Genomic DNA, 48,576 nt, shown 5'->3' on the forward strand with positions numbered 1-48,576 from the left:
GTTCATCCTGAGCCAGGATCAAACTCTCCAATAAAGTTAGTTTGTCTAGCATCTAAAAATAAAAATTGACGTTCACGTTGTTTGTTTCGTTCAGTTTTCAAAGAACTTGTCTGTCGCTCAGAAGCGACTTTATTAATATAACATTTCGTTATATTTTCGTCAACAACTTTTTTCAATAAGTTGTTTTTCGTTTGTTTCTTATGTTGTCTTCCGTGACAACGAATATAAATATACCAGTTTGATTATTAAAATGCAATAGTTTTTCTAATAAAATTTTTAACTTAGTAAAAAAGCATAAAAACAGCACCTTTCTTCTATATAAGTATAGTTTTTTAATCTGGCATCCATTTAACGAGCAACAATCTCGCTTTCCTTTTAATAGAAGGTTTCTCTCCCCTCAAATAAAGAAAATAAAAAAAGCTTTGGAGAAATCTCCAAAGCTTAGTCTTGTTTATGGCGCATAGCTGGGAATAATAGCACGTCACGAATAGATGGTGCGTTTGTTAATAACATAACAAGACGATCAATACCGATTCCTAATCCGCCCGTAGGAGGCATACCATACTCAAGAGCTTCGATATAGTCATCATCCATCATATGAGCTTCATCATTACCTTGCTCACGCTCTTTTAATTGAGCTTCAAAACGTTCCTTTTGATCGATTGGATCATTTAACTCAGTGAATGCATTCGCATGTTCACGAGCAACAATGAATAATTCGAAACGATCTGTGAATCGTGGATCTTCATCATTCTTTTTCGCAAGTGGTGAAATCTCTACCGGATGACCGTAAATAAATGTCGGTTGAATTAACTTATCTTCTACTTTTTGTTCGAAGAATTCATTAATAATATGACCAACTTCCATTGTATCTTTAATTTCTACACTATGCTCTTTTGCAAGTTCACGCGCTTCTTCTACACTCATCGTCTTCCAGAAATCAGCTCCAGAGTATTGCTTAATTGCATCTACCATATGAAGACGTGTCCATTCTGGCTCTAAATTGATTTCTTGATCACCGTATTGGATTGTTGTTGTACCTAGTACTTGTTTCGCAATATGAGCAACCATGTTTTCTGTTAGTTTCATAATATCTTTATAATCAGCATACGCCTCATATAATTCAATCATTGTAAACTCAGGGTTATGACGTGTTGATACACCCTCATTACGGAATACACGGCCGATTTCATAAACTTTTTCTAATCCGCCCACAATAAGACGTTTTAAATGAAGTTCAATTGCGATACGCATATATAATTCCATATCTAACGCATTATGGTGTGTAGTGAAAGGACGAGCAGATGCTCCACCTGCAATTGCATGCATCATAGGCGTTTCCACTTCAAGATAACCATTATCGTCTAAGTATCTTCTCATCTCACGAATGATTTTACTACGAGTAACGAATGTTTCACGACTTTCCATACTTGTAATTAAATCTAAATAACGTTGACGGTAACGTTGTTCAATATCTTTTAATCCGTGATATTTATCCGGCAATGGACGAAGAGATTTCGTTAATAGCGTAAAGCCTGTTGCCTTTACTGAAAGTTCTCCAACATTTGTTTTAAAAACTTTACCTTCAATACCTACTAAGTCACCTAAATCAGCTGTCTTAAATAATTCATACTCATCATCACCAACAGCATCTTTACGAACATAGATTTGAACTTGTCCGTGTAAATCTTGAACGTGCGCAAATCCAGCTTTTCCTTTACCGCGTTTTGTCATAATGCGACCAGCGATAGAAACAGAGATTTCTTTCTCTTCTAATTCTTCTTTAGAGAACTCTCCATATAAGCTTAATAAGTCATTTGTTGAATTTGTGCGTTCAAATCGTTTACCGAACGGATCGATTCCTTGTTCACGTAAGTTATGTAACTTTTCACGACGAACAAGCAATTGGTCGTTTAATTCTTCGTGGTTCATGTTATCCATGATATTGATATCACTCCAGCTCTATTAAATTTTACAATATATACAGTATAGCATTTTCTACTCAACTAGAAAAACTGCCAGCAACCAACTGGCAGTTCTTCTTTCTTTCACGTAATTATAGGAAGTGTATAGAAGAATGTCAATCTCCTATGCCCCCTTATTAACCAACATAAATTGTTTGTTGTTTCGCTTCTACTTCTTCTACAAATGCACCTAATAAATTCGCAAGGTCTTCACGTGTGTTACAAATATTGATACCATTGCGCACACTCGCATTACCACGAACACCTTTTAAATACCAAGCTGCATGCTTTCTCATCTCTCTTACAGCGACATTTTCGTTCTTTAAATCGATAAGACGATCTAGATGCAACATACATACATCAATTTTCTCACGCACTGTTGGTTCCGGCATTAATTCACCTGTCTCTAAATACTTTACCGTACGATAAATCATCCACGGGTCTCCAAGAGCAGCGCGACCAATCATAACTCCATCTACACCAACTTCATCAAGCATACGCTTTGCATCTTGCGGTGTTTCCACATCACCATTTCCGATAACCGGGATATTCACAGATTGCTTTACTTGTTTAATAATATCCCAATCCGCTTTCCCTTCATACATTTGCACTCGTGTACGTCCATGAACTGCTACAGCTTGCCCACCAGCACGCTCAACAGCTCTAGCGTTTTCAACTGCGAAAATATGATCTTCATCCCAACCAATACGCATTTTAACTGTAACTGGTTTTTCAACTGCATCTACAACTGCCGCTACCATCTCATATATTTTATTTGGATCTAAAAGCCACTTTGCTCCCGCATCACACTTAGTGATTTTCGGTACTGGGCAACCCATATTAATATCAATAATGTCTGCTGTCGTATATTTATCTACGTATTTCGCAGCATCTACAAGAGTTTCTTTCTCTCCACCAAAAATTTGTAAACTTAATGGCTTTTCTCTCTCATCGATATATAACATATCTAATGTTCTTTTGTTATTAAGTAATATTGCCTTATCACTTACCATTTCAGCACAAACTAAACCTGCACCAAATTCTTTTACTGTCAAACGGAATGCAGAGTTACACACTCCCGCCATCGGTGCTAGTACAACTGGATTTTTCATCTCAATATTTGCAATCTTTAACACCCGACTTACTCCTTCCTTTACGGTCACTTTGGCATCAATTCGTCTATTGAAACGTTTAATGTTTTAGCGACTTCTACTACAAAATCTTGGGAAGGTGATCTATTGCCCCTCTCAACTTCACCTAAAACCGATACAGATACCCCTAATTCTTTCGCAAAACCTTCTTGCGTATAGCCTTTTAGCTTTCGAAAAGCACGAATGCGTCTTCCCCATTTTTCTGCTTCCATACCGTTACTCCCTCTCGCCTTTTCATTTCTTCTACTTGTGAACGTGAAATGTTTTGTTTTATATCTTGATTAATCTCTAACAACGGAACGATAACAAAAGCTCTTTCGAACATCCGCGGATGCGGAACAATAAGATTCTCTGCTTCAATATTTTCTTGATTATATAGTAAAATGTCAAGGTCGATGGTCCTCGGGCCCCATCTAATTTCCCTTTTTCTTCCTAGGTCATTCTCTACCTTTTGTGTTACTTTCAATAATTCTTGCGGTGATAAATTGGTAGAAATTTTTATAACTAAATTTAAAAAGCAATTTTGGTCAGTATAGCCAACCGGATCAGTTTCATATACAGACGAAACATCATCAACTTGGATATGCTGGTTTTTATTTAAAAACTGAATTGCTTCAGTTAAATAAATATAACGCTCCCCAATATTGGAACCTAATGCAATGTACGCTATATTATTCATGGACGTTCTCTCGTAATTTCTACCGCTACAGCACGATAATGTCCCGGTATCGGCGGATCCGGTTTAATTACCTTAATTGTACACTGTGAAATACTCTCATATTGTTTCAATATATCTGTAGCGATATTTTCAGCGATACTCTCTACAAGCTTATACGTTCTATCTTCAACAACTTTTCTACACAGTTCGAAAAGCTCCCCGTAATTGACAGAATGCTCTAAGTCGTCACTTTCTCCTGCACGTTTTAAATCCAACTCCACCGTTAAATCCACTTTAAATCTCTGACCCAATTTATTTTCTTCTAGGAATACACCATGATAACCGTAAAACTCCATATCATGGATATAAATTTTATCCAATTACTTTGCCCCCTTACCAATCATCGCGTCCATCATCTTAGCCATACGCGCCATTTCTTTCACATCATGAACACGGATAAACTCACAGCCCTTTTCAATACCAAGACAAACGGTAGCGCCCGTTCCTTCAAGACGTTCCTCCACTGGTAAATCTAACACATGGCCAATAAAGGACTTTCTTGAAGTACCTAAGAGAACTGGGTAACCCAGTACATTTAACTGTTCTAAATTACGCATCGCTTCTAAATTTTGCTCAGGTGTTTTCGCAAAACCGATACCTGGGTCTAAAATAATATTCTCATCTCGCACACCCGCGTCTTTAGCGATTTTAATACTTTCATACAAATCAGCAATCATATCAGCCATTAAGTTGCGGTATTTCATATTATCTCGGTTATGCATTAAGATAATGGGCACATCATAATAGGCTGCAACTTCAGCAATCTTCGGTTCCGCCTTCGCTCCCCAAATATCATTAATAATATGAGCACCAGCTTCAATCGCTTGTTTCGCAACCTCAGCTTTATACGTATCAATAGAAATAGGTAGCTTTACTTCTTTTGACACTGCCTGAATCATTGGAACAACTCGCTTTATTTCTTCTTCTACTGAAACTTTAGCGAAACCCGGGCGAGTAGATTCGCCGCCAATATCAATAATATGAGCACCTTCATTTTTCATTTCTTTCGCATGTCGCACCGCGGCATCTACTTCGTTGTAACTCCCACCATCAGAAAATGAATCTGGCGTTACATTTAAAATCCCCATAATTAATGTCTTTTCATTTAAGTTCAATGTATATTCGCCGCAGCGCAAATCATAATCCCACTTCAAACTACACATCTCCTCTTCGCAATTCATTTCTGCTCCACAATTTTTCTCTCTGCACTCCATAAAGATCCATAAGTCTTTTTGTAACCACTCCCACTTTACCCGGGAAATCTTTCTCCTCTATACGATAAAGGGGGACAATCTCTTGAATAGAGTTCGTTACGAACACTTCATCCGCTGAAAGCAATGCATCTTTTGTAAAGAAACCTTCCTTTACTTCTATACCTAGTCCTTCAGCAGCCTTTATAATAAACGCACGAGTGATTCCGTTTAAAATCCCTGTTTCTAATGAAGGAGTATATAAAATATCTCCTTTAACAAAAAAGAGATTCGAAACAATACCCTCTGCAACATAACCTGTTTCGGTAAGAAAAATGCCTTCCTTATTCACAACATTTCCAATTTCGCGTTTCCCTAAAATATTATTTAAATAATGATGGGACTTCAAGCGAAATGCACCCTCTGGTGTATTTCTCACTTGCTTTAAAATAACTCCTTCTTTTTCCACTACATTTCCTGGAGCTGCTAAAGGTTTTATAAAAACAATAACAGACGGTTCTTCATATACTTCCGTTTGTAATCCTATTTCATCTATACCCGCCGATACATTTAAGCGCACATATGCATGCTTTAACCCATTCTTAACAAGTAGATTCTTTAAAATAAGCATCACTTCATCTTTTGTCATTGTCCATTTGATTTGCAATATATCGAGCGCATCCACTAAGCGTTCATAATGATCATCCAATAAAAAGGAATGACCATTATAAATACGAAATGTCTCAAAAACCCCAAGCCCATATAGGTAACCGTGGTCATACGGAGAAATTTTCGCTTCACTCGCTTCTACATACGCGCCATTTACGTAAATTAACACGATGTCACACTTGGGCTATATTTGCGAATGAAATTCTGTAGCAACTCTTTCCCGTGAGAAGTCATAATAGATTCCGGATGGAATTGTACCCCTTCAATCGGCAACGTTTTATGACGAAGCGCCATAATTTCACCTTCTTCAGTCCAAGATGTTATCTCTAAACAATTCGGTAACGTCTCTTTTTTAACGATAAGAGAGTGATAACGTGTCGCGGTAAATGGATTTGGAATATCAGAAAAAATCGTCTGCCCATCATGATGCATTAAAGATGTTTTTCCATGCATCAAACGCTCTGCCCTGACAACATCCCCTCCAAATACTTGTGCAATTGATTGATGTCCAAGACAGACCCCAAAAATCGGAAGCTTACCTGCAAAATATTTAATAACATCCATACTGATTCCCGCCTCATTAGGACTACATGGACCTGGCGAAATCATTAAAAAATCCGGTTTCATATTCTCAATATCCGAAATAGTCACTTCATCATTACGCTTAACAACAAGCTCTTGTCCAAGTTCTCCAAGAAACTGCACTAAATTAAATGTAAAAGAATCATAATTATCAATCATTAATATCATTTCTCTCACCTAACCGTTTCTTCGCTACTTTCTTTTGCACGCCATAAAGCGATTGCTTTTTTTAACGACTCTTTATATTCATTTTTTGGATTTGAATCAATTACAATACCCGCTCCAGCTTGCACATGCGCTTGTCCATCTTTAGCAAGTAGTGTTCGGATTACAATATTCAATTCCGTATCTCCAGAATAACCAATCCAACCAATTGAACCCGTATAAATTCCTCGGCGAACAGGTTCTAATTCTTCAATAATTTCCATCGTACGTATTTTCGGGGCACCGGTAATTGTCCCACCAGGAAATACAGCCTTCACCAAATCGAAAGCATCTTTATCTGCTTCCACCTCACCACGCACATTAGAAACAATATGCATAACGTGTGAGTATTTTTCAATTACCATAAATTCATCTACTTCAACAGTGCCATATTTACAAACCCGGCCCAAGTCATTTCGTTCTAAATCCACAAGCATTACATGCTCTGCTCTTTCCTTTTCGTTTTCAATTAATTCTTTCGCTAATTCCTCATCCTCTTGCTCACTTGCTCCTCGAGAGCGCGTACCGGCAATTGGCCTTGTACTCACTTCCTTTCCTTGCTTTTTAATTAGCAATTCAGGCGAAGCACTAACAATTTGAAAATCTCCAAACTCCAAGTAACCCATATATGGAGATGGATTAATTTCACGAAGACTTGTATATATTTCTAGTGGATGTGTTTGTAATGTTCTTTCTTGTCTTGTCGACAAGTTTACTTGAAACACATCACCCGCTCCAATATATTCTTGAATACGTTCAACGGCCTTCATAAAGCCCTCTTCCGTAAAAGCGACTGCTTCATTTTTCTTTTCAGGAGATTCAAACGGCATAGTCACTTCGGGGGCTTCTTTCATCCAAAGACCCTTCCATTCATTTAATCGTTCTTCTGCCTCTTCACACTCATCTACATAATGCGTAATAATCCATAATACTCTCTCCTGTTGATCATACACAAACACGTCATCAAATAACAAAAAGAATATGTCAGGTATATTAATATCATCCTTCGCAAGAGAAGAAAGTTTTTCAATATAACGGATACAATCATAACTAAAGTATCCAATTGCCCCACCTTGAAAAGGTGGGTACTCCGGATTATAATCCGTTTTCCATTTCTCCATATACGCTTGCATTAAATCTAATGGATTCCCTCGTTCTATTGTTTCCTTACCACTTTCACTTATATGTAACGTCTCATTCTTACCCTGAATTACCGCTACTGGATCCAGCCCAACAATGTTATAACGACCACCACGTCCACTTTCTAACAAAATATGTTGCGGCTTATCCTGAGAAAGAAATTTATATTGCTTAAAGAAATCTAACTGATATGGAATAGAAAGCGCTAAAGATTTTCTTCGTTGCATATCAACACCCCGTCTTCTGTTATCCCACCCTCTTAAGCCAATCAACTCAAACTACATAAAATTATTTATATAGAGAATGATTATACTTGAGGGCTAGTGAAAATAAATTAATTATACTACTTCTTATTTTACATGAAGTTTTCTAGTCATTCACTCTTTTCCTTTTTCCAATCAAAAAAGAAAAAGCATCCTTTTTTAAGGATGCTTTTCAAATCACATTCAATTATGACTCAAATTGATAAAGTGGTGTACTTAAATAGCGTTCACCGTTACTTGGGATAATAACAAGTACCTTTTTCCCTTTACCTAATTTCTTCGCAACCTCTGTCGCTGCATAAACGACTGCTCCCGAAGAAATACCAACTAAAATACCTTCTTCTCTAGCCACTCTTCTCGCATATTCGAACGCTCGCTCCGTTTTCACTTGAATAATTTCATCATATACCTCTACATCCAATGTCTCCGGAACAAACCCCGCTCCAATTCCTTGGATCTTATGTGGACCCGGCTTTCCACCAGATAATACTGGTGAATCCGCAGGTTCTACCGCGTAAATTTTGATATCTTTATAAGCATCTTTCAGTACTTCACCAGCACCTGTAATTGTTCCACCTGTACCAATACCTGCGATAAACGCATCTAATTGATCCCCCATCTGTTCAATAATTTCTGGACCTGTTGTTATACGATGGATTTCTGGATTCGCTTGGTTTTGAAACTGTTGTGGTATAAAGTACCCATGTTCTTCTGCTAATTCAGTTGCCTTTCGAATTGCCCCGCCCATTCCTTCAGGTCCTGGAGTCAATACTAATTCAGCACCGTAAGCGCGTAATAAATTACGACGCTCAATACTCATTGTTTCTGGCATTACTAAAATTGCCTTATATCCTTTAGCAGCTGCTACCATCGCTAAGCCAATACCTGTGTTACCGCTTGTCGGCTCAATGATTGTATCGCCCTCTTTTAATAATCCTTTATTTTCAGCATCTTCAATCATAGCTAACGCGATACGATCTTTAACACTGCTCCCCGGATTCATAAATTCTAATTTTAAGTATACATCTGCGCTGTCTGATTCTACGATGCGGTTCAACTTAACGATCGGCGTTTTCCCGATTAATTCTGAAACTGATTGTGCCACTCGCATTCCTGTCACTCCTAACACCGAGTATTTTTATTGGTTTTATCTATATTTAGATTTTGTCAGAAAATTCCCTGTTTGTCAATCTATTTGGGTGGCTGATTCTCCAGCTAAACTTCTTTATTACAGGTTCTCAATTAGACTTGTAATATCTTCTTTAGCGAATTTATATCGTTCATTACAGAAGTGACAGTGAACTTCCGTCTCTTCTTCTTCTGCACGAATTTGTTCTAACTCCGCTTTCCCTAAACTAATTAGCACACTTTCAATGCGCTCGCGTGAACATGTACAATTAAATTGAACATCCATTGTTTCTAGCACTTTCACTTTATCTTCTCCAAGCACTTCATATAGTAGCTCTTCTGGAGAAAGCCCTTGTTCAATCAGTTGTGATACAGGAGGAATTTTTTGCAAACGCTCTTCAATAAATGAAATTGTTTCTTCCTGCGCACCTGGCATAATTTGAAGAATGAATCCACCCGCTGCCAATATGCTATCATCACCATTTACGAGAACACCGACACCTACAGAAGAAGGTGTCTGCTCAGAAACCGCGAAATAATATGTGAAATCTTCCCCTAGTTCTCCTGAAACAATTGGAGATTGACCGATAAACGGTTCACGCATACCGATATCTTTAATTACCGTTACAAATCCTTCTGTACCTACCGCTTGATATACACGTAATTTTCCTTGTTCCGTTCCCTCAAAATCAACATGTGGATTCGTTACATAACCACGTACATCCCCATTTGCATGAGCATCGACTAAGATAGGACCAATCGGGCCGTTACCCTCTACTTTAATCGTTAGCTTCTGCTCGCCTTTTAACATAGCACCCATCATTGTACCCGCAGTTAAAGAACGACCAAGTGCCGCTGAAGCTGTTCTCCATGTATCATGACGTTTTTGCGCCTCACTTACTGTATTTGTTGTACGTACACTATAAGCACGAACCTCTCCATTAAACGCTAACGCTTTTACTAAATAATCTTTCATACTTATTTATTCACCCTTCTCATGTTGTAAATTTGCATTACGTTCATATAACATATACAAACCTTTTAACGTTAAAAACGGATCTACAATATCAATTACATTTGATTCTTCTGAAATTAATTTTGCTAATCCACCTGTTGCAATAACTTTCGGCTCTTGCTTAGCTTCTTCTTTCATACGCTTAACAATACCTTCCACTTGTCCAACGTATCCATAAAGAATACCTGATTGCATTGCACTTACTGTATTCTTCCCGATAACACTACTCGGTTTTGTAATTTCAATACGAGGAAGCTTTGCTGCTCTGCTATATAAAGCCTCTGCCGAAATCATAATTCCTGGCGTAATGACACCACCCATATAATGCTTCTCTTCGTTAATATAACAATATGTAGTAGCCGTACCAAAATCAACAATAATAAGCGGACTTCCATATAAGTGGATTCCTGCTACTGCATTTACAATTCGGTCCGCGCCTACTTCACGTGGATTTTCATATTTAATATTCAAGCCAGTTTTTATCCCAGGCCCCACTACAAGCGGTTTAATTTTAAAATACTTTTCACACATACGCTCTAAAGCGAACATAATTGGCGGTACGACTGAAGACACAATAATACCTTTCACATCTTCAAAAGAAAGACCTTCATGCTCAAGTAACTGCTTTACAAGCATCCCATACTCATCTTCTGTTTTATGACGATCTGTTTCCATGCGCCAATGCTGACGAAGTTTCCCCTCTTCAAACACACCTAGTACTGCATTTGTGTTCCCTACATCCAATACAAAAATCATATTCTCACCACTTATCTTATTTAATCTATATTTGTGCAGTATGTATAAAACTTATAAAAACATCATATCACACATACTTATATAATCAGTTTTTCTATACTCATCATTGTACAAAAAGATTACTCTCTATTTCAATTTTTAATAATAGTTTCATTTAAATTCTTTTGCCACTTAAATTCATTTCACAAAAAAAAGGAGTGACTATTGTCACTCCTTTTTTTCTTACTTATCTTCTGTATCTTCATCGTCTTTCTTCATATTGATGTTTACTTTCACATCATCTGAAGATGTTGGACGCTCAGGTAATCTGCCATAATCATATAAATGATTAATTTGCTCTGCATCTAATGTTTCTACTTCAAGTAACGTTTTCGCGATAATATCAAGCTTATCTCGTTTTTCAGTAAGAATTTGTTTCGCACGAGCATAGCAGTCTTTAATAATTGTTTGCATTTCCACATCAATTTCATGCGCGATTGCATCACTGTAGTTTTGTTCTGAATGGAAGTCTCTTCCTAAGAATACCTGACCACCTTGTGAGCTACCAAATTGCATCGGTCCAAGCTTATCACTCATCCCGAATTCTGTAACCATACGTCTTGCAATACCAGTCGCACGTTGGAAGTCGTTGTGAGCACCTGTACTTGCTTCACCAAATACAATCTCCTCAGCTACTCGACCACCAAGTAAACCGGTGATTTTATCAAGTAACTCTGGTTTTGTCATGAAGTAACGATCTTCCTTCGGAAGCATTACCGCATATCCACCAGCTTGACCACGAGGGACAATTGTTACTTTATGAACGATATCTGCTTCATCAAGGACAACACCAATTACAGTATGGCCAGCCTCATGGAATGCAACAATATTACGTTCTTTTTCAGAGATAACACGACTTTTCTTAGCTGGACCTGCAATAACACGATCCGTTGCTTCATCGATGTCACTCATATCAATTTTCTTCTTATCTTGACGCGCAGCTACTAAAGCAGCTTCGTTTAATAAGTTTTCAAGATCGGCACCAGAGAATCCTGGTGTACGAGTTGCAATCGCTCTTAGGTTGACATTCTCATCAAGCGGTTTATTACGAGCGTGTACCTTAAGTACAGCTTCACGACCATTTACATCTGGACGATCTACTGTAATTTGACGGTCAAAACGACCTGGACGTAATAACGCTGGATCAAGAATATCAGGACGGTTTGTCGCAGCGATGATAATAATACCTTCGTTTGCACCGAATCCATCCATTTCAACAAGCAATTGGTTCAACGTTTGTTCACGCTCATCATGACCACCGCCAAGACCCGCGCCACGTTGACGTCCTACTGCATCAATTTCATCAATGAAAATGATACAAGGAGCATTTTTCTTTGCATTTTCGAATAAATCACGTACACGGGATGCACCGACACCGACGAACATCTCTACGAAGTCAGAACCACTAATAGAGAAGAACGGAACGCCTGCTTCACCTGCAACAGCACGTGCTAGTAAAGTTTTACCTGTACCTGGAGGTCCCACTAATAGAACACCCTTCGGAATACGGGCGCCAACTTCAGCGAACTTACGAGGGTCTTTCAAGAATTCAACTACCTCAACAAGTTCTTGTTTCTCTTCATCCGCTCCAGCAACATCTCTGAAACGAATTTTTTTCTTTTCATCATTGTATAGCTTCGCCTTGCTTTTCCCGAAGTTCATAACACGGCTACCGCCGCCCTGAGCTTGGTTTAATAAGAAGAAGAATAAAATGAAGATAATGACAAACGGAATGATGGAAGTAAAGAACGTTACCCAAGCACTTGTTTCTTCTGCTGGTTGATACTTAACTTCAGCCCCTTGCGCTTTATCATTAATTTTCTTTTGTAATTCCTCAGTATTTGGTGCATACGTAACAAATTGTTCTCCTTGGCTAGAAGTCTTGAATTGTCCCTTTACCTCAAACACACCATTTTTCGGTTGAAGCTGCACATTACGCACTTCACCTTTTTCAAGTTGAGTAATGAATTTATCGTAGCTAACTGATGTCGTTTTTTGCGTCGAACCATTAAAATAGCTTACGATCCCAATTACTACTAAGAATATTAGTAAATAAAAGATGGTATTACGGAAGATACGATTCATTCCTAACCTCCTCTCACGGCATAAACACTATAGTAAATCGTAACATAGAAAAAATTCCCTATACAATTGTAACGCCTATATTTAATTAATTTGAGTAAACACTTGGTTTTAATACTCCTACATAAGGAAGATTACGGTATTGCTCTTTATAATCTAATCCATATCCTACAACAAATTCATGAGGAACAGTAAATCCAACATAATCTGCTTTCAGATCAACCTTACGGCCTGTTGGCTTATCTAATAACGTAACAATCTTTACAGATTTCGCTTTACGATATTTAAACAGGTCTACTAAATAGCTTAGTGTAAGACCGCTATCAATAATATCTTCAACGATTAAAATATCGCGACCTTCTACAGAAGTATCAAGATCTTTTAAGATTTTTACTTCGCCTGTCGAAACTGTAGAGTGACCGTAGCTAGATACAGCCATAAAATCCATTTCAAGATATGTATCTGTTCTCTTTAATAAATCTGCCATAAATGGCATTGCGCCCTTTAGTACACCAATCGCAAGAGGTACTGTATTTTTGTAATCCTCTGCAATAACTGCACCTAGTTCGTGCACCTTTTCCTGTATTTGTTCTTCAGAAATTAATACTTTTTCGATATCTTGATTCATCATTTCATTATCCTCCCGGAAGACTCCTTGCTTTTGTAGTGAATAATCATGTATTTACCCTTCTTTGCTATCTCTTTCGAAGTAGCAAATGCAGATCGTTTCAACAAGGGCACCCAAATAATATTTCCACCTGCGTCACAAACGATCGGCCATTCTTCTCTTTTTTCTTTCGGTACTTTCGCTTCGATAAAAACAGCTTTTATCTTTTTTGTACCAACCATACCTTGCATTGACATGCGATCTCCATTTTCCCTAGACCGAATACGAAGTGGATACGATATATCATTATACTTAGCAACAAATACTGTTTCATTCATGTTACTCGGTATATCTTCGCTCACCTCTGTTACAAGTTTATCCCCATTCGGCAATATAATTGTCCCAGGTACTGATAAATCTTGCGAAAAAGGAGAAACAATTTCTTGTTTAAATCCAAAACTACATTCTTCGTATGTGCGAACAATTTTCAAACCACCTGGGAAATCTAGTGAACCTGAAGGTTGTGCCCGCTTAAAAAATTCAATCACCTTGTCAATATGTATAGAAGAAAGCGAAGATGGAACCTTATATTCATAAAGATAGTTTAATATTAGTTGAATCCCTCTTCTTTGTAAAGACATAGACATGGATTCAAAGGCAGGAATTGATAAGCTAATTTGTTTATCGCTTTTTTTTGTAATTACTTTATTCATTTTCTCAAAAGCTAATTCCTGCAAATAAGCCTCATCCTCTTGCATCTGCATGCTGAATTTTTGAAATTTCTCATGCATTTGTGGATTTTCTTCTTTCAAATAAGGGAGGACATATTTACGTAATCGATTCCTTGTATATACTTCCTTTTTATTACTCGGATCTATACGTGGAATAACTTTTAATTTATTACAGTAATCAACAATTTCTTCCTTAGTTACCCCAAGTAACGGCCTAATTAAATATCCATTATGAAAAGAACGCTTCACTGCAATTCCTGCGTATCCTTTCGGAGTACTCCCTCGTACAAGGCGCATTAAAATCGTTTCTACTTGATCATCTCCATGGTGACCAAGAGCTACATATCTCGCATCATATTTCTTCATTATTCTTTCCAAAAATGCATATCTGCATTCTCTAGCAGCAACTTGTGCATTCATTCCATATTGCTGTTGATATTGCGACACATTAATCCTTAGCGTTTCACAAATAACTCCTAGCTCTTTGCAAAGACCCTGTACAAACTGCAGATCCTCATAAGATTCATTACCTCTAAACATATGATCCACATGTGCTACTACAATTTCGAGCTGTTTTTCTACCCTTTTTTCGAACAAATAATATAAAAGAGCCAAAGAGTCAGGTCCACCAGAAACCCCTACAACAATTGTTGAATGTTTCTTTAATACATCATGCTGCTTTACAAAGTCATCTACTTTTTCAACAAATGCATCTTTCAACTTCGCAATCACCTTTCATTAAACAAGAACAACAACATTAGTTACCTTGTATATAATGGTACAACTTTTACAAACATTGTGCAAAAAAAAGATGTACAAAATTCACATTTTTATCTTACATCCCTCCTGTATATTTAACAAAGTAATCACATTACCTTTTTAATCAAAAAAACCTAGGTATCTACCTAGGTTTTTTTGATTATTTTATTGCGCCTGCATTCCTACTATTGGAATCGTAGCCCACTTCGGCATATTTTTCTTTACTTTCGCCACCACAATAGTCATATCATCATTTATATAACCATCACCAGAGCGAATCACTTCTTCCATAATAATATCAGCAATCTCCTGCGGATCCTCTGTTTGTAGTTCTTTAATTTTACGTTTTATCCATAATTCGTGATTCTCCACATGTTGCGCTCCCTCAAAAATGCCGTCACTCATCATGATAAGAAGATCACCCGTTTTTAATTGCTCACCAACCACATCAAATTCAACATCTTCAATGATTCCCATCGGCAAATTGCTTGCCTCAATTTTCAAAATATTATTTCCGCGTTTAACAAAACTCGGCGTCGATCCAATCTTTAAAAACTTCGCACTCGCATCCCGTAAATCTACCATAGCCAAGTCAAGCGTTGTATACATCTCCTCTGTCGTCCTTAAAGAAAGAATTGAATTGATGGACTTAATCGCTATTTCTTCATCAATACCTGATTGAAGTATCTTTTGTAATAATTTTACCGTTTCCCTACTCTCCATATGAGCCCTTTGTCCATTTCCCATACCATCACTAATCGCAAGTGCATATTTACCAACGCTCAAATCCATCATCGCGTAGGAATCACCTGAAACAAACCCACCACCTTTTGCAGCTGTGGCCAATCCTGTATCAAGAGAATACGTCTTCGCTGAACCAAATGATATTAAACTGTGCCCATTTGGATATGAGGATTTCTCTTCATGCTTAACGACGATATTCTCTTTTAAAATATCTGAAAGCATTGGAGCAACCAACTTCTCGCATTCCCCATGTTCATTAGATGCAGCTGGAATCAACATTTCAATATCAATGCTTCCTCTATCTAAACAATAAATATCAACATGCTCCACTTCGACACCGAAATCACGAAACGCTTGTAAAATTTGCTCCTCCTGTGCTTGATGGTTCTCTCTTTCTCGTTGTATCTCCTTAGCGAAATCTTCCATCACTTTTGATACACCTAGTAATTGCTCCGCTACAATTCTACGATTTTCCTTCATTTGTTTTCTTAATTTCTGCCCCTCATAGAAGTGATCTAATTCACCCGCTACTAAATCTGTTACTTTCTTTCCTCTCACACAATGCTTGTCCCATTCACGAACTAACTTCCGATTATGCTGCAGCGTTCCTTCTTCTGTTTCACTCATTATTTGTTTCATATAATCGTATGTTTTATCAAAATTAACTACCCAACATTGATCCTTCTTAAAGCATGTTTGACATGTTTTTGCAGTAATTGTACTTAAAAATAAATCAGCTTCTGTTTCTTTATCTTCCTCCTCCACATACCCGTATACAGAAAAGCTATTAGACAAAGCAGCAAATACATTAGCAAATTGATTGATTTTGTTTGCTGTAACATCGCGCACTCTTCTTAAATATTGTTGTTGATCTTGTGAATGTTCCTGTGTACCCGGCATAAATTTAGCAATACGATCCATAACAAGCTTCGGTGTTAATAAGAAGAAAACAATCGCTACACCAGATTCAATTAAAGTTGTTACAATACTTGTTTGCTTGTCTACATATAATGTAATTAAGCTTGTACCAATTAATAAACCTAAACTAACTCCTATACGCTTCCCTTCTTTTAACAATCCCCCAAGCAATCCTGAAAAGGCAAGGAGACTAAGTTGAGACAAGCTAGCCACATTCGCTAAACTTAATATTAACCCAGTGACAACTCCTACTGTGGACCCTGTAGCTGCCCCTGCAATAAAGGCAAATACTAATACTAAATATCTAGTGAAAATATGTTGAATAGAAGCATCATAAACAAACCAATCCGTTGTGCCCGTTAAAACAGATGCTAGTAATATAATTAAACAAACAATTTCTTCTGTTTCTAACGCTTGTTGCTTCCCTTTCCTTTCCACTAAAAGCGGAACACTTTGTAAAAATATCATCGTTAATACGAAGCTAAGCCCCGCTTCGATCGTACTGACGAGCAGATCATACATGGTGACGGTTTGCTGTGCAAAATATACAACAACTAAATGTGCGGTTAATGCGGAGATAAATACTTGGAATGGTACAAGTCCAACAGTTTTACGTGTAAACCGACTAAAGAAGATATTATAAATAAAGAAGGTGAAGATAGATGCAAAAGTAAAAAATAAATTATCTATTGAAACTGAAAGTGCTCCCCCCATTAGGGCTAAGAACGCGAGCGGCATTTTATCTCGCTTCATAACATAAACAGCAGCAAAAAACGGCAATGCAAACGGTAAAATGTTTGTTAATATATATGCTCGTCCCAAAAGAAAACCAATAACAGCAATAATGAATCCCCATCTAAAGAAAACTTGTTCAAACTTCATTCGCAACTTACTCGTCCACTTTATTGTTCCAAGCTGATTTTCATTCATCGCCAATGCACTTGTATTCATAGTAGTCCTTCCTGCTTTAGGCATATTTTTAACACCACCTGCATAGTTTAATTACTGTTATTATAAAAGATGATTATTGGGATTTTTGTCAAAACAACAGTTTTGACTTTTATAATCGTTCGACTTTTTATTCGAAATAAATCTACATATATACATAGTATTTAATTTATTCAAAGTAAGTTAAAAGAATGTTCAGAAAATATAGGGTGATTTTGTAGAAGTATTGTACGTCTTAATTTATATTTAACAAAAAAAGATCATGCAAATTTGCATGATCTTTTCAGATGACCCGTACGGGATTCGAACCCGTGTTACCGCCGTGAAAGGGCGGTGTCTTAACCACTTGACCAACGGGCCGTTAAATTAAATATAGCGGCGGAGGGGATCGAACCCCCGACCTCACGGGTATGAACCGTACGCTCTAGCCAGCTGAGCTACACCGCCATGTCGTCGTATTTAACGGACAATTAGTATCTTACATCAGATATGTTTTAAAGTCAACACATCTCAAAAACTTTTTTGAAAATATATTCTCTCACATAAAAAAGTACCCGAGTAATTACTCTGGGTACCTCTCTATATGTTAAGAATTAAACGGACTTATTATCCGCGACGTGCGCCACGGCCACCACGTTTAGATTCTGTGTTACGCTTTAAAGAAGTTAAACGATCTTCACTATCTTTTAAAAAGCGTGCCATCTTTTGCTCAAATGTTTCTTTTGGAGCTCGTTCGCTACCGCCACCGCGGTTATCTCTGTTGGAAGAACGATTATTACGTTGTGGACGTCCAGAACGTTGTTGATCACCACCACGTTGGTATTCACCACGCGGACGATCTCCTTCTGTTTTTTCACGTTCTTTCGCTTTCTTAATAGATAGGCCAATTTTGCCATCTTTTTCAACATTGATAACTTTTACTTCTACTTGGTCGCCTACTTTTAAGTGATCGTTAATATCTTTCACATAATTATCAGCAACTTCACTAATATGAACAAGACCTGTTAAGCCTTCTGGCAGCTCCACAAAAGCCCCAAAATTTGTAATACCTGTTACTTTACCCTGTAACTTGCTGCCTACCTCGATTGACATAAAAAAAATGCTCCTCCTTAGTGGTTAAAAAGTCAAATTTTACTTTATTATATATAATCCTAAAATGTAGTGTCAATAAGACATACTCTACTTAGAAACAGGAAAAATTATCTCCCCTTTTCCGGAGAAGAAATAATCCCTTCTAGCAATCTTTAAAACGTACTCTTCATCATTCAACTTTTGAACTTCATCTTTTAGATTCTTTTCTTTTTTCGTTAATGAATCCAGTTCTTTTTTCATGTCCTTAACTTTTGCTTCTTTTGCTTTAATGGAACTGTTTTGTTGATAAAACGTCACACTAACACTAGCAATAATTGTAAAAGCAAAGACAAGAAAAACCGCTAAACGGCGATAAAGTCGCTTCCTGTTCTCATCCGTTTGTATTATATGTTCTTTAACAGGATTTGGACTCTGTTTTTCGATTGTTCTTTGTCTCAGTTCCCTCATTTCCGAGGTCCCCCTAACTTCTTTTTTATACGCTCCCATAATTGGAAGATATATCCCTTCAATTTTGCTACATATTGCAGGAACCCTACATGCTTCATTATAAAAAGTTTAACACGATTAGGGAGAAGTTTCCATATGAGCGAAGCAATAAATCGAACAGGAGAGAAAAAAACTTTCCATATGAAAAGTAATATCCAAATCACCATTTTCCATAACACATGTCCAATTGAAAGCAGTATACGAAATAAGAATAATATAAATGCAATAAATAGCTGCGCTATAATAATAACAGGTTTTATCATGAGTAGCTGTATAATTCGAACAAAAAATTGTGTTGTTTGTACAAAAATATAGATGAGAAAATTTAACATCTTCATGTATAGTGCTTTCAATAAGCTTTGATATGCTGCAAAACCACATAGTAACGCCAAAAATACATATATACGTAGTTCGGCTTCATTCACACGCAGTAATACATAAAAAACGAATAATGCTTGGACAATCCAAAATAGTATATCCTGTATAAATACAAGCCAACGTTTACGCTCTTGGCGCTTTAAAAACCGTTGATATGTATCTAAAGAGACACCAATCCAAGCACCCATTCCAATCATTGAAAGCATTGTATACAACTGAATTGTTAGGCTCATTTAAACAACTTACTAAAGAAGCCTTTAGTTTTCTCCCCTTGGTTCTCATCAATATACAGCATCTCATGAACTTTCCCTTTAATTGATACAACACCCTTTTCTACATCTAAATTCTTCATTTGCAAATTTTGACCACGAATTGTTAAAAAACCCATTACGGTTTCAAGTAAAAATTCTTCGCTATCAAAACTCTCTACTTGCTTTACACCAGTAATATCGATTACACGCCTGCCACGCATGATAATATCATGCTCTACAGAAACATTTTGTTGATTAGAAGACATAGGTGAGTAACCATTATTCACGAAAATCCCCCCATAGCTTTATACTAGCTAATAGTAATGTATGAAGGGATAACCTATTTTAGAACAAGCCTTCTTCCGCTTTCACTTTTTCCTCACGAACGATACTATACATGTTTGCTGCATCTTCTTTTTTAGTTGTTTCTTTCAATTCATTTACTTTCACAGTTACTATTTTTTGACCGAAACGAATTGTTAATTCATCCTCTACCTTCACATCTGAACTCGCTTTTGCCACTTGACCATTAATCGAAATTCTTCCTTGGTCAGATACTTCTTTTGCTAATGTTCTTCTTTTAATTAAACGTGATACTTTCAAAAATTTATCTAGACGCATATCAAATCCCCCTATTGACGCTCTGTTTGTTTTGCCTCTTCCCATAAAACATCTAACTGTTCTAATGATAAATCTTGCATTTCCTTATTCATTTCAGCTACTTTTGCTTCCATGTATAAAAAGCGAGCCATAAATTTCTCATTAGTTGAACGTAACGCTTCTTCTGGATCTAATTTATAATGACGAGCTATATTAACAAATGCAAATAGTAAATCACCAAATTCACCTAGCATCTTTTCCTCATCCATGTTTACAACTTCTTGTTGGAATTCTTGCCATTCTTCTAAGGCCTTCTCTATCATCGGCTGCACATCAACCCAATCAAATCCAACCTTTCCAGCTTTCTTCTGAATTTCATAAGCACGCATTAGCTGCGGCAAGCTTTTTGGAATACCCGTTAAAACAGACTCTTTCACAAATCCCTTTTCTTGTTTTTTAATTTCTTCCCAATTTGCAATCACTTCATCAGCATTATTTACATCCGTATCACCAAACACATGTGGATGACGACGAACCATTTTCTCAGCTAAAGTCCGAATAATATCATCTATAGAGAACCAACCTTCATCCTCTCCAATTTGGGCATGAAGCATAACTTGTAATAATATATCACCTAGTTCTTCTACTAAATGATCATCATCCTCTTCATCAATCGCTTCTAGCACTTCATACGCTTCTTCAATTAAGTATTTCTTTAAAGATTGATGAGTTTGCTTTTTATCCCATGGGCAACCATTCGGTCCACGAAGATCAGCAATAATTGCTCTAAGCACATCAAACTGCTGATATAAGGACGCACGTTCCTTAACTGGCGGTACATATACACTCGTTAAATTATTTAATTCTGTTTCATGATCTAACATGTATAACGGTACCTTTTTCACTTGCTCGAATGAAGTCCCTGCAGCTGTTACGATATACAGTTCGTAATCATCTGGCAAAATCTCCATTAACGTTAGCTTCACATCTGAAGCAACGAATGCATCATACACTTGGCAAAAGATTAAATGTTGGCGTAATTCTAATTGCCCTCTTTCAAATGATGTAGCATCAATTAATTGGAACCCTTCAATCGGATCAATTTTTAGACTTGCAAACATCGGATCAAGGAAACTTTGTCCACCTTCAATTCGCACTTCAATATTTGCTACTTCTCCTTTTTCCAAAAGTAGCTGAACTGTTCTTTCTGCTACAAGCGGATGACCTGGAACAGCATAAATAATTTCTGCGCCTTTAGCTTGTTCTAGCAATGTATTCGCGATTGTTTCATATACGATTTCAAATGTATCATGTGCCTCATATACATTATCAAAGGCCGTATACTTTATACCTTCTTTCTCCAATTCTTCTATAACTGGATGTTCCTTCGTTCTAACAAACATATGGTCTGCTTCTTTTATCTTTCGATATACACCCATCGTTAACTGATCTAACTCACCAGCACCTAATCCTAAAATAGTAATGATTCCACTCACAACCAGTCACCTCTATCCACTCTTCTTCAATGAACCTTCTTTTTTCTCTTGTTTCATAACGGTTCCTAATTCTTCTTTTGTAAATACACGTAATTTTAAAATTAAAAACATATATGCTAATCCACCGATAGCTACACCTAACAGCGCTTCAAGCGTCGCAATTCCTCTATGTCCTGTATCCATTACTAATCCGGACATTCGCAACATACGCATAAAGATTATTAATACAAACCCCATACCGATACCACTAATAGCTACGCCTAACACATTCCGCCTATCAATAAGCGGCTCCGATACAGCTCGCATAAGTAACACACTATTTAGCAAGGCAATTACAATAAGCGCAACTAAAGTTGCAATTGCAGCTCCCTTTACACCAAAATACGGCATTAATATATAGTTTAAAACTAACTTCAAACAAGCTCCAAATACAACGAATATTGCTGGTTTTAATGTTTGTCCCACTCCTTGCAAAATAGAAGCAGTTGTAATTGACAATGAACTAAATAAAATAGATAAAGATAAAATCGATAACACATCTGATCCATCACTATTTTCAAACAACATAATATTTGTAGGTTGAATAATACAAGTTAATCCAATAGCAGCTGCAAATCCAATAACAAATGTTATTTTCATTGCTAATTTTACCTTTTCTTGAATAAATGAAAGATCTCCTCTTTCTTTCGCCGCTGTAATAATAGGAATAAGTGACAATGAGAAAGAAGTTGTCACAACAGTACCTAATTGCATAAGCGGGATACTTCTATCATAAACACCTTTTAGTATCTTTGCATTTTCAACTTGCTCTCCCGCGCGAATAAGCAAGGTATAAAAGGAAATAGAATCCGCCATTTGTATAAAAATAAGGACTAAATTACTAACACAAATCGCTAATCCCTGCCAAAAAAGGATTCGAATAATCCTTTTTTTACCTCCAATTCTCTTCCAACTTTTAAAGAAAATAGCCTGGAAATCATGACGCATATAAAGTAAAAGTACGATAATCCCAATAAGCCCGCCTGCAATTGAACCTAGCATAGCACCCGCACCAACTGTATATAAATCAAATCCATGAGCAATAAGGAATAGTGATAGAAATACAATAATAGAAACACGAATCGTTTGTTCAATTACTTGCGAAACAGCCGTCGGCATCATATTATTGAATCCTTGAAAATATCCTCTCGCTACAGATAAAAATGGCATTAGTAGGAATGAAAACGAAATAACACGTAATAATTTATCTAAATGTATATCACCCATAGCCGATGCAATTGTTTCGGCCCCAAAGAATAATGTGAAAAATCCTATAAAGCCAATTCCTAATAAAAACCAAAAAGATACACAAATAATTTCTTCTGCTTCCTTTTGTTTTCCTCGTTCTAATCTTTCTGCGACCATTTTTGAAATAATAATAGGAAACCCATAAGTAGCTAAAATTAAACAAAATCCATAAAACGGATAAATTTGTTGGTAAATATAAAAACCAATATCACCCGCTATATTTTGATATGGAATACGGTAAAAAGCGCTTAATACTTTCGTAATAAAACTTGCGATTGTTAATATAATAGCCCCACGCCAAAAGGCTTGGTACTTCTTCGCTTCCATACAAGAAAACTCCTTTTTCTATTCTCACCCCTCGTATTATATCACAAAGAAAAACTGGCTCTCCTTCATATTCCTTACATTCACTGCCTTCTTTCAACAGCAAAAATATTCAATGAAAAAAGGTAGCAAAGCGCTACCTTCATTCAATATACTTATATCTCCAAATAGTTAATTTCTCAAATAGAAATATCATAATTAGGAAAGATTGCTACTTATAGAAATTACACTTCGCTACTGCTCCATTTGTTTCGCTAAAAAGCTTGCAGCTGTATTTACTGATTTATGCTCTACTTCACTTATAATAGCCTCTTTAGAGAAGATAACGACAGCTCCGATTGGATCTCCATTTGCAATAATCGAGCCAATTGTATAAGAGCTAACTTTTTCTGTTACTCCATCAATAATTGAAATTTCGCTTTCATCTGTCATAATAACAGATTTACGTTCTTCCATTGTCTTCTCAATTAAATCGCCAACACTTTTATTTAAGTATTCTTTTTTAGATATACCTGCTACTGCGATAATAGAATCACGATCGCATACAAGTACATTATGTCCTAAGCTATCGTATAAAGCTTCCGTATATTCTTTTGCAAAATTACCTAGTTCACTAATCGGAGAATATTTTTTCAAAATGACTTCTCCATCGCGATCAACAAAAATCTCTAAGGGATCTCCCTCACGAATACGTAAAGTTCTACGAATTTCCTTTGGAATTACTACCCTACCTAAATCATCAATTCGACGTACGATTCCAGTTGCTTTCATTCTAATGCTGCCTCACTTTCTACTGATGATCAAAGTGGTGAATTTACCTGTTCATGTAAAAATCACCAACTGTTAAACATAGTATTTTACACATTAGTTCTTCTATGCACGTCGAATTATATTTTTTATCTTATATTAGGCATTTATTACTTCTTTTTTTACATCTGGTAAGCCTTTTAATAAATTTTCAGCAATTGTTAACCATTTCGATGTCTCTAATCCATTCGTTTTCATCACAATTTTCAATTGTGCCCCCTCCATACCAAGACCGATCATACGACCAAAACTACTTCCTAGCATGAATAATTTTCCACCATCTATATTTTGGCTCGCTTGTTCAGAAAACAGGAATGTTACTTCAAATTTATTTTGCTTAATTAACTCAATTTGTTCTTTCATCGCCAACACTTTAATGTTTGCAATTTGTAATAAATAACCAACTTCTTGTGGGTAATCACCAAATCTGTCGATCATCTCTTCCTGCAACTCTTCAATATCTTCAATTGCAGAAATACCTCTAAATTGTTTATACATCATAATTTTTTGTTTACTATCTGAAATATACGCATCCGGTAAATATGCATCTACTTCTAAATCAATTTCAACATTAACGGTATTTTCAACTCCATCTGTTCCTCTACGTTGCTCAATTGCATCTTTTAACATTTGAGAATATAGATCAAATCCGACAGAATCAATAAATCCATGTTGTTCTGCCCCTAACAAATTACCCGCACCACGAATTGATAAGTCTCTCATCGCAATTTTGAAACCAGATCCAAGCTCTGTAAACTCTTTAATTGCCTGCAGACGCCTCTCTGCAACTTCCGATAACACTTTATCACGTTTGTATGCAAAGTAGGCATATGCGACGCGATTAGAACGTCCAACACGCCCACGAAGCTGATACAACTGCGATAATCCCATACGATCTGCATCAAATACAATTAATGTATTTACATTCGGAATATCTACACCCGTCTCGATAATTGTTGTACTTACAAGAACATCATGCTGCCCTTCTAAAAACGATAGCATAACAGACTCTAATTCACCTTCATTCATTTTCCCATGTGCGTATGTTACACGAGCATCTGGAACTAACATCGAAATTTCATCTGCTTTTCTTTCAATATCCTCCACACGGTTATATAGGAAGTAAATTTGACCGCCTCTTGCCAACTCTCGCTCTATCGCTTCTCGCATTAATGCTGGATTATACTCTACTACATATGTTTGTACTGGGAAACGATTCTCTGGTGGTGTCTCAATAACAGATAAATCGCGCACACCAAGCATAGACATATGAAGTGTACGTGGAATCGGAGTTGCCGTTAATGTTAACACGTCAACATTTGCTTTCAATTGTTTAATTTTTTCTTTATGCGTAACGCCGAATCTTTGTTCTTCATCAATAATAAGAAGTCCTAAATCTTTATACGTAACATCTTTAGATAAAATACGATGCGTTCCGATTACAATATCCACCGTTCCATCTTTTAAACCCTTAATCGTTTCATTTTGTTGTTTTCGTGTGCGGAATCTACTTAGTAACCCTATATTAATCGGGTAATCTTGAAAACGCTCTCGAATTGTTTCATAGTGTTGTTGTGCAAGGATTGTTGTCGGTACTAAAATCGCAACTTGTTTTTCATCCATAATTGCTTTAAATGCCGCACGAATAGCTACTTCAGTCTTTCCATATCCTACGTCGCCACAAAGAAGCCTATCCATCGGACGTCCGCGTTCCATATCTTTCTTAATCTCTTCAATAGAACGTAGTTGATCCTCTGTCTCTTGATATGGGAAAGAAGATTCAAATTCTTGTTGTTCTGCCGTATCTGGTGTATATGCATAACCTTTCGAAGCTTCACGCTCGGCATATAATTTAATTAGGTCATCTGCAATGTCTTGTACAGATTTTTCAACTTTCGTTTTGACCTTCTTCCAATCATTTCCGCCTAATTTATAAACTTTTGGATCCTTACCTTCAGACCCTACGTATTTTTGCACTTGATCAATTTGTTCAATTGGAACGTATAACTTATCATTACCTTGATATTTAATATTTAAATAATCTTTATGAACACCATTAATCTCTAATGTCTCAATACCTAAAAATTTACCTATACCATGATTTACATGAACTACATGGTCTCCAACTTTTAATTCCGAATAACTTTTAATACGTTCAGCGTTAGATAACTTTTGCTTACGTTGTGATTTTTTAACTTTCTTATGAAAAAGCTCCTTTTCAGTAATGACAACAAACTTTTGCATCGGCATTTCAAAGCCTGCATGTAAATCGCCTACAGCAATTTGTAACCTTCCAGGCAATAAGATATCTGTGGCCTCTACAATGTCTGCATCAATATCATAATCACTTAAAATATGTTGAAGTTTTTTTACACGTTCATCATCTGTTCCAAGCACAACAGTCGTAAAGTGCCCTTCATTCCATCTATCAATTTCAGTTTTTAACAACTGCATCTGTCCGTGGAAATCTTGCATCGTTTTACATGTCACATTCACAATATTTTGAGGATGTGTGTGTGCTATATGGCGTAAGAATAACGTTAAATATACAAAACTTCTTTTTTTATTATGAAGAAACTCTTCAAACGAGTGGGAGAAAGATAAATCCTGAATAATTGTTCCTTCGCCAAGAAGTGAGATATACCATTCCGCTTCTTCTGTTTCAAGATGTGATGCTGTTTCTTGAATACGGGAAATCTCATCTAAAATTACAACACCGTTTTCTGGTAAATAATCTATCAGACTAGCAGGTTCTTTATAGAAAATAGATAAATATTTAAACATTTGTTCTATACTTTGCCCGTTTTTCAATATTTCAATTTCATGACTAACCGTCTCAAGCACAGTAGTCTTTAATTTATCATCGGAAAGCTTTTGCATCGTCTTAGTCAAACCTTCTTCAAGATGCTTAATTCCCGATTTCAATTCTTCCTGTGAAAATAAAAACTCTGTTGCCGGACCAAACCGAACACTTTCCCTTTTATCTTGAGAGCGCTGTTCTTCCACATCAAATAATCGAATAGAATCAACCTGTGTATCAAAGAATTCAATACGAAATGGTAATTCTTCAGTTAATGGGTAAATATCTAATATTCCCCCGCGCAAACTAAACTCTCCTGGAGCTTCTACCATCGACTTACGCTCATAGCCAATATGATGTAAGGTATGCAAGAGTGCATCTAAATCAATCTCTTGCCCTAGATTGATTTCAATTTGCCTTTGCTTCCATAATTCTTTTATTGGTAAAAACCTACGCAGTCCTGCAACTGGCGCTACAATAATCCCATTCTCTCCCGCAGCTAAGCGATTTAACACTTCAATACGCTGCGCCTTCAGTTCTGGACTTGCAACACCAACTTCCGATGCTATCAATTCATTTACCGGATATAGCCAAACATCTTTTTCACCAAGTAACGCCACTAAATCTTCATGTACTTTTTGTGCTTGGTATAAATTGTGCGTCACAATAAGTTGTGATTGCTTTGTTTTTTTATATAAAGCTGCCATTAATAATGACCGAGAGGATGTTGCCATACCCGATACAAGTTGTTCTTTCAACCCATCTTCTAGCCCATTAATAACCGATTGTATTTCTTCATTTTTATAAAATTGCTCTAATAAACCTATCATTTTCAAAACTCCTCTCAACATAAAGAGCAAGTTACTATATTTTATGCAAATATTTTGGAAAAAGAAAACAGAAAAATGCTTTGGACATGCCAAAGCGACAACATTTTATTGCAGAAATTTTTCATATTCATAATACTCTGGATAAGATGCGAGCGTTTCTTGACACGATTCACAAATCGTTTTTATATATATATTTCCATTCTCATGAAAATGAATCATATCCACTACTTCTTGCTCTGTTAGTTGAAACAAAACGTCGCTATATACTTTTTCTGCGATAATGGAGCCCACATTGTTTCCACAATGTCTACAGTAATAATAACCTTCCATACTAGCCTCCTAAATATCCAATTGCTACTAGTATGGGATAAAACAAAATAAAATATTCCAGATTGTGCGCTTAACTATTAAAAGTATTCATGATTTGGAGAAAAGGTTTATTTAACCATTCCTCACATGCATCTGCTGCATTTTCAATGGATTGATTAACGCCAGATATTTCTTCAGATGTAAAACGTCCTAATACGTAATCCACTACTTTCATCCCATTTTTCGGACGATCGATTCCCATGCGGATACGTTGAAATTCTTGTGTTCCTAAATGCGAAATTGTTGATTTCACACCATTATGTCCACCCGCACTACCTTTCATGCGAAGGCGTAATTTACCTACAGGAATATCTAAATCATCGTACATAACAATGAAGTCCTCGACATCAATTTTATAATAATCCATGAGCGGACGGATACTTTCCCCAGATAAATTCATATATGTAAGTGGCTTTAGTAAGATTACTTTTTCCCCATTAACAAAGCCTGCGCCAAATACCCCTTTAAATTTTTGTTCATTCAAAGAAATACTCCAACGTTTTGCAAGTTCATCGATCGCCATAAATCCAATATTATGCCTTGTTAATTCATATTCTCTACCTGGGTTCCCAAGTCCTACTATTAATTTCATTCTTGTACCACTACTTTCTTTTTTCGATACGAAAAGACGTAACCAAGCTTGGTTACGTCTCATTCTATCCAATTAATTGAATAATACACTTACAGATTCTTCTTCGTATACACGAATGATTGCTTCTCCGATTAATGGAGCAACTGAAAGTTCATGTACTTTATCAATTTTCTTCTCTTCTGGTAATACGATAGAGTTCGTTACAACTAACTCTTTAATATTCGAATTTTGAATACGCTCAATTGCTGGACCAGATAATACTGGGTGTGTACAGCAAGCATATACTTCAGAAGCACCGTTCTCAACAAGAGCGTTTGCCGCTAATGTAATTGTACCAGCTGTATCAATGATGTCATCAATTAAAATTGCTGTTTTGCCTTCGATGTTACCGATAATGTTCATTACCTCTGATACATTCGGACGAGGACGACGCTTATCAATAATAGCGATTGGCGCTTTTAGGCGATCCGCCATTTTTCTAGCACGAGTTACACCACCGTGATCAGGAGATACGATTACGATATCTTTAAGGCCTTTTGTTTCAAAGTAATCTGAAAGAATCGGTACACCCATTAAGTGGTCGATCGGGATATCAAAGAATCCTTGAATTTGTGGAGCATGTAAATCTAGAGTGATTACACGAGTTGCACCTGCTGTTTCAAGCAAGTTTGCTACAAGTTTCGATGTAATTGGTTCACGAGAACGCGCTTTACGGTCTTGACGCGCATAACCATAGTAAGGAATAACAATATTAATTGTTTTTGCAGATGCACGTTTTAATGCATCAATCATAATAAGTAATTCCATGATATGCTCGTTTACTGGGAAGCTTGTAGATTGAATAATGAATACATCGCAACCACGGATACTTTCTTCGATGTTAATTTGAACTTCTCCATCACTAAAACGATCAACAGAACATTTTCCTAGTCCTACTCCAATATGCTTTGCGATTTGCTCAGCAAGTTCCTTATTAGAGTTTAAAGAGAATACTTTCAAATTAGAATTTAGATATTGAGTCGACATCTAGATTAACCCTCCACATTATGATTTTTTCTTATTCAGCAATTGATCAACATAGTCTTCTTTGTTAACTTGACGTGCACGTGCTACTGATAATGCTTTTGATGGAACATTCTCTGTTATTGTAGAGCCTGCTGCCACATAAGCACCATCTTCAACTGTTACAGGAGCAACAAGGTTTGAATTACATCCAATAAATACCCCGTTACCAATTACAGTTTTAAATTTATTCTTGCCGTCGTAGTTCACCGTAATTGAACCACAGCCAAGATTCACGTCTTCTCCAACTTGTGCATCCCCGATATAACTTAAGTGTGAAGCTTTACTTCTATTACCAAAAACAGTTTTTTTGATTTCTACGAAGTTTCCAACGCGCACTTCATCTCCAATAACTGAATCTGGGCGAATATGTGCAAATGGACCAACCGATACTTCTGTACCAAGTTTGCTGTCATGTACAGTAGATTGACGAATTACCGTACGATCTCCAATTTCACTATCGCGAATTACTGTATGCGGTCCAATTTCACAATCAGAACCAATTACAGCGTTACCCTCAATAACCGTTCCTGGGTGAAGAACTGTATCACTACCAATAATTGCATCCGCAGAAATGTATGTGTTACTTGGATCAATAATTGTAACACCATTTACCATGTTCTTTCGGTTGATACGATTTTTCATAATAATTTCCGCTTGCGATAGAGCGACTCTGTCGTTAACACCTAACGTTTCATCGAAGTGCTCTGTTTGATAAGCTGATACAATATGACCTTCATTTTTTAAAATTTCAATAACGTCCGGAAGGTAATATTCGCCCTGTACATTATCATTTGAAACTTTAGAAAGTGAAGCAAATAAAGCTTTATTATCAAAACAATACGTACCTGTATTGATTTCTTTAATAGCTAATTCTTTTTCATTTGCATCCTTATGCTCAACAATCTTTTCAACATGACCATTCTCATTACGAACGATACGGCCATATCCAGCAGGCTCTTCTATGTACGCTGTTAGTACCGTCGCCATTGCCCCCGCTTCTTCGTGTTGCTGAAGCAATGCTTCCATCGTTTCAGCAGTTATTAGAGGTGTATCACCACAAATAACTAAAGTTGTTCCTTCTTCATTTGCAAGTACACTTGCAGCTTGATCGACAGCATGAGCTGTACCAAGTTGTTCTGCTTGTAATGCAAACTCACTTACGTTTCCTAGCTGTTCTTGTACCTTTTCAGCACCATGTCCAACGACTGTTACAAGTTTCTGCAATCCTAATTGAGATACTTCATTGACTACATGTTGTACCATTGGTTTTCCACATACAGGATGCAGCACTTTGTATAGCTTGGACTTCATACGTGTGCCTTTACCTGCAGCTAGAATCACTGCAAATCTGTTTGACATATAGACCCTCCATCGCAACCTATTTATCCATTAACGATATTATCCTAAATCATCATATATTTCAAGAAACACATTATAACTATTAAATTTTACCATAATTCTTATAAGATGTTTTACTCTTTAGTATCTTTTTTAAGGAATAAGCTATACTATTTTAAATGATTTTGAAAAAATTAGAAGTTTTTCATCTTTATTTTTTCAAAATATGAATTTTTATAATTAGAAACATGTATTATTCAAAAAAAACAAACTCCTGTAAATGCTTACAGGAGTTTGCTACAAAATTATAAGGCTTTCTTTCAAAAGCCCTTTTCATTCGAATTTTACGAAGCGCCTGCTTCTTCAAACTCAACCTCTTCTAACTCGCCTAAACGGTGATACTCTGTTAAAACCGCATCTTGAATTTTAGAGCGTGTATTAGAATTAATTGGATGTGCAATGTCACGGAATTCTCCATCTGGAGTACGTTTACTTGGCATTGCTACAAATAATCCATTATTACCATCAATTACACGAATATCATGAACAACAAATTCATGGTCTAGAGTAATAGAGGCAATTGCTCTCATGCGGCCTTCTGTGTTTACGCGGCGTAATCTTACGTCAGTCACTTCCATCTTGTGTTCACCACCCTTTTCTAAATAAGCGATATATTTGTATAAATTCCACAAAATTTCTATTTTCCCTTTAATTTTTTAAAAATTTTTAAGATAAAAATTTTTATTGTAGTTGAATATAAGGATTAGTAGAGGTTATCGCTTACAAAGAGTTACTTAACTAGGGCAATTACTTCGATTTCAACAGAAACATCTTTCGGTAATTTTGCTACTTGTACACAAGAACGCGCTGGTTTATGAGTAGAGAAATAAGAACCGTATACTTCATTAACAGCATTAAAATCATCCATATCCTTTAAGAATACTGTTGTTTTTACCACAGTATCAAATGAAGCACCTGCTTCTGCTAATACCGCTTGTAAAATTTCAAATACTTGCTCTGTTTGTACTGTTACATCTCCTGTTACAAGTTCTCCACTTGCCGTTAACGGAATTTGTCCTGAACTATAGAACATATTATTTACAATAATCCCTTGTGAATATGGTCCGATTGCCTGTGGTGCTTTGCTTGTTTGAACAACTTTCATACTTTTCACCCTTTTATTATTTATTTTTACTCTTTAAAAATAGTGTACCAAAGGCAGTTTGTCCATCTATTTTGTAATTTATAAATAGGAATAAAAAAAGGTAAAGCTATCTGCTTTACCTTTTTACTCAGCCTCTACAAGCCCTTTATCAAATGGTGCAAGTGCATAATTCCCCTTTTCCACTTGAATCGCTTTTTCTTTCACATCAACTTCTGACAGACGAATTAATGATACAAAGTTATTAATAAGTCTTTCTTCAATATCCGTAGACTCTACTAATACGCCAATCCCAACAACATTAGCTTTAAACTCTTCTAGCATGCTCATCATACCTTGAATGGTTCCGCCAGCTTTCATAAAGTCATCAATAATTAAAACATTGGACCCTTCTGGAAGGCTACGCTTTGCTAAAGTCATCGTTTGGATTCGCTTAGAGGAACCTGATACATAGTTAATACTAACAGTGGGGCCTTCTGTTACCTTATTATCTTTTCTCGCAATTACTACCGGTACATCTAAGTAGTTCGCTACTGCATAAGCAAGCGGAATTCCTTTTGTCGCTACCGTCATAACCGCATCAATTGACTGCCTAGCAAAAACAGAAGCAAATAAACGACCTGCGCCATTAATCTGGCGAGGATTACTTAAAAGATCCGTCATATATAAGTAACCACCAGGCAAAATACGGTCTGGGTTTTCAAATAAGCTACAAAGCTCATTAATAATCAGATTCGCCTCTTCTTCACTTATATAGGGAATATATTTCACTCCTCCTGCTGCTCCTGGTATCGTTTGCAATGTGCCGACCCCTTGTTGTTCAAACGTTTGCTTAATAATAACTAGATCTTCACTAATGGAAGATTTAGCTGATTGATACCTTTCAGCAAAAAAAGTGAGAGAAACTAGCTGACGAGGATTTTGTAACAAGTAATAAGTCATATCGACCAATCTTGTACTTCGTCTAATTTTCATACTCTCACCTCAAATCACGAATATTCTAAACAAATCATAACGTATTATACGTCTTTATTCAAGCGTTTCTCGCTCTCCTAATAAACGAACTGCATATACTTGCTCGCAAAATCCTTTTAATCCGTTATATATACGATGCATTCGCGAATCATGGTGCACAAGACCAAATACAGTTGGACCACTTCCACTCATTAATACGGCATCCGCACCGAATCGTTTCATCTGCGCCTTAATACGTGCAACCTCAGGATGCATCACAAACGTAACATCTTCTAAAACGTTACCAACAGTATCACAAATCCCCTTATAGTCCCCGTCATTAATGACTTCAACCATTTTATCTACATTTGGATGTGTAACACGATTTAATTTTAAATTTCCGTACACATCAGCAGTAGATACACCGATGTGGGACTTTGCCAAAATAACCCAACAAGAAGGTGGAGTCTTTATATGTTCAATTTTTTCTCCTCTTCCAGTGGCAATTGCAGTTCCGCCATATACACAGAACGATACATCTGACCCAATTTCTGCGCCAAGCTCTGCTAATTCCTCAATTGTCAGCCCTAAATTCCATAACTTATTAAGGCCACGTAATGTCGCTGCTGCATCACTACTTCCACCTGCTAATCCTGCGGCTACTGGAATCGTTTTTTCAATAGTAATAGATACACCTTTTTTTACATTAAACTTCCCTTTTAATAATTTCGCTGCTTGATAAGCTAAATTGCGTTGGTCGTCTGGGACATACCGATTATGGGACAAAATTTCAATACGGTCTTCTGCTAATTCCATTAGCTCTAAACGATCTGCTAAGTCGATCGTTGTCATAATCATTTTCACTTCATGATATCCATCTTGCCTTTTTCCCAGTACATCTAACGACAGATTAATCTTTGCTGGTGCTTTCACTAGTAGCTTCAATCTATTCACCCACTCTATGTACTCAATCTTTTATCGTTTATTTTACCATAAATTTATAGTAAGACGATGACACTTCCCTAATTATAACGAAAAGCACTCAGAATGAAACTACTTATGTCAAATGATGGCACCTTTTAGCGTGCAAAAAGCCGAGGAATCTCTCCTCGGCTACCGTAGCATAGAAAGTATCTTACAACTACTGGTTTCGTTTCATTAATTGCTGTTCTGCAATTTCTATAGCACGTTTCACCATATTACCAGCATCTTTCGCACGAATTCCGCCCCATCCTTCTTTCTGAACAACATCATAAAAGCCAAGCTCTTTTGCAAGCTCTTCTTTAAATTGATTTGACATGACTCCTCTTCGTCTACTCAATGCAGAGTCCCTCCTTATTTTGCTACGGTATAATTAGTATGCAAAATAATATAGCGTTTCATTTGTGGGAATATATGTAACAAATAACACATTAATTATAAAATGCTTCATTATGAGGTTCATCGTAAAATGTTAACTCTACTGTCTCTGTTAAAACATCTGCATAACTATAAGATACACGTTGTAATGCATCTTCTTGCTGGTCTAACTGTACAACAAACACAGAACGATACGTTTCTGCAAGCACACCCGATTGCTCCACAGTTTTTCTTCTTCCACTATTCGCCTTTAACACAAGTCGCTGTCCAAGATGGTGATCTAATTCGCTTTTAATTTCATCTAAACGTTTTGACATATACCTTGCTACACCTCGCTGTAATTTAGATTGAACACTTAAAGCACGATATATCTATCCCAATTATTAACCGCAATTTACAGACAATATCATTATAAAAGCATTATGCGTTCAAATAGATAGAAGAAATACTATATTGTACAAGTATCATTGTATAGTCTGCACGTTCTTGTCGCTTTTTATCCAGATTCATTTAAATCATTTCCACATAAAAAAGCAAGATACGTATGTACCTTGCTCATTCATCATAATGTTGAAAGGGTAATCCCGTTCGTAAAATCCCTCTTGTTTCAATTCCGCCTAATCCCTTTTCACCAGTAATTGTATTACGCACAACGTCCCATACATTGACTCTTTCCATAAATGAGGTGAAACTAACTTTGCCGACTACATATACCGGATCTAGAGCATGAATATTAATTCTAGACGGTGAACTAGCGAAATTAGCACCTGCTCGAATCAACGCCTCAAAGTGTGATTGACAAGCCCCAGCAAAAATAACGAGTTGATCTAATGATGGATACTTTTTTCGCACTTCTCGAACGGCCTGTACAAAATGTTTAGAATGTCTATATGCTGCTAAATCTCCCATAGCTCCTTTTGACTTTGTATATGCATCATGTCCTGTAATAACTAAAATGTCTGGGCGAAAATGATCTATTAAGTCTACTACCTTTTCATGCATCTCCGTTTCCTTACAATGAATACCTTGAACAGGAACGCCTATTTTATTATATAAGTCTAAGCACTTGCGCAAATATAAAGGATCTCCATCTATATGCAATACACGCCCTGGCATTTGAAAATAATTCACTTCACTTGTATATCCACCAGTTGAAGTATGTTCATGTCTTTGTTTCATCAACACGTAATCTTGCTGAAACAACCGGTAAGTACGCTCCATTGTTTCTTTTTCACGCTTCACTCTTTTTTTATGTTCTCGTTGATCTATACTAATTAAATCTGCAAGTGGCGCATCCGCCACAAGTCTAATTTCCTCTCCAAATAATATTGCTATCTCGCCTTTTATTTCTATAATACGAAAAAGAATATCCCTATTATGAGAATATCGTTCAACTAATTCTCCAACATGTAAAGCCATTCTCCTACCTCCAAACTCGTTAGGCCATCTTACCTGTTTTTAAAGTATGAATTTAGGAAAGGAAAGGTGACAAAAGGGACAGCTCAAGTTGAACTGTCCCTTTCATATTCTTATGACAATTTATGAAGAATTAATGCATTACTTAATGTTGCAAACTCTTCGATAGATAGCGTTTCGCCTCTTCGCTTCGGATCAATTCCTATTTCTGTTAAAATTCGATCCAACAGCTCTTTATCTTTCGGGAAACCATTTAAATTATTTGATAAATTATTCATTAAAGTCTTACGACGCTGTGCGAAACTTGCTCGTACTACTTCAAAGAAGAAAGTTTCATCTGTCACTTCTACAACTGGTTTAGGACGCTTTAGAAGACGGATAATCGCAGAATCAACATTTGGTTGTGGTACAAACACTGTACGCGGTACAGTCATAACTGTTTCTACCTCTGTATAATACTGAATGGCAATTGATAAAGAACCATACTCTTTCGTTCCGGGTTTAGCAGCTAAACGATCTCCAACTTCTTTTTGCATCATAACAACAAATCCACGAACCGGTAATTTTTCTTCAAGCAATTTAAATAAAATTGGCGTTGTAATATAGTATGGTAAGTTAGCTACTACCATTACATCTTGTCCTTCTTCAAATTGCTCACTAAACACTTCATGTACATCTGCCTTTAGTACATCTTTATTTATAACTGTAACGTTGCTATATGGAGCTAACGTCTCGTCTAAAATTGGTAATAATCTCTGATCAATTTCAAAAGCCACTACTTTTTTTGCACGCTTCGCCAATTGCTCTGTTAACGCACCGATACCTGGTCCAATTTCAATTGCGCCACTTTCTGAACCGATTTCTGCGTGATCAACGATACGATTTAATACATTTGTATCAATTAAAAAATTTTGTCCTAAACTTTTTTTGAATGAAAATCCATACTTTTCAACAATGTCTTTCGTACGATTTGGTGTTGCGATATCCTTCATTTTTTTTCCTCCTGTATTACTTGCTTATAAGCTTCTGCAAATGATTCCTTTGAAACTTGAAACATTTGTAAACGTTTATGTAACTGTTTTGCGTTTGTATAACCAATCTTTAATAGCTTACCCACTCTTTCTCTGCGGCTCTTTGCCATTTCTCCGCCCACTAAGCCCGCATCGACTAGATCACTCCAACTAATTTCACTTGTGTAAGCTTCCATTTCTTCATGTATATTCTCTAAAGCACGGCGAATCGACTCGTTAGAAGCATGTTCGATTCCAACACCTTTTTTCCTTTTAGCAAGTGCTTCTTCCTTCGATAAAAAAGCATGCTTACATCCAGGAACCTTGTCAGAAATAATTTTTCGAATACGCTCTCCAGGATAATCCGGATCTGTGAAAATAATAACGCCTCGTTTTTGCTGCGCTAATTTAACTCGCTCAATAACATGATCACCGATTGCTGAACCGTTCGTTTCGATTGTATCCGCACCAACAGCACGTTTAATCGCAACTGTATCATCTTTACCTTCTACAACGATAATCTCTTTAATTTTCATGCTTGCCTCCACACTCGTTTCATCTTTACTTAGTAAAACAAAAAAATGACGACTTTTCCATTATTATTTTCCCAATCTTACATTTTAAAAAGTAGAAGAGAAAAATCTTTGTTCACTACCCTTATTGTAACACTTCTATCTCCATCTTAATTTATCCACAATATTTCTACACTTATGTTATGAGTAAATAGTGGGTTCTTATCATTTCTACTATCTCCCTTCTCAAAAAACAAAAAAAGAATGGGAATCCCCATTCTTTTTTATTCAACACCAAATAAGGCTTTGGCATTCTTTGTTGTTATTTGTGCTACTTCGTCATAAGAAATTCCTTTTAAATTCGCAATTTCTTCTGCTACCAGTTTTACATAACTCGGTTCATTTCGTTTCCCTCGAAATGGATGTGGTGTTAAATATGGACAATCTGTCTCTATCAATAATTTTTCTAACGGAATCTCCATAGCAACTTCTTTCGGTTTCTTGGCATTTTTAAATGTTACTGGCCCACCTAATGAAATTAAAAAGTTCATATCGACACATCGCTGCGCTACTTCTACACTACCACTAAAGCAATGCATAATGCCTCCTACTTCAGCTGCATTCTCTTCCTCTAGGATATCAACAATATCTTGAGTTGCATCGCGGTTATGTATAATAATCGGTAATTTCACCTTTTTCGCTAATGCAATTTGTTTACGGAATACTTCCTTTTGTATTTCTTTTGGAGACTTATCCCAGTGATAATCTAATCCCATTTCTCCAATTGCAACTACTTTAGGGTGGGCAGCTAATTCTTCTAACCAAGCTAAATGTTCTTCTTTCATGTCGATTGCATCAACGGGATGCCATCCAACTGCAGCATAAATAAAATCATAAGCCTCTGCTAATTCAATTGCTTTCTTTATCGTTACTTCATCAAATCCAACAACAACCGTATATGTAACTCCCACTTCTTTCATTCTCGCGATAACTTCTTGTAAATCTTCTTCAAATTGCTCTGCATTTAAATGTGAATGTGTATCAAACAACATAATAAATAACTCCTTTTATATTGAAATCAATTCTCTCATAGAAAAACTACACTCTTTCTAACTTAACGATAACAATACTACAATTTTAATGCAAAAAAAGGGAATTTAAAAAGAAAAAAGACGCTTCACCAATGTTACACGTGAAACATCTCTTTTCTTGTCTCAATTACTTGATTTTTGTACCGTTTGGTAAATTTTGGTCAACTGATGCTAATGACAATACGCCATTCTCTTCACCTGCTAAAATCATACCTTGTGATAATTCACCACGTAATTTTACAGGTTTTAAATTCGTTACACAAATAACCTTTTTACCTTTTAGTTCTTCTGGAGAATAGAATTTAGCAATCCCAGAAACCACTTGACGCTTCTCTGTACCTAAATCAAGCTGAATTTTTAACAACTTATCTGCTTTTTTCACAGGTTCAGCGGATATTACTTCAGCTACTCGTAATTCTACTTTAAAGAAATCATCAATTGTAATTTCTTCTGCCTTTGGTTCTTCTGCTTTTTTCTCTTCTACTTTAGGAGCAGAACCTTGCATTTGTTCTTTAATATACCCCACTTCTACTTCCATTTCCAAACGAGGGAAAATAGGGTTTCCTTTTTCTACTTTTGTTCCAGCTGGAATACATCCAATTGTAGATAGGCTTTCCCAAGATTTATGCGCCTCTTCAGTAAGTCCAAGTTGAGCAAACATCTTACTTGGTGCTACTGTTAGGAATGGCATAAGCATAATACCTGTTTGACGAAGTACCTCAGCTAAGTGGGCCATTACAGACGCAAGTTTTTCACGATCATTCTCATCCTTCGCTAATACCCACGGCTGCGTTTCATCAATATATTTGTTCGTACGGCTAACTAATTGCCAAATGGAACTTAGCGCCACAGAGAATTCCATACTCTCCATTGCCTCTTCTACTTTTTTCAATGTATCTTTGGCAAATGTCACTAGCGTTTCATCGAACTCAGTTACATTTGCTTTAAATGCAGGGATTTCCCCGTTAAAGTATTTATCAATCATAGCTACTGTACGATTTAATAAATTCCCTAAATCATTCGCTAAATCAAAGTTGATTCGTTCAACAAATCCTTCTGGTGTGAATACTCCATCAGATCCAAATGGAACTTCGCGAAGTAAGTAGTAACGCAATGCATCTAATCCGTAACGATCAATTAGTGTAACTGGATCTACTACGTTTCCTTTTGACTTACTCATTTTTCCATCCTTCATTAAAATCCAGCCATGAGCAAAGACTTTCTTCGGAAGTGGTAAATCTAAAGCCATTAAAATAATTGGCCAATAAATTGTATGGAAACGAACGATTTCTTTCCCAACTAAATGGACATCTGCTGGCCAGAATTTTTTATACTTCTCGTCGTTTTCTGTTCCATATCCTAATGAAGTAATGTAATTAGACAACGCATCTACCCATACATAAATAACGTGTTTTGGGTTACCTGGAACACGAACTCCCCAGTCAAATGAAGTACGAGAAACAGCTAAATCTTCTAATCCTGGTTTAATGAAGTTATTAATCATTTCATTTTTACGGGACTCCGGCTGAATGAAATGAGGGTTATCTTCATAGAACTTTAATAGTCGGTCTACATATTTACCCATTCTAAAGAAATAAGATTCTTCGCGAACAAGTTCTACAGCGTGACCACTATCTGGGCTTTTTCCACCAACTACTTTGTCACCTTCCATAATTGGATCTACCAATTGATGCGCTGTATAGAATGTTTCATCTTGTACAGAATACCAACCTTCATATTCATCAAGATAAATATCGCCTTGATCTACTAGCTGCTTGAAGATTTTCTCAACAACATCTTTATGACGATCTTCAGTTGTACGAATAAAATCATCATAAGAGATATCCATCTTCTCCCAAAGTTCTTTAATCCCTGATACAATGTTATCCACATATGCTTGTGGTGTAACATTTAGTTCTTCTGCTTTCTTTTGGATCTTCTGCCCATGCTCATCAGTTCCTGTTAAATAATGAACATTGTATCCTTGCATACGCTTATATCGTGCCATCGCATCTCCTGCTACTGTCGTATAAGCATGTCCAATGTGTAACTTTCCACTTGGATAATAAATTGGGGTAGTAATATAAAAGGACTTATTTTCCTCTTTCATCGTTTTGGACCTCCCAAATAACCTCATATGTATTTATAAACAGTATATCAAAAACTCACATATAAAGTGAAACTTTAATCCGTGGGGGGGGGTGTTCATCCCCCATGGATTATTAGCCCACACCAATCGGGCTGTTACGAGCAGTTGATCTCCCACTTAACTTCTTTGCTCCGGCTAAATTTTGAAGTGGGAGTATTACTGCTCGTTAATGCGGGATAAAAACGAGTTAATGCTCGATATCTTTATCATCTATTACTCATATTCAAAAAAATATACAATATTTTTTTCCGAAAAGTATAAACATTATAAAAGAATAATACGAAACAATTGTAGAAATGACTTACATTCTATTATATATAAGAAGTATAAAAATCTATAAATCTTTTTTAAAAATATAGAATTTAAGAATTGACGGAAATGTAAATGATTGGTATCATATGTCCATAGGGTATTTTGTCGAAAAATGACGAATCAAAAAAATAGACTCGAAACTGATAAACTATTAGGAGGAACAAAATATGAAATCTACTGGTATCGTTCGTAAAGTTGATGAATTAGGTCGTGTAGTAATTCCAATCGAATTACGCCGTACTTTAGGTATTGCAGAAAAGGATGCTCTTGAAATCTACGTTGATGACGAAAAAATCATCTTAAAGAAATATAAACCAAACATGACTTGCCAAGTAACTGGTGAAGTATCTGATGGTAACCTATCTTTAGCTGAGGGTAAAATTATCTTAAGCAAAGAGGGCGCTGAACAAGTCTTAAACGAACTTCAAGATTATATCGAAACAGCAAAATAAGCTTCTCAATTATGAGAAGCTTATTTTTTATCAACATGATAGATTTGATATACGTCTCGTTTCGACAAATCTCGGTCTTTAGCGACTGTTTTTATCGCTTCTTTTGAATTCATACCTTTTTTATTTATATAATGTTCAATATGATTATATACTGAAATAGACTCCCACCATTGTTCTTCTTGAGTAGGTTCTTCTGTTGAACCTGCTACTAAAATACAAAACTCACCACGAACTTCATTTTGCTTCGTCCACTCAATCGCTTCTTCAATTGTTCCACGAATAAACTCTTCAAATTTTTTCGTTAGCTCACGACATAATACGATTTCCCTATTTCCTAATACTTCTTGCATAGAGATTAAAGTGTCATCTAAACGATGTGGCGCCTCGTAAAACATCATTGTAGTCGGAATATAGCGTAGTTTTTCTAATTCAAGCTTACGTCCCTTTTTATTTCTTTGCAGGAAACCATAGAAATAAAAATGTTTTGTCTCAAGTCCTGATGCAATTAATGCTGTAAGAGCTGCATTTGCCCCAGGAAGCGGGATAACATGATATTGTTCTGCTACAGCCTCTACAACGATATCATAACCAGGATCTGAAATACATGGCATACCAGCATCGCTCACAATGGCTACAGTCTTACCTTCTTCTAACTTATCTAAAATTTTCCGTCCACTTACTCCTTTATTATGCTCATGATAACTCATAACCGGTGTTTCAATTTCAAAGTAATTACAAAGCTTCTTCGTTTGCCTTGTATCTTCCGCAGCAATAACATCTGCCTCTTTTAAAATTCGGATTGCACGAAATGTCATATCCTCTAAATTTCCGATTGGAGTCGGTACTAAATATAAAACTCCCTTTTCATTTTGCTGAAAGCTTTTTTGCTGCCACATAGCGTTCTCCTTTTTGCATATATTCTTCTTTTTGTTTCCTCGTTAACCGTTTAAAGTGATATTCAGCTTGCATAGCCGTTCGTTTATCCTCATGATCCTCTACATATTTTAAAACAACTGGAAGCCTAGCACGTGTATATCTAGCACCTTTTCCACTATTATGGGTCTGAATCCGTTTTTCTATATGATTTGTATATCCAGCATAATAACTTCCATCAGAACACTCCACCACATAAAAACAATGCTTATTCTTCTCCATATAAAATTGAACGAAGCTCCTTTGTATATTCGTTGTTTTCTTCATATACAAAAAGAGGTGGTAAGATTTTTAAATCTGCATTCCCATCCTTAATTCCTTCAATTAACAACGTATTCGCTTCTTTACCAGCCTTAGGATAAACAAATCGCACACGTTTCGGTTCGATTTTGTATTTACGCATTAATATGACAATGTCGAGCAAACGACCTGGACGATGTACAAATGCTACTTTCCCACCCTGTTTCACTAACTGGCTACTTGCATATACAACATCCTCTAATGTGCACATAATTTCATGACGAGCTATCGCTAAATGTTCATTGATATTCTTCTCAGAAGTTTGTGGTGTTTGAAAATAAGGAGGATTACATGTTACAACATCATATTGATGACGTCCAAGTTTCTCCGGCATATCTTTCAAATCTCCATGGATTAAATGAATTCTTTCTTCTAAATTATTATATTGAACGCTTCTTATTCCCATATCATATAAGCGCTCTTGAATTTCTACACCTGTAATTTTCCCTTTTGTCCTTGTACTTAATAAAAGAGGGATAACTGCGTTACCTGTACACAAATCAAGTAAATTACCTTTTTGAATTGGCACCCAAGCAAAATCTGCAAGTAAAACAGCATCCAAAGAAAAATTAAATACTGATGGACTTTGTACAATCTTCATATCTTGCGCTAATAAGTAATCTAAACGCTCATCTTCATATAAATTCATATATTGCTCCCTTTCTTACACTTAACCTACCCTATTTCATCCTCTATTAATGTAAAAATAAATTTCATTCTACTCTCATGTATAAAAAATTACCTTTCCAATTATATTGGAAAGGTAATCTCACTTTTTATTTAAAAATGACAGACAGAATAAACAATCTCCCTCTTTACGTACACTTCCATAATGTAGATTGCAAATATGAAAACCTTCTTGATATAGTCTCGCTAGGTTATCGTAGCCTTCACCAATATCTGTCTTCGCCTTCATTTCTTTGCGTTTTTGAGTTTTTTGTTTTTCCTTGTTCTGCACTTCTTCAAAACGATGTCGCAAATTTTCATTTTCCATTTTTATATGTTGGTTTTCTTCCAATAATTCTGCAAGATGTTGTTTTAATTCTCCCAACTGTTTGTATAAATGTCCAATTTGCTCTTCCATACTAGAAACCGATGCAAAAATATCCTTTTTCTCCACAAGCACCCACCTCATTAATCTGTGGTTTGACTCGAAACGACCCCTTTATTAATTAATTCATCTAACGTATATTCTACTATCCGTTCCTTGTCTACTAGTTCCACTTGAATTAATCTTTCTAAAATATTTAATCCGATAACACGGCCAGTACCTTGCGGTGTTTGTATACGTTGATCTAAATCAGGAAGTTGTTCCTTTGCTGCCTCATATTCATCATTCTCATATTTTAAGCAACACATTAAGCGACCACATAAACCAGAGATTTTTGCAGGGTTTAATGATAAATTTTGATCCTTTGCCATTTTAATGGATACAGGTTCAAAATCTCCTAAAAAAGTAGAACAACAAAGCATACGACCACATGGACCAATACCACCAAGCATTTTTGCTTCGTCACGAACGCCGATCTGTCTCAGCTCAATTCTTGTCCTAAAAATTGCCGCTAAGTCTTTCACTAGTTCCCGGAAATCAATCCGACCATCCGCAGTAAAGTAAAAAATAATCTTATTACGATCGAACGTATACTCTACATCTACAAGCTTCATATCAAGATTATGTTCTCCTACCTTTTGTTGACAAACTTGATATGCTTCTTTCGCAGCATGTCTATTCTCTTCAACAATGGTACGATCATTTTCATTTGCAATACGAATAACTTTTTTAAGCGGTAATACAACGTCGTTTTCATCAACTTGCTTTTTGGTAATAACTACTTTCCCATATTCAATACCTCTTACCGTTTCTACTATTACAAACTCATTTTCTGAGATATCGAACTGATTTGGATCAAAGTAATATACCTTTCCGGCCTTCTTAAAGCGAACACCTACTACATCATACAAAACGGTCATCCCTCCTGCAACCGCAACACTAACTGTTCGAACACAAGCTGCGCATTTACATTAGCGTTGATTCTATTTTTTGCCTCTAATATATTAAAGAGAGCTGATACAATGCGCTTCTGAGCATAAGAAAAGGATTCAAACATCTCTTTCTGCTCATGAAAAACAAGACGATCTTCTTCTCCAAGTTGAACATATAATAAATCCTTATAAATAAGGAGTAACATATCTAAGCCTTGCTGTAATTGTTCTTTCTCTCCAAAGTGCTTTCCCCATTTTTCTTGTACAAAAAAAATAGAGGCCTTATCTTTTTCGAGCGCTTCACATAATTTTATCACTAAAGCTCTCGCTTGTGCAAACCATTCATCATTACACATTAATAAAGCTTCTTCAAAACTATTTGTAAGCTGCGCAGCAAGTGTAGATAAAGAAACTGTAATACCTTCTTCCTCTAACCTCTTAATTAAAGATTCTGTAGGCAACGGCCTAAACGTAACAACTTGACAACGAGATAAGATTGTATTTAAAATCTGATGACTTTGTTCAGTAAGTAAAATAGCTGTTGTATCACTACTTGGTTCTTCTAAAAACTTTAAGAGCGTATTCGCTGCATTTGCTGTCATACGATCTGCATGCTCAATAATATATACCTTTTTATTTGCTTCTAATCCTGTTTTTGAAAACTCTTCTTGTAAATCATGAATTTGCTGTTTTTTAATAGATAATCCATCTGGTTTTACAATATGTAAGTTTGGGTAGTTACCTGAATCAATTCGGCAACAATTCGTACATACATGACAAGGCTCTACACCATTTCTCCCTGAACAGAGAAAACTTTTTGCCATTTGAATTGCTGTGGCGAACTTCCCAGTCCCTTTCCCTCCCTCTAACAAGTAAGCGTGGGATATACGCTCTTTTGCAATGCTATTCATCAACATTTTGACACCGATGGGCTGTATAGCAGAAAGCTGCTCCCACGTATTTATCATACTGCATACCTCACTTATTTCATTCTTTCCTTCTATTATAACAATTTATCTTCTATAATCTGAACAACTTCTTCTATAAGTTTTTTCATTGGTTGATCAGCATTTACTAATACAATGCGATTAGAGAAACGCTCTACAACTTGTAAATAGCCTTCACGCACACGTTTATGGAAAGAGATATCTTCCATATCTAGTCGATTTACTTCACGTCCTGCATCTTTTTCAATTCGTGCTAAACCTACCTCCGGCTCAATATCTAAATAGATTGTTAAACTAGGCATACAATCTTCCGTTGCGAAACGATTAATTTCAAATACTTTATCCATACCTAAGCCTCTTGCATATCCTTGATACGCTAAAGAGCTATCTATAAAACGATCACATAGTACAAGATAGTTTTCCTCAAGTGCTGGCATAACTTTTTCCACTAAATGTTGTCTACGTGCAGCAGCATATAAGAGCGCCTCTGTACGTGCTTCCATCATCGTATACTGTTGTTTATGTAAAATTGTTCTAATATCTTCAGAAATTGCAATACCACCCGGTTCTCGCGTCGCCATTACCTTTTGTTCCTTTTGCTCAAAATATGGTAATAAACTTTTAATTAATGTTGTTTTACCCGAACCTTCTGGCCCTTCAATTGTTACAAATAATCCCTTCATCCTAAAACCTACTTTCTACATCATACACGTTCATATATTTCGTACTACCTTGAAAACGAGCCCCTGTTTTCTCTAAATGAGTAATTTGCTTTGTATGTTCTTGAGTAATTCTCTCTCCATACATGATCAATGGAATTCCAGGTGGATACGGAATCACCATTTCTGCAGCTATCATACCAACGGCTTCTTCTATAGATACTAACTTCGTTTCGTATCTCTCTAATTGTTTATACGTATACGGTAAAGGGGAAATCTCCCCTTTATAAGTATAACGAATTGATGCTGTCTTGTCTTTTACCTTATATTGCTGCAAAGCTAATCGAATTATCTCTATAGCTTTCATATACTCCTCATTTACTTGTAACGGTAATATAAATAGGACGTTATATGGATCTGCCATTTCCGTATATATACCAACCTTTTCAAATACAGACTGTAATTCATACCCCGATAACTGACAGCGAGTTTGCACCGTAACCTTTAATTCATCTTGCGATGGATATTGCAAAATGGATATTTGTGGGATAGATCGCAATCCTTCTTTAAATCGGCGTAAAAACTCAACGATTTCATTATGACCCTCTTCCTTTATAACTGCTATTGCAAAACGTGCTATATCAAGAGAAGCCATAATTGGATACGACGGGCTACTAGATTGTAGCATACTTAAATAGGAGGAAACTTTTTCTTCGCTCACCAAACGGCTATTTATATGTAAATAAGATCCCATTGTCATCGCAGGTAATGTTTTATGTGCGGAATGAACCACAATATCCGCACCATAAACTAATGCTGACTTCGGGAATGGCTCCCCTATACAAAAATGTGCCCCATGGGCTTCATCCACTAGAACAGGAATTTTATGTGCATGTGCGTAAGCGATACTTGCCTCTAAATCAATTCCCATACCATAGTAATTAGGATGTGTTAAAATAAGTGCTTTTGCATTTGGATACTTTGTAATTGCCTCCTTAATAATTTCATCATGAACACCTACTGGTACGTTATGTACTTCATCAATCCATGGATTTAAAAAGACCGGATTAGCCCCTACTAATTTCAAACCATTAATGATTGATTTATGACAATTTCTTTGTACGAGGACAATATCATGTTCGCCGCAGCAAGACAAAATCATTGCTAAATTTCCAACTGTTGAACCATTAATTAAAAAATAACTTTTGGGCACGCCATATACTTCAGCTAATAATTGCTGTGCTTCATCTATACATTCAAACGGGCTATGTAAATCATCTAATCCTGTTAACTCTGTTACATCAATCGATAATATGTCCTTAAACCCCCCTGAGGCTTTCTGAGGGAAGTTTAAACCATTCTTATGACCCGGAACATGAAAAGATAGTAGTTGCCTTTCTTTAAATTCCATTAACGCCTCATATAAAGGCATACGATTTTGATTCATATATATCTCTTCCTTATTATTCATTCTGTATCTATTATACAGATATTAGGGCAAAAAAAATAATAGGCATAATGCCTATTTAAAAATATGATACTTCTAATTTTCGCAGTTGTTTTAAATAATGTATATACTTCGGGTCATTTGTCTCAGTATTAACCAGATTTCTTTCGCACTCGTAACATATTAAATTATTATATACATATATTCCTTCTCCTCTTTTTGTCTCACAAACGATGCAAATTTCACTTGTTAATTTCATAATCTTTCCTCCCTTTTTAAATAAACATATTATATACCTCTATTCCTTAACAAATTTCAGAAAAATATACATCAATTTCTTATATAATATGATTTACTCTTGGGCAACGTGTTTGTATTACTTATGTATTCCCTTTACTTCTTTCGTGTACTGTTTAAAAACAAAAAAACACAAGTCAAAAGACTTGTGTTTTTATCTTGCTTGGCGACGTCCTACTCTCACAGGGACAAGGTCCCAACTACCATCGGCGCTAGAGAGCTTAACTTCCGTGTTCGGTATGGGAACGGGTGTGACCTCTCTGCCATCAT

General features: G+C 36.2%; 50 protein-coding genes, 2 tRNA genes and 1 rRNA gene. 1 reads left to right on the top strand and 52 read right to left on the bottom strand.

Annotation, left to right across the window (positions count from 1 at the left end):
* Positions 1-441: 441 nt before the first annotated feature.
* The 42 genes from lysS to metG form a co-directional block, all read right to left on the bottom strand.
* The gene (lysS, locus tag MR071_RS21460) at positions 442-1,941 is read right to left on the bottom strand and encodes a lysine--tRNA ligase (protein ID WP_105587646.1); all 1,500 of its coding nucleotides are present in this window, start codon (positions 1,939-1,941) and stop codon (positions 442-444) included.
* 160 nt (positions 1,942-2,101) lie between these two features.
* Entirely contained in the window at positions 2,102-3,100 is a 999-nt protein-coding gene (gene dusB, locus MR071_RS21465) for a tRNA dihydrouridine synthase DusB (protein ID WP_002159621.1), read from the bottom strand.
* Positions 3,101-3,123: 23 nt separating this feature from the next.
* The gene (locus tag MR071_RS21470; RefSeq protein ID WP_002009706.1) at positions 3,124-3,327 is read right to left on the bottom strand and encodes a helix-turn-helix domain-containing protein; all 204 of its coding nucleotides are present in this window, start codon (positions 3,325-3,327) and stop codon (positions 3,124-3,126) included.
* Positions 3,279-3,794 carry a 2-amino-4-hydroxy-6-hydroxymethyldihydropteridine diphosphokinase gene (gene folK, locus MR071_RS21475; RefSeq protein WP_002144510.1) on the bottom strand — a complete coding sequence of 172 codons (516 nt, stop codon included), beginning with the start codon at positions 3,792-3,794 and terminating at the stop codon, positions 3,279-3,281. The genes MR071_RS21470 and folK overlap by 49 nt, the downstream gene beginning before the upstream one ends.
* The gene (folB, locus tag MR071_RS21480; RefSeq protein WP_105587649.1) at positions 3,791-4,153 is read right to left on the bottom strand and encodes a dihydroneopterin aldolase; all 363 of its coding nucleotides are present in this window, start codon (positions 4,151-4,153) and stop codon (positions 3,791-3,793) included. Before folB ends, folK begins: the two co-directional genes overlap by 4 nt.
* On the bottom strand, positions 4,154-5,014 hold the full coding sequence (gene folP / locus MR071_RS21485) for a dihydropteroate synthase (protein ID WP_142395932.1): 861 nt from the start codon (positions 5,012-5,014) through the stop codon (positions 4,154-4,156).
* Positions 4,989-5,861, bottom strand: coding sequence for an aminodeoxychorismate lyase (gene pabC / locus MR071_RS21490; protein WP_242237919.1), 873 nt, complete (start codon positions 5,859-5,861; stop codon positions 4,989-4,991). Before pabC ends, folP begins: the two co-directional genes overlap by 26 nt.
* Positions 5,855-6,442, bottom strand: coding sequence for an aminodeoxychorismate/anthranilate synthase component II (gene pabA, locus MR071_RS21495; protein ID WP_002113273.1), 588 nt, complete (start codon positions 6,440-6,442; stop codon positions 5,855-5,857). The genes pabC and pabA overlap by 7 nt, the downstream gene beginning before the upstream one ends.
* 5 nt (positions 6,443-6,447) lie before the next feature.
* Positions 6,448-7,845: an anthranilate synthase component I gene (gene trpE / locus MR071_RS21500; RefSeq protein WP_105587654.1), complete on the bottom strand. Its 1,398-nt coding sequence runs from the start codon at positions 7,843-7,845 to the stop codon at positions 6,448-6,450.
* 223 nt (positions 7,846-8,068) lie between these two features.
* Positions 8,069-8,992: a cysteine synthase A gene (cysK, locus tag MR071_RS21505; RefSeq protein WP_242237921.1), complete on the bottom strand. Its 924-nt coding sequence runs from the start codon at positions 8,990-8,992 to the stop codon at positions 8,069-8,071.
* 117 nt (positions 8,993-9,109) lie between these two features.
* Entirely contained in the window at positions 9,110-9,985 is an 876-nt protein-coding gene (hslO, locus tag MR071_RS21510) for a redox-regulated molecular chaperone HslO (RefSeq protein WP_105587657.1), read from the bottom strand.
* A gap of 6 nt (positions 9,986-9,991) precedes the next feature.
* A complete protein-coding gene (locus MR071_RS21515) occupies positions 9,992-10,780 on the bottom strand; it encodes a type III pantothenate kinase (protein WP_002144522.1) in 789 nt (262 codons plus the stop codon).
* Between the two features lie 222 nt (positions 10,781-11,002).
* Entirely contained in the window at positions 11,003-12,904 is a 1,902-nt protein-coding gene (gene ftsH, locus MR071_RS21520; protein WP_070140511.1) for an ATP-dependent zinc metalloprotease FtsH, read from the bottom strand.
* Between the two features lie 85 nt (positions 12,905-12,989).
* Entirely contained in the window at positions 12,990-13,532 is a 543-nt protein-coding gene (gene hpt, locus MR071_RS21525; RefSeq protein ID WP_002124550.1) for a hypoxanthine phosphoribosyltransferase, read from the bottom strand.
* Entirely contained in the window at positions 13,529-14,959 is a 1,431-nt protein-coding gene (gene tilS / locus MR071_RS21530; RefSeq protein ID WP_242237923.1) for a tRNA lysidine(34) synthetase TilS, read from the bottom strand. The genes hpt and tilS overlap by 4 nt, the downstream gene beginning before the upstream one ends.
* A gap of 204 nt (positions 14,960-15,163) precedes the next feature.
* Positions 15,164-17,635 carry a stage II sporulation protein E gene (gene spoIIE / locus MR071_RS21535; protein WP_242237925.1) on the bottom strand — a complete coding sequence of 824 codons (2,472 nt, stop codon included), beginning with the start codon at positions 17,633-17,635 and terminating at the stop codon, positions 15,164-15,166.
* A gap of 261 nt (positions 17,636-17,896) precedes the next feature.
* Positions 17,897-17,968 (bottom strand) — tRNA-Glu (locus MR071_RS21540).
* Positions 17,969-17,981: 13 nt separating this feature from the next.
* Positions 17,982-18,055: transfer RNA gene (locus tag MR071_RS21545), tRNA-Met, on the bottom strand.
* Between the two features lie 159 nt (positions 18,056-18,214).
* The gene (locus MR071_RS21550; RefSeq protein ID WP_105587660.1) at positions 18,215-18,700 is read right to left on the bottom strand and encodes a S1 domain-containing RNA-binding protein; all 486 of its coding nucleotides are present in this window, start codon (positions 18,698-18,700) and stop codon (positions 18,215-18,217) included.
* Positions 18,701-18,787: 87 nt separating this feature from the next.
* The gene (gene divIC / locus MR071_RS21555) at positions 18,788-19,147 is read right to left on the bottom strand and encodes a cell division protein DivIC (protein WP_105587662.1); all 360 of its coding nucleotides are present in this window, start codon (positions 19,145-19,147) and stop codon (positions 18,788-18,790) included.
* Complete coding sequence (gene yabQ / locus MR071_RS21560) at positions 19,144-19,797, bottom strand: spore cortex biosynthesis protein YabQ (RefSeq protein ID WP_242237927.1); 654 nt, start codon at positions 19,795-19,797, stop codon at positions 19,144-19,146. Before yabQ ends, divIC begins: the two co-directional genes overlap by 4 nt.
* Positions 19,794-20,102 carry a sporulation protein YabP gene (gene yabP, locus MR071_RS21565; protein WP_001059101.1) on the bottom strand — a complete coding sequence of 103 codons (309 nt, stop codon included), beginning with the start codon at positions 20,100-20,102 and terminating at the stop codon, positions 19,794-19,796. The genes yabQ and yabP overlap by 4 nt, the downstream gene beginning before the upstream one ends.
* 58 nt (positions 20,103-20,160) lie before the next feature.
* Positions 20,161-20,436: an RNA-binding S4 domain-containing protein gene (locus MR071_RS21570; RefSeq protein ID WP_105587663.1), complete on the bottom strand. Its 276-nt coding sequence runs from the start codon at positions 20,434-20,436 to the stop codon at positions 20,161-20,163.
* Between the two features lie 11 nt (positions 20,437-20,447).
* Positions 20,448-21,911 (bottom strand): bifunctional methyltransferase/pyrophosphohydrolase YabN, encoded by a 1,464-nt coding sequence (gene yabN, locus MR071_RS21575; protein WP_242237929.1) that lies wholly within the window; start codon positions 21,909-21,911, stop codon positions 20,448-20,450.
* A gap of 12 nt (positions 21,912-21,923) precedes the next feature.
* Positions 21,924-23,525, bottom strand: coding sequence for a putative polysaccharide biosynthesis protein (locus MR071_RS21580; RefSeq protein ID WP_242237931.1), 1,602 nt, complete (start codon positions 23,523-23,525; stop codon positions 21,924-21,926).
* A 231-nt stretch (positions 23,526-23,756) separates the two neighbouring features.
* Positions 23,757-24,293: a stage V sporulation protein T gene (gene spoVT, locus MR071_RS21585; RefSeq protein WP_105587668.1), complete on the bottom strand. Its 537-nt coding sequence runs from the start codon at positions 24,291-24,293 to the stop codon at positions 23,757-23,759.
* Between the two features lie 135 nt (positions 24,294-24,428).
* Positions 24,429-27,959, bottom strand: coding sequence for a transcription-repair coupling factor (gene mfd / locus MR071_RS21590; RefSeq protein ID WP_242237933.1), 3,531 nt, complete (start codon positions 27,957-27,959; stop codon positions 24,429-24,431).
* A 105-nt stretch (positions 27,960-28,064) separates the two neighbouring features.
* Positions 28,065-28,289 carry an anti-sigma-F factor Fin family protein gene (locus tag MR071_RS21595; protein WP_002174557.1) on the bottom strand — a complete coding sequence of 75 codons (225 nt, stop codon included), beginning with the start codon at positions 28,287-28,289 and terminating at the stop codon, positions 28,065-28,067.
* Between the two features lie 70 nt (positions 28,290-28,359).
* Positions 28,360-28,920 carry an aminoacyl-tRNA hydrolase gene (pth, locus tag MR071_RS21600; protein ID WP_002144538.1) on the bottom strand — a complete coding sequence of 187 codons (561 nt, stop codon included), beginning with the start codon at positions 28,918-28,920 and terminating at the stop codon, positions 28,360-28,362.
* Positions 28,921-28,992: 72 nt separating this feature from the next.
* Positions 28,993-29,946 (bottom strand): ribose-phosphate diphosphokinase, encoded by a 954-nt coding sequence (locus MR071_RS21605; protein ID WP_000107420.1) that lies wholly within the window; start codon positions 29,944-29,946, stop codon positions 28,993-28,995.
* An 18-nt stretch (positions 29,947-29,964) separates the two neighbouring features.
* Complete coding sequence (glmU, locus tag MR071_RS21610) at positions 29,965-31,344, bottom strand: bifunctional UDP-N-acetylglucosamine diphosphorylase/glucosamine-1-phosphate N-acetyltransferase GlmU (RefSeq protein ID WP_105587671.1); 1,380 nt, start codon at positions 31,342-31,344, stop codon at positions 29,965-29,967.
* Between the two features lie 323 nt (positions 31,345-31,667).
* Positions 31,668-31,961 carry a septation regulator SpoVG gene (spoVG, locus tag MR071_RS21615; RefSeq protein ID WP_000454042.1) on the bottom strand — a complete coding sequence of 98 codons (294 nt, stop codon included), beginning with the start codon at positions 31,959-31,961 and terminating at the stop codon, positions 31,668-31,670.
* A gap of 152 nt (positions 31,962-32,113) precedes the next feature.
* A complete protein-coding gene (locus MR071_RS21620; RefSeq protein ID WP_105587672.1) occupies positions 32,114-32,488 on the bottom strand; it encodes a RidA family protein in 375 nt (124 codons plus the stop codon).
* A gap of 123 nt (positions 32,489-32,611) precedes the next feature.
* Positions 32,612-33,460 carry a pur operon repressor gene (gene purR / locus MR071_RS21625; RefSeq protein ID WP_105587674.1) on the bottom strand — a complete coding sequence of 283 codons (849 nt, stop codon included), beginning with the start codon at positions 33,458-33,460 and terminating at the stop codon, positions 32,612-32,614.
* 54 nt (positions 33,461-33,514) lie between these two features.
* Positions 33,515-34,384 (bottom strand): 4-(cytidine 5'-diphospho)-2-C-methyl-D-erythritol kinase, encoded by an 870-nt coding sequence (gene ispE, locus MR071_RS21630; RefSeq protein WP_242237935.1) that lies wholly within the window; start codon positions 34,382-34,384, stop codon positions 33,515-33,517.
* A 196-nt stretch (positions 34,385-34,580) separates the two neighbouring features.
* Complete coding sequence (gene sspF / locus MR071_RS21635; RefSeq protein WP_002094215.1) at positions 34,581-34,760, bottom strand: acid-soluble spore protein SspF; 180 nt, start codon at positions 34,758-34,760, stop codon at positions 34,581-34,583.
* 91 nt (positions 34,761-34,851) lie between these two features.
* Entirely contained in the window at positions 34,852-35,115 is a 264-nt protein-coding gene (gene veg, locus MR071_RS21640; protein WP_002107294.1) for a biofilm formation stimulator Veg, read from the bottom strand.
* A gap of 238 nt (positions 35,116-35,353) precedes the next feature.
* A complete protein-coding gene (yabG, locus tag MR071_RS21645; RefSeq protein ID WP_105587677.1) occupies positions 35,354-36,217 on the bottom strand; it encodes a sporulation peptidase YabG in 864 nt (287 codons plus the stop codon).
* A 110-nt stretch (positions 36,218-36,327) separates the two neighbouring features.
* On the bottom strand, positions 36,328-37,206 hold the full coding sequence (gene rsmA / locus MR071_RS21650; RefSeq protein WP_105587678.1) for a 16S rRNA (adenine(1518)-N(6)/adenine(1519)-N(6))-dimethyltransferase RsmA: 879 nt from the start codon (positions 37,204-37,206) through the stop codon (positions 36,328-36,330).
* Positions 37,203-37,760, bottom strand: coding sequence for a ribonuclease M5 (rnmV, locus tag MR071_RS21655; RefSeq protein WP_105587680.1), 558 nt, complete (start codon positions 37,758-37,760; stop codon positions 37,203-37,205). The genes rsmA and rnmV overlap by 4 nt, the downstream gene beginning before the upstream one ends.
* A 260-nt stretch (positions 37,761-38,020) precedes the next feature.
* On the bottom strand, positions 38,021-38,788 hold the full coding sequence (locus MR071_RS21660; RefSeq protein ID WP_002124521.1) for a TatD family hydrolase: 768 nt from the start codon (positions 38,786-38,788) through the stop codon (positions 38,021-38,023).
* Between the two features lie 166 nt (positions 38,789-38,954).
* Entirely contained in the window at positions 38,955-40,964 is a 2,010-nt protein-coding gene (metG, locus tag MR071_RS21665) for a methionine--tRNA ligase (RefSeq protein ID WP_255835619.1), read from the bottom strand.
* 491 nt (positions 40,965-41,455) lie between these two features.
* On the opposite strand from metG, the gene MR071_RS21670 reads away from it, so the two are divergent.
* Positions 41,456-41,740, top strand: coding sequence for an AbrB/MazE/SpoVT family DNA-binding domain-containing protein (locus MR071_RS21670; RefSeq protein ID WP_000843037.1), 285 nt, complete (start codon positions 41,456-41,458; stop codon positions 41,738-41,740).
* A 20-nt stretch (positions 41,741-41,760) separates the two neighbouring features.
* On the opposite strand, the gene rsmI is transcribed toward MR071_RS21670, so the two are convergent.
* The 10 genes from rsmI to rrf all read right to left on the bottom strand — a co-directional run.
* Entirely contained in the window at positions 41,761-42,636 is an 876-nt protein-coding gene (rsmI, locus tag MR071_RS21675) for a 16S rRNA (cytidine(1402)-2'-O)-methyltransferase (protein ID WP_242237940.1), read from the bottom strand.
* Positions 42,605-42,895 (bottom strand): GIY-YIG nuclease family protein, encoded by a 291-nt coding sequence (locus tag MR071_RS21680; protein ID WP_105587687.1) that lies wholly within the window; start codon positions 42,893-42,895, stop codon positions 42,605-42,607. The genes rsmI and MR071_RS21680 overlap by 32 nt, the downstream gene beginning before the upstream one ends.
* The gene (locus MR071_RS21685) at positions 42,882-43,622 is read right to left on the bottom strand and encodes a tRNA1(Val) (adenine(37)-N6)-methyltransferase (protein ID WP_105587688.1); all 741 of its coding nucleotides are present in this window, start codon (positions 43,620-43,622) and stop codon (positions 42,882-42,884) included. Before MR071_RS21685 ends, MR071_RS21680 begins: the two co-directional genes overlap by 14 nt.
* 120 nt (positions 43,623-43,742) lie before the next feature.
* Positions 43,743-44,093, bottom strand: a complete 351-nt coding sequence (gene yabA, locus MR071_RS21690) for a DNA replication initiation control protein YabA (RefSeq protein WP_002009639.1) — start codon at positions 44,091-44,093, stop codon at positions 43,743-43,745.
* Positions 44,094-44,107: 14 nt separating this feature from the next.
* On the bottom strand, positions 44,108-44,935 hold the full coding sequence (locus MR071_RS21695) for a PSP1 domain-containing protein (RefSeq protein ID WP_002144546.1): 828 nt from the start codon (positions 44,933-44,935) through the stop codon (positions 44,108-44,110).
* 5 nt (positions 44,936-44,940) lie between these two features.
* On the bottom strand, positions 44,941-45,924 hold the full coding sequence (gene holB / locus MR071_RS21700) for a DNA polymerase III subunit delta' (RefSeq protein WP_105587689.1): 984 nt from the start codon (positions 45,922-45,924) through the stop codon (positions 44,941-44,943).
* A gap of 35 nt (positions 45,925-45,959) precedes the next feature.
* Positions 45,960-46,586: a dTMP kinase gene (tmk, locus tag MR071_RS21705; protein ID WP_105587691.1), complete on the bottom strand. Its 627-nt coding sequence runs from the start codon at positions 46,584-46,586 to the stop codon at positions 45,960-45,962.
* Position 46,587: 1 nt separating this feature from the next.
* Positions 46,588-48,009 (bottom strand): aminotransferase class I/II-fold pyridoxal phosphate-dependent enzyme, encoded by a 1,422-nt coding sequence (locus tag MR071_RS21710; protein WP_242237942.1) that lies wholly within the window; start codon positions 48,007-48,009, stop codon positions 46,588-46,590.
* A gap of 79 nt (positions 48,010-48,088) precedes the next feature.
* The gene (locus MR071_RS21715) at positions 48,089-48,268 is read right to left on the bottom strand and encodes a sigma factor G inhibitor Gin (protein WP_105587694.1); all 180 of its coding nucleotides are present in this window, start codon (positions 48,266-48,268) and stop codon (positions 48,089-48,091) included.
* Positions 48,269-48,467: 199 nt separating this feature from the next.
* Positions 48,468-48,576: ribosomal RNA gene (rrf, locus tag MR071_RS21720) — 5S ribosomal RNA — on the bottom strand; the annotation flags it as partial.

The sequence above is a fragment of the Bacillus cereus group sp. BfR-BA-01316 genome, assembly GCF_022664195.1.
Taxonomy (GTDB): Bacteria; Bacillota; Bacilli; order Bacillales; family Bacillaceae_G; genus Bacillus_A.

Coding starts and splice junctions, on each gene's coding strand:
- lysS (WP_105587646.1), bottom strand. CDS start 1,941: ATGGATAACATGAACCACGAAGAATTAAACGACCAATTGCTTGTTCGT.
- MR071_RS21470 (WP_002009706.1), bottom strand. CDS start 3,327: ATGGAAGCAGAAAAATGGGGAAGACGCATTCGTGCTTTTCGAAAGCTA.
- folK (WP_002144510.1), bottom strand. CDS start 3,794: ATGAATAATATAGCGTACATTGCATTAGGTTCCAATATTGGGGAGCGT.
- folP (WP_142395932.1), bottom strand. CDS start 5,014: ATGAATTGCGAAGAGGAGATGTGTAGTTTGAAGTGGGATTATGATTTG.
- pabA (WP_002113273.1), bottom strand. CDS start 6,442: ATGATATTAATGATTGATAATTATGATTCTTTTACATTTAATTTAGTG.
- trpE (WP_105587654.1), bottom strand. CDS start 7,845: ATGCAACGAAGAAAATCTTTAGCGCTTTCTATTCCATATCAGTTAGAT.
- cysK (WP_242237921.1), bottom strand. CDS start 8,992: ATGCGAGTGGCACAATCAGTTTCAGAATTAATCGGGAAAACGCCGATC.
- hslO (WP_105587657.1), bottom strand. CDS start 9,985: ATGAAAGATTATTTAGTAAAAGCGTTAGCGTTTAATGGAGAGGTTCGT.
- MR071_RS21515 (WP_002144522.1), bottom strand. CDS start 10,780: ATGATTTTTGTATTGGATGTAGGGAACACAAATGCAGTACTAGGTGTG.
- ftsH (WP_070140511.1), bottom strand. CDS start 12,904: ATGAATCGTATCTTCCGTAATACCATCTTTTATTTACTAATATTCTTA.
- hpt (WP_002124550.1), bottom strand. CDS start 13,532: ATGATGAATCAAGATATCGAAAAAGTATTAATTTCTGAAGAACAAATA.
- spoIIE (WP_242237925.1), bottom strand. CDS start 17,635: ATGCCTAAAGCAGGAAGGACTACTATGAATACAAGTGCATTGGCGATG.
- MR071_RS21550 (WP_105587660.1), bottom strand. CDS start 18,700: ATGTCAATCGAGGTAGGCAGCAAGTTACAGGGTAAAGTAACAGGTATT.
- divIC (WP_105587662.1), bottom strand. CDS start 19,147: ATGAGGGAACTGAGACAAAGAACAATCGAAAAACAGAGTCCAAATCCT.
- yabQ (WP_242237927.1), bottom strand. CDS start 19,797: ATGAGCCTAACAATTCAGTTGTATACAATGCTTTCAATGATTGGAATG.
- MR071_RS21570 (WP_105587663.1), bottom strand. CDS start 20,436: ATGCGTCTAGATAAATTTTTGAAAGTATCACGTTTAATTAAAAGAAGA.
- MR071_RS21580 (WP_242237931.1), bottom strand. CDS start 23,525: ATGGAAGCGAAGAAGTACCAAGCCTTTTGGCGTGGGGCTATTATATTA.
- spoVT (WP_105587668.1), bottom strand. CDS start 24,293: ATGAAAGCAACTGGAATCGTACGTCGAATTGATGATTTAGGTAGGGTA.
- mfd (WP_242237933.1), bottom strand. CDS start 27,959: ATGATAGGTTTATTAGAGCAATTTTATAAAAATGAAGAAATACAATCG.
- MR071_RS21595 (WP_002174557.1), bottom strand. CDS start 28,289: ATGGAAGGTTATTATTACTGTAGACATTGTGGAAACAATGTGGGCTCC.
- pth (WP_002144538.1), bottom strand. CDS start 28,920: ATGAAATTAATAGTAGGACTTGGGAACCCAGGTAGAGAATATGAATTA.
- MR071_RS21605 (WP_000107420.1), bottom strand. CDS start 29,946: ATGTCGACTCAATATCTAAATTCTAATTTGAAAGTATTCTCTTTAAAC.
- glmU (WP_105587671.1), bottom strand. CDS start 31,344: ATGTCAAACAGATTTGCAGTGATTCTAGCTGCAGGTAAAGGCACACGT.
- spoVG (WP_000454042.1), bottom strand. CDS start 31,961: ATGGAAGTGACTGACGTAAGATTACGCCGCGTAAACACAGAAGGCCGC.
- MR071_RS21620 (WP_105587672.1), bottom strand. CDS start 32,488: ATGAAAGTTGTTCAAACAAGCAAAGCACCACAGGCAATCGGACCATAT.
- purR (WP_105587674.1), bottom strand. CDS start 33,460: ATGAAAATTAGACGAAGTACAAGATTGGTCGATATGACTTATTACTTG.
- veg (WP_002107294.1), bottom strand. CDS start 35,115: ATGTCAAAACGTTTAGATGAAATTAAAAGCGAATTAGATCACCATCTT.
- yabG (WP_105587677.1), bottom strand. CDS start 36,217: ATGGCTTTACATGTTGGAGAATTAGTTGAACGATATTCTCATAATAGG.
- rsmA (WP_105587678.1), bottom strand. CDS start 37,206: ATGAAGGATATCGCAACACCAAATCGTACGAAAGACATTGTTGAAAAG.
- rnmV (WP_105587680.1), bottom strand. CDS start 37,760: ATGAAAATTAAAGAGATTATCGTTGTAGAAGGTAAAGATGATACAGTT.
- MR071_RS21660 (WP_002124521.1), bottom strand. CDS start 38,788: ATGTTGTTTGATACACATTCACATTTAAATGCAGAGCAATTTGAAGAA.
- metG (WP_255835619.1), bottom strand. CDS start 40,964: ATGAGGTTATTTGGGAGGTCCAAAACGATGAAAGAGGAAAATAAGTCC.
- MR071_RS21670 (WP_000843037.1), top strand. CDS start 41,456: ATGAAATCTACTGGTATCGTTCGTAAAGTTGATGAATTAGGTCGTGTA.
- rsmI (WP_242237940.1), bottom strand. CDS start 42,636: ATGTGGCAGCAAAAAAGCTTTCAGCAAAATGAAAAGGGAGTTTTATAT.
- MR071_RS21680 (WP_105587687.1), bottom strand. CDS start 42,895: ATGGAGAAGAATAAGCATTGTTTTTATGTGGTGGAGTGTTCTGATGGA.
- MR071_RS21685 (WP_105587688.1), bottom strand. CDS start 43,622: ATGAATTTATATGAAGATGAGCGTTTAGATTACTTATTAGCGCAAGAT.
- holB (WP_105587689.1), bottom strand. CDS start 45,924: ATGATAAATACGTGGGAGCAGCTTTCTGCTATACAGCCCATCGGTGTC.
- tmk (WP_105587691.1), bottom strand. CDS start 46,586: ATGAAGGGATTATTTGTAACAATTGAAGGGCCAGAAGGTTCGGGTAAA.
- MR071_RS21710 (WP_242237942.1), bottom strand. CDS start 48,009: ATGAATCAAAATCGTATGCCTTTATATGAGGCGTTAATGGAATTTAAA.
- MR071_RS21715 (WP_105587694.1), bottom strand. CDS start 48,268: ATGAAATTAACAAGTGAAATTTGCATCGTTTGTGAGACAAAAAGAGGA.